Annotated in this window: 52 protein-coding genes, 1 tRNA gene and 2 pseudogenes (2 of these 55 only partly in view); 24 read left to right on the forward strand and 31 right to left on the reverse strand. The window is 58.2% G+C overall.

Annotated elements, in window-relative coordinates:
- From tsaE to ACOERD_RS22960, 3 genes are all read right to left on the reverse strand, one after another.
- A protein-coding gene (gene tsaE / locus ACOERD_RS22950; protein WP_419740602.1) for a tRNA (adenosine(37)-N6)-threonylcarbamoyltransferase complex ATPase subunit type 1 TsaE crosses the window boundary here: on the reverse strand, nucleotides 1-117 show its 5' portion. The gene continues 357 nt to the left of window position 1, outside the view; 117 of the gene's 474 nt are visible here — the first part of the coding sequence; its start codon is at nucleotides 115-117; the stop codon falls past the left edge of the window.
- Nucleotides 118-158: 41 nt separating this feature from the next.
- Nucleotides 159-1667: a PAS-domain containing protein gene (locus tag ACOERD_RS22955; RefSeq protein ID WP_419740603.1), complete on the reverse strand. Its 1509-nt coding sequence runs from the start codon at nucleotides 1665-1667 to the stop codon at nucleotides 159-161.
- Nucleotides 1668-1846: 179 nt separating this feature from the next.
- Nucleotides 1847-3589 (reverse strand): IS1634 family transposase, encoded by a 1743-nt coding sequence (locus ACOERD_RS22960; protein ID WP_419737624.1) that lies wholly within the window; start codon nucleotides 3587-3589, stop codon nucleotides 1847-1849.
- Between ACOERD_RS22960 and ACOERD_RS22965 the strand changes: the two genes are divergently transcribed.
- Nucleotides 3582-3758, forward strand: coding sequence for a hypothetical protein (locus ACOERD_RS22965; RefSeq protein ID WP_419740604.1), 177 nt, complete (start codon nucleotides 3582-3584; stop codon nucleotides 3756-3758). The genes ACOERD_RS22960 and ACOERD_RS22965 overlap by 8 nt on opposite strands.
- A 172-nt stretch (nucleotides 3759-3930) precedes the next feature.
- On the opposite strand, the gene regB is transcribed toward ACOERD_RS22965, so the two are convergent.
- Nucleotides 3931-5328 (reverse strand): sensor histidine kinase RegB, encoded by a 1398-nt coding sequence (regB, locus tag ACOERD_RS22970; RefSeq protein WP_170470634.1) that lies wholly within the window; start codon nucleotides 5326-5328, stop codon nucleotides 3931-3933.
- 90 nt (nucleotides 5329-5418) lie between these two features.
- Here regB and ACOERD_RS22975 point away from each other — a divergent pair, with 90 nt between their 5' ends.
- Both ACOERD_RS22975 and ACOERD_RS22980 read left to right on the forward strand, forming a co-directional pair.
- Nucleotides 5419-6045: an SCO family protein gene (locus tag ACOERD_RS22975; RefSeq protein ID WP_419740605.1), complete on the forward strand. Its 627-nt coding sequence runs from the start codon at nucleotides 5419-5421 to the stop codon at nucleotides 6043-6045.
- A gap of 87 nt (nucleotides 6046-6132) precedes the next feature.
- Nucleotides 6133-6687, forward strand: coding sequence for an ActR/PrrA/RegA family redox response regulator transcription factor (locus ACOERD_RS22980; protein ID WP_050604676.1), 555 nt, complete (start codon nucleotides 6133-6135; stop codon nucleotides 6685-6687).
- A gap of 37 nt (nucleotides 6688-6724) precedes the next feature.
- On the opposite strand, the gene ACOERD_RS22985 is transcribed toward ACOERD_RS22980, so the two are convergent.
- The 4 genes from ACOERD_RS22985 to ACOERD_RS23000 all read right to left on the reverse strand — a co-directional run bounded on the left by ACOERD_RS22985 (nucleotide 6725) and on the right by ACOERD_RS23000 (nucleotide 10170).
- Nucleotides 6725-7285 carry a CHAP domain-containing protein gene (locus tag ACOERD_RS22985; protein WP_419740606.1) on the reverse strand — a complete coding sequence of 187 codons (561 nt, stop codon included), beginning with the start codon at nucleotides 7283-7285 and terminating at the stop codon, nucleotides 6725-6727.
- Between the two features lie 273 nt (nucleotides 7286-7558).
- Nucleotides 7559-8113 (reverse strand): tetratricopeptide repeat protein, encoded by a 555-nt coding sequence (locus ACOERD_RS22990; RefSeq protein WP_419740607.1) that lies wholly within the window; start codon nucleotides 8111-8113, stop codon nucleotides 7559-7561.
- A gap of 116 nt (nucleotides 8114-8229) precedes the next feature.
- The gene (locus ACOERD_RS22995) at nucleotides 8230-8823 is read right to left on the reverse strand and encodes an HD domain-containing protein (protein WP_419740608.1); all 594 of its coding nucleotides are present in this window, start codon (nucleotides 8821-8823) and stop codon (nucleotides 8230-8232) included.
- Nucleotides 8824-8988: 165 nt separating this feature from the next.
- On the reverse strand, nucleotides 8989-10170 hold the full coding sequence (locus tag ACOERD_RS23000) for an ISNCY family transposase (RefSeq protein ID WP_419740609.1): 1182 nt from the start codon (nucleotides 10168-10170) through the stop codon (nucleotides 8989-8991).
- Between the two features lie 506 nt (nucleotides 10171-10676).
- On the opposite strand from ACOERD_RS23000, the gene ACOERD_RS23005 reads away from it, so the two are divergent.
- The 4 genes from ACOERD_RS23005 (at nucleotide 10677) to ACOERD_RS23020 (ending at nucleotide 14295) form a co-directional block, all read left to right on the forward strand.
- A complete protein-coding gene (locus tag ACOERD_RS23005) occupies nucleotides 10677-11717 on the forward strand; it encodes an IS110 family transposase (RefSeq protein ID WP_419738393.1) in 1041 nt (346 codons plus the stop codon).
- 183 nt (nucleotides 11718-11900) lie between these two features.
- Nucleotides 11901-12041 (forward strand): hypothetical protein, encoded by a 141-nt coding sequence (locus tag ACOERD_RS23010; protein ID WP_419740610.1) that lies wholly within the window; start codon nucleotides 11901-11903, stop codon nucleotides 12039-12041.
- A gap of 105 nt (nucleotides 12042-12146) precedes the next feature.
- Nucleotides 12147-13535 (forward strand): adenosylhomocysteinase, encoded by a 1389-nt coding sequence (gene ahcY / locus ACOERD_RS23015; protein WP_419740611.1) that lies wholly within the window; start codon nucleotides 12147-12149, stop codon nucleotides 13533-13535.
- Nucleotides 13536-13548: 13 nt separating this feature from the next.
- Complete coding sequence (locus ACOERD_RS23020; protein WP_419740612.1) at nucleotides 13549-14295, forward strand: extensin family protein; 747 nt, start codon at nucleotides 13549-13551, stop codon at nucleotides 14293-14295.
- Nucleotides 14296-14330: 35 nt separating this feature from the next.
- On the opposite strand, the gene ACOERD_RS23025 is transcribed toward ACOERD_RS23020, so the two are convergent.
- On the reverse strand, nucleotides 14331-15407 hold the full coding sequence (locus ACOERD_RS23025) for an L-dopachrome tautomerase-related protein (RefSeq protein WP_170470624.1): 1077 nt from the start codon (nucleotides 15405-15407) through the stop codon (nucleotides 14331-14333).
- Nucleotides 15408-15498: 91 nt separating this feature from the next.
- On the opposite strand from ACOERD_RS23025, the gene ACOERD_RS23030 reads away from it, so the two are divergent.
- Both ACOERD_RS23030 and ACOERD_RS23035 read left to right on the forward strand, forming a co-directional pair.
- Nucleotides 15499-16389, forward strand: a complete 891-nt coding sequence (locus ACOERD_RS23030; RefSeq protein WP_419740613.1) for a LysR family transcriptional regulator — start codon at nucleotides 15499-15501, stop codon at nucleotides 16387-16389.
- A gap of 114 nt (nucleotides 16390-16503) precedes the next feature.
- The gene (locus tag ACOERD_RS23035) at nucleotides 16504-16845 is read left to right on the forward strand and encodes a DUF2853 family protein (protein ID WP_419740614.1); all 342 of its coding nucleotides are present in this window, start codon (nucleotides 16504-16506) and stop codon (nucleotides 16843-16845) included.
- Between the two features lie 219 nt (nucleotides 16846-17064).
- Here ACOERD_RS23035 and ACOERD_RS23040 read toward each other — a convergent pair whose 3' ends face one another.
- The 4 genes from ACOERD_RS23040 to tsaD are packed head-to-tail and all read right to left on the reverse strand — an operon-like array spanning nucleotide 17065 to nucleotide 19814.
- Nucleotides 17065-17487, reverse strand: a complete 423-nt coding sequence (locus ACOERD_RS23040) for an EVE domain-containing protein (RefSeq protein ID WP_419740615.1) — start codon at nucleotides 17485-17487, stop codon at nucleotides 17065-17067.
- Nucleotides 17487-17756 carry a YciI family protein gene (locus ACOERD_RS23045; protein ID WP_419740616.1) on the reverse strand — a complete coding sequence of 90 codons (270 nt, stop codon included), beginning with the start codon at nucleotides 17754-17756 and terminating at the stop codon, nucleotides 17487-17489. The genes ACOERD_RS23040 and ACOERD_RS23045 overlap by 1 nt, the downstream gene beginning before the upstream one ends.
- A gap of 1 nt (nucleotide 17757) precedes the next feature.
- Nucleotides 17758-18720: an NAD(P)H-dependent glycerol-3-phosphate dehydrogenase gene (locus ACOERD_RS23050; RefSeq protein ID WP_419740617.1), complete on the reverse strand. Its 963-nt coding sequence runs from the start codon at nucleotides 18718-18720 to the stop codon at nucleotides 17758-17760.
- Entirely contained in the window at nucleotides 18717-19814 is a 1098-nt protein-coding gene (tsaD, locus tag ACOERD_RS23055) for a tRNA (adenosine(37)-N6)-threonylcarbamoyltransferase complex transferase subunit TsaD (protein ID WP_419740618.1), read from the reverse strand. Before tsaD ends, ACOERD_RS23050 begins: the two co-directional genes overlap by 4 nt.
- Before the next feature lie 97 nt (nucleotides 19815-19911).
- Here tsaD and ACOERD_RS23060 point away from each other — a divergent pair, with 97 nt between their 5' ends.
- On the forward strand, nucleotides 19912-20616 hold the full coding sequence (locus tag ACOERD_RS23060) for a uroporphyrinogen-III synthase (protein ID WP_419740619.1): 705 nt from the start codon (nucleotides 19912-19914) through the stop codon (nucleotides 20614-20616).
- Between the two features lie 122 nt (nucleotides 20617-20738).
- Here the strand turns inward: ACOERD_RS23060 and ACOERD_RS23065 are convergent, their stop codons facing one another.
- On the reverse strand, nucleotides 20739-21605 hold the full coding sequence (locus tag ACOERD_RS23065; RefSeq protein WP_419740620.1) for an ISNCY family transposase: 867 nt from the start codon (nucleotides 21603-21605) through the stop codon (nucleotides 20739-20741).
- 201 nt (nucleotides 21606-21806) lie between these two features.
- Nucleotides 21807-22988, reverse strand: coding sequence for an ISNCY family transposase (locus ACOERD_RS23070; RefSeq protein WP_419737600.1), 1182 nt, complete (start codon nucleotides 22986-22988; stop codon nucleotides 21807-21809).
- A 175-nt stretch (nucleotides 22989-23163) separates the two neighbouring features.
- Here ACOERD_RS23070 and ACOERD_RS23075 point away from each other — a divergent pair, with 175 nt between their 5' ends.
- The 4 genes from ACOERD_RS23075 to ACOERD_RS23090 all read left to right on the forward strand — a co-directional run bounded on the left by ACOERD_RS23075 (nucleotide 23164) and on the right by ACOERD_RS23090 (nucleotide 27882).
- The gene (locus ACOERD_RS23075) at nucleotides 23164-24486 is read left to right on the forward strand and encodes a COG4223 family protein (RefSeq protein WP_419740621.1); all 1323 of its coding nucleotides are present in this window, start codon (nucleotides 23164-23166) and stop codon (nucleotides 24484-24486) included.
- A gap of 10 nt (nucleotides 24487-24496) precedes the next feature.
- Entirely contained in the window at nucleotides 24497-25984 is a 1488-nt protein-coding gene (locus tag ACOERD_RS23080) for a heme biosynthesis protein HemY (RefSeq protein WP_419740622.1), read from the forward strand.
- Between the two features lie 427 nt (nucleotides 25985-26411).
- Nucleotides 26412-27443 carry an IS110 family transposase gene (locus ACOERD_RS23085; RefSeq protein WP_419737613.1) on the forward strand — a complete coding sequence of 344 codons (1032 nt, stop codon included), beginning with the start codon at nucleotides 26412-26414 and terminating at the stop codon, nucleotides 27441-27443.
- A 22-nt stretch (nucleotides 27444-27465) separates the two neighbouring features.
- Entirely contained in the window at nucleotides 27466-27882 is a 417-nt protein-coding gene (locus ACOERD_RS23090) for a hypothetical protein (protein ID WP_170470608.1), read from the forward strand.
- Nucleotides 27883-28053: 171 nt separating this feature from the next.
- Here the strand turns inward: ACOERD_RS23090 and ACOERD_RS23095 are convergent.
- A tRNA-Leu gene (locus tag ACOERD_RS23095) sits at nucleotides 28054-28140 on the reverse strand.
- A 201-nt stretch (nucleotides 28141-28341) separates the two neighbouring features.
- Between ACOERD_RS23095 and ACOERD_RS23100 the strand changes: the two genes are divergently transcribed.
- Complete coding sequence (locus tag ACOERD_RS23100; RefSeq protein ID WP_419740623.1) at nucleotides 28342-29325, forward strand: complex I NDUFA9 subunit family protein; 984 nt, start codon at nucleotides 28342-28344, stop codon at nucleotides 29323-29325.
- On the opposite strand, the gene ACOERD_RS23105 is transcribed toward ACOERD_RS23100, so the two are convergent.
- Nucleotides 29326-30129, reverse strand: coding sequence for an undecaprenyl-diphosphate phosphatase (locus ACOERD_RS23105; protein ID WP_419740624.1), 804 nt, complete (start codon nucleotides 30127-30129; stop codon nucleotides 29326-29328).
- Nucleotides 30130-30281: 152 nt separating this feature from the next.
- The gene (locus ACOERD_RS23110) at nucleotides 30282-30461 is read right to left on the reverse strand and encodes a hypothetical protein (protein WP_419740625.1); all 180 of its coding nucleotides are present in this window, start codon (nucleotides 30459-30461) and stop codon (nucleotides 30282-30284) included.
- On the opposite strand from ACOERD_RS23110, the gene ACOERD_RS23115 reads away from it, so the two are divergent.
- The 7 genes from ACOERD_RS23115 (at nucleotide 30454) to ACOERD_RS23145 (ending at nucleotide 43461) form a co-directional block, all read left to right on the forward strand.
- Nucleotides 30454-32196 (forward strand): IS1634 family transposase, encoded by a 1743-nt coding sequence (locus ACOERD_RS23115; protein ID WP_419737624.1) that lies wholly within the window; start codon nucleotides 30454-30456, stop codon nucleotides 32194-32196. The genes ACOERD_RS23110 and ACOERD_RS23115 overlap by 8 nt on opposite strands.
- Nucleotides 32197-32590: 394 nt before the next feature.
- Nucleotides 32591-34024 (forward strand): NAD(P)-dependent oxidoreductase, encoded by a 1434-nt coding sequence (locus ACOERD_RS23120; protein WP_419740626.1) that lies wholly within the window; start codon nucleotides 32591-32593, stop codon nucleotides 34022-34024.
- A gap of 119 nt (nucleotides 34025-34143) precedes the next feature.
- Nucleotides 34144-38676 carry a glutamate synthase large subunit gene (gene gltB, locus ACOERD_RS23125; RefSeq protein ID WP_419740627.1) on the forward strand — a complete coding sequence of 1511 codons (4533 nt, stop codon included), beginning with the start codon at nucleotides 34144-34146 and terminating at the stop codon, nucleotides 38674-38676.
- Nucleotides 38677-38826: 150 nt separating this feature from the next.
- Nucleotides 38827-39567: a monofunctional biosynthetic peptidoglycan transglycosylase gene (mtgA, locus tag ACOERD_RS23130; protein ID WP_419740628.1), complete on the forward strand. Its 741-nt coding sequence runs from the start codon at nucleotides 38827-38829 to the stop codon at nucleotides 39565-39567.
- A 58-nt stretch (nucleotides 39568-39625) separates the two neighbouring features.
- Entirely contained in the window at nucleotides 39626-40291 is a 666-nt protein-coding gene (locus ACOERD_RS23135; RefSeq protein ID WP_419740831.1) for a glutathione S-transferase family protein, read from the forward strand.
- Nucleotides 40292-40366: 75 nt separating this feature from the next.
- On the forward strand, nucleotides 40367-41404 hold the full coding sequence (queG, locus tag ACOERD_RS23140; protein WP_419740629.1) for a tRNA epoxyqueuosine(34) reductase QueG: 1038 nt from the start codon (nucleotides 40367-40369) through the stop codon (nucleotides 41402-41404).
- Between the two features lie 71 nt (nucleotides 41405-41475).
- Nucleotides 41476-43461 carry a hydantoinase/oxoprolinase family protein gene (locus tag ACOERD_RS23145; RefSeq protein WP_419740832.1) on the forward strand — a complete coding sequence of 662 codons (1986 nt, stop codon included), beginning with the start codon at nucleotides 41476-41478 and terminating at the stop codon, nucleotides 43459-43461.
- 179 nt (nucleotides 43462-43640) lie between these two features.
- Here ACOERD_RS23145 and ACOERD_RS23150 read toward each other — a convergent pair.
- From ACOERD_RS23150 to msrB, 8 genes and pseudogenes are all read right to left on the reverse strand, one after another.
- Nucleotides 43641-43814, reverse strand: a pseudogene (locus ACOERD_RS23150) (ATP-binding protein); the annotation flags it as partial.
- Between the two features lie 30 nt (nucleotides 43815-43844).
- On the reverse strand, nucleotides 43845-45551 hold the full coding sequence (tnpC, locus tag ACOERD_RS23155; RefSeq protein ID WP_419737621.1) for an IS66 family transposase: 1707 nt from the start codon (nucleotides 45549-45551) through the stop codon (nucleotides 43845-43847).
- A 55-nt stretch (nucleotides 45552-45606) separates the two neighbouring features.
- Nucleotides 45607-45960 (reverse strand): IS66 family insertion sequence element accessory protein TnpB, encoded by a 354-nt coding sequence (gene tnpB, locus ACOERD_RS23160; RefSeq protein WP_419737608.1) that lies wholly within the window; start codon nucleotides 45958-45960, stop codon nucleotides 45607-45609.
- Complete coding sequence (gene tnpA / locus ACOERD_RS23165) at nucleotides 45957-46367, reverse strand: IS66-like element accessory protein TnpA (protein ID WP_419737609.1); 411 nt, start codon at nucleotides 46365-46367, stop codon at nucleotides 45957-45959. Before tnpA ends, tnpB begins: the two co-directional genes overlap by 4 nt.
- 101 nt (nucleotides 46368-46468) lie before the next feature.
- Nucleotides 46469-47038 carry an ATP-binding protein gene (locus ACOERD_RS23170; protein ID WP_419740630.1) on the reverse strand — a complete coding sequence of 190 codons (570 nt, stop codon included), beginning with the start codon at nucleotides 47036-47038 and terminating at the stop codon, nucleotides 46469-46471.
- Entirely contained in the window at nucleotides 47025-48533 is a 1509-nt protein-coding gene (istA, locus tag ACOERD_RS23175; RefSeq protein ID WP_419737605.1) for an IS21 family transposase, read from the reverse strand. The genes ACOERD_RS23170 and istA overlap by 14 nt, the downstream gene beginning before the upstream one ends.
- Before the next feature lie 187 nt (nucleotides 48534-48720).
- Entirely contained in the window at nucleotides 48721-49230 is a 510-nt protein-coding gene (gene msrA / locus ACOERD_RS23180; RefSeq protein WP_170380154.1) for a peptide-methionine (S)-S-oxide reductase MsrA, read from the reverse strand.
- Nucleotides 49227-49676 (reverse strand): peptide-methionine (R)-S-oxide reductase MsrB, encoded by a 450-nt coding sequence (gene msrB / locus ACOERD_RS23185; protein WP_170380153.1) that lies wholly within the window; start codon nucleotides 49674-49676, stop codon nucleotides 49227-49229. Before msrB ends, msrA begins: the two co-directional genes overlap by 4 nt.
- A gap of 146 nt (nucleotides 49677-49822) precedes the next feature.
- Here msrB and ACOERD_RS23190 point away from each other — a divergent pair, with 146 nt between their 5' ends.
- Complete coding sequence (locus ACOERD_RS23190) at nucleotides 49823-50344, forward strand: glutathione peroxidase (protein ID WP_170380152.1); 522 nt, start codon at nucleotides 49823-49825, stop codon at nucleotides 50342-50344.
- A gap of 17 nt (nucleotides 50345-50361) precedes the next feature.
- Here the strand turns inward: ACOERD_RS23190 and ACOERD_RS23195 are convergent.
- From ACOERD_RS23195 to ACOERD_RS23215, 5 genes and pseudogenes are all read right to left on the reverse strand, one after another.
- A pseudogene (locus ACOERD_RS23195) lies at nucleotides 50362-51207 on the reverse strand (DMT family transporter).
- Nucleotides 51208-51313: 106 nt separating this feature from the next.
- Nucleotides 51314-51601: an HU family DNA-binding protein gene (locus tag ACOERD_RS23200; protein WP_050605937.1), complete on the reverse strand. Its 288-nt coding sequence runs from the start codon at nucleotides 51599-51601 to the stop codon at nucleotides 51314-51316.
- Between the two features lie 130 nt (nucleotides 51602-51731).
- On the reverse strand, nucleotides 51732-53192 hold the full coding sequence (locus ACOERD_RS23205) for an AMP nucleosidase (RefSeq protein ID WP_419740631.1): 1461 nt from the start codon (nucleotides 53190-53192) through the stop codon (nucleotides 51732-51734).
- Nucleotides 53189-54991 (reverse strand): adenine deaminase, encoded by a 1803-nt coding sequence (gene ade / locus ACOERD_RS23210; RefSeq protein ID WP_419740632.1) that lies wholly within the window; start codon nucleotides 54989-54991, stop codon nucleotides 53189-53191. The genes ACOERD_RS23205 and ade overlap by 4 nt, the downstream gene beginning before the upstream one ends.
- A 155-nt stretch (nucleotides 54992-55146) precedes the next feature.
- Nucleotides 55147-56007 (reverse strand): LysR family transcriptional regulator, encoded by an 861-nt coding sequence (locus ACOERD_RS23215; protein WP_419740833.1) that lies wholly within the window; start codon nucleotides 56005-56007, stop codon nucleotides 55147-55149.
- Between the two features lie 114 nt (nucleotides 56008-56121).
- Here ACOERD_RS23215 and ACOERD_RS23220 point away from each other — a divergent pair, with 114 nt between their 5' ends.
- On the forward strand, nucleotides 56122-56463 hold the beginning of the coding sequence (locus tag ACOERD_RS23220) for a class II aldolase and adducin N-terminal domain-containing protein (protein ID WP_170380147.1). 414 nt of this gene lie beyond the right edge of the window; 342 of the gene's 756 nt are visible here — the first part of the coding sequence; the start codon lies at nucleotides 56122-56124; its stop codon lies off the right edge, out of view.

The raw sequence follows: 56463 nt of genomic DNA on the forward strand, positions 1-56463 counted from the left end.
GATCTCACCTTGCAGCAGCAACACATCCGCAGGTCTCAAGGTCGCGCCAAGACGCGCCGCAAAATCTGCGGTGTCCTGAGGGCTTTGCAGGGTGAGAGTAACAGGTGCCGAAGTCATGGCGCCACAATGGACCTGCACCCAAGCGGCTGCAACCCGGTTCAGGCGCTGATCTGGGCCATGGGTTCGGCGGTCAGAGAATTGCTTGCCGTCGCAAAGCGCACGATTGTGGCACCGTTCTGCATGGGCACAACGGTACAGTCCAGCGCGGTGCCGTTGCGCATCTGGATTTCCGCATTCCATTCGGTGCGGTCATCGCGCATGTCCACGAAATCGCGGATCTCACCCAGGACCGGGGTAGCGACGCAATGATCCTGCCAGATGCGCGTGACCTCGGTCACCGTCTCACTGTGAAATCCGGCCTCTTCCTGCGTTCCCCAAAGCCGCTGGTAGGCGTAGTTGGTTAGGGCCAGCGTGCCGTCTTCGGAAAAGACTGCGATTGCGTCGGCCAGCTTGTCGAGGATCGATTGCATCAGGTCCATCTCGGACCGGAACCGCCGGGTCAGAGTGATTTCGGCGGTGATGTCTTCGAACAGAAACGCCACGGCGCCATCGGGATGCGGGCGGCCGCTGACCGAATAGACCGAACCCGAGGGCAGGGACCATGTTTCCTGATAGTTCCCGTCCTCTGCCGCCTCGAGAAGGTCGTTCATCTGGTTGCGCCATGACCGGTAGTTTTTGGGTTCAGGCATCATGTGCTGATCCCGCAGCCGGTCAAAAAAGCTGGAAATATTGGGACGGCAGCTGAGGAAATCCGGCGGCAGAGTGGTCAGGTCAATCAATGCCGGGTTGAACAGGGCCAGTTGACGGTTGCGGTCGAAAATAGCCAACCCAATCGACAGCTGCGCGAAGGTCTTGGTCATCGTCTGTACGAATTTGCGCTGGGCGGTTTCAGCTTGCACAATCGCATTGATGTCGACCGCATAGAACAGGCGGCCTTCCGCATGGTCCACCTGGGTCAAATCAAACCACAATTTACTTTCACTTCCTGCCACGTCTATCGAGACGCGGGATTTCCCGCCGCGCCGCAGCTCGGCCCCGGTGTCCGGGAACAGGGGCAGAGTCAGGTCGGCATCCAGCCCGCGTGCCTTGCGGACAAGGGCGACATAGGCCGCGTTACACCAACGCACGCTTGCGTTCTGATCCAGCAGCCAGACCGGATAGGGGGCCTGATCCATCGCCAGCCGGATCGGATCATTCGGATCCCGCAGCTTGGTTTTCTTTTCTCTCGTCGGTTCGTGCAGTTGGATTCGAACGATCCCGTCAATCCATTCGCACAGAACCTCTCGCTCAACTGTGCAGTCGATGGCTGAGACAACCAGGTTGCCCTGATCGCGCACGATTTCGGGCGTTTCCGGGAAGGTGGGGAAATCACGCTGCAACAAGCGTCGAAGATCGTTCCAATCCGCGACATGTTCAAAACCGGCGAGCGCTATGTCAGAGTGGCTGATCAGGCGGTCGCCATCGAACAGAAAAACGGCGTCGAACAAGGAACTTGCGGTGAACATGCCATAGCTGTTGTCCCGCCGGGCACGACGCGGCAGCAGCCACATGACCGCAAAACAGCACGAGACCAAGCTGATCGCGGCCAGAATGATCCAGTCTGCCATCTTCTCCCCTTACGACTGCGGAACCCCGACGCAAACTAAGGCGAGAATGGTTAACGGTGTCTTAACTCCTGACTTCCGACATTTTTTCGTATAAGTCATTGATATTATTATGCCTTGGTTGCCAAAAGGCACTACACGGACTTTTTTCGCCAGCGATTGTTTCGGAGTGTTGAGGGAGCTCAGGCTTTGGTCTGGCCAGTTTTTCGGGTGCGCCCGGGGGGTATCTTGAAAGGGGCTTCGTTCCAGGTCAGGCCGACGCAGGTGAGGATGCGTCTGGCATCGACCGTGGCATGGCTTGGCATGCCGTAGCGGTCAGGGGTGCCTTTGTGGCGCAGGATCGAGAGCTGCAATGCGTTCAACTCGTTGCGGATACGAGCCGGGCTCATCGGGTGTCCGAGCAGGTCCAGATGCTTGCGCAGGTGCTGCAGGCAGCAGAAGGCCATGTAGCAGATGGCGATATGGGCCCGGACCCGACGCGGCGACCAGTGATAGATGGGCCGGATTTTCAGATCGTGCTTGTTGGTGCGGAAGCAGGCTTCGATCTCCCACAACTGGTGATAGCGGGCAATGACGTCCTGTGCCTCCAGTTCGTCCGCACCATGAACAACAATGGCATGCAGCCCGTCCCATTGTGCCGCTGCCTTGATCTTTGCATCATCCAGCGTGACGTCCCCGCTGTCGGGGAAGGCCAGGAAGCGGCCATATCCCCGGCTGCTGAAGCTGCCGGGTTTGCGAGAGCGCTTGAGCTTCTTGTGCAGCTTTTCGATTGCCTTGTCGCGCTTGTGGGCATCATTGCGTGCCCGGGTGGGTGACCAGGTCACAATGACCCGCGCTCCCTCCTGGTCGATCACCTTGTACCAGCCCTTCTCGGTTGCCTCTTCAGAACCGTGTCCAGCCCAAGGCTGGCGTCCCTCCGGGCTCAAAATGTTCGCCTTCACGGCGGCCGGGGCGGACTTCATGCGATAGCCGAGGATGTAGGGCAGACCCTTGTTCTGCAACATCTGCTGGTTGTCCTTGCTGAGCATGGCGGCATCGGCCACGAACGTGACCCTGGCCACGTCGAAGCGTCCCTCCAACGCCTTCAGCGCAGCTTCCAGCGTATGACCTTCCCAGGTGTTTCCCGGGAAGAGTTCATAGCCCACAGGCAGCCCATCGGAGGTGACGATCAGCGCCAGCATGACCTGAGCGCGGTGATGCTTGCCATCCTTGCTGAAGCCCTTGGCCAGAAGATGATCCTGCTCGACCCCGTCCGCATCCTCGGCCGGGTCCTCGCGCTCGGTGTCAAAGGCCAGGGTCGTGCAATCGTAGAACAGCACGGTCACTGGCCCGCCCAGCAACTTCTCTGCCGCCGCGTGAGAGGTTTTGCAAATCCCGTCTATCACCGGCGTATTGATGTAATCCATGCTCCGATAGACCACGTCCAGATTGAGCGTGATGCCTGCCTGGTTCTCCAACGCCTCCACGGTCGCGCGCTTGCTCTCGGGCTGTGCGATCCGCGCCATAACCAGCTCTTTCACAATGCGATTGGCACTTTTACGCGCCGCCCCCAGAAGGGCCCCCCAACCCAGTTGGTCATACATCGTCCCCATGACATCCCGCAGACCCAGAGAGACCCGCGCCTCCTCACGGCACTCGGCAAGATCAACGCCAAGCTTGTCCGGCCGCGGAGCGCGGCGCACCAGCGCCTGCAGATCGGCATATTCCGTGGGCGTGAACAGTTCCATTTGCGGCGAGCGATCAATGCGTAATTGCTCCATCAAGCGGCCCGCCAGACGCTTGATATCCTCAATCTCGCTGTCGTTATGGGCCACACCCACATGGCGCAGGATCTTCTGGCGTACCTTGGAGCCGGTGCGGACGGATTCAACGATCTGGATCCGTGTGCGGTTGAGCTTTGCGTCATGTTTGGTGCGGATGAACATGGGCGAAGAGGTTAGCCATCTGAAGGCCCATGTCAATACTTTTTATAATAATGGGGCACTACAACGCGCCTCTGAGCAACCACACCTGAAAACAAACCAAAAACCCAGTCAGATCAACAAAAAGGTCGGAAGTCAGGAAAAACGGCGTCGAACAAGGAACTTGCGGTGAACATGCCATAGCTGTTGTCCCGCCGGGCACGACGCGGCAGCAGCCACATGACCGCAAAACAGCACGAGACCAAGCTGATCGCGGCCAGAATGATCCAGTCTGCCATCTTCTCCCCTTACGACTGCGGAACCCCGACGCAAACTAAGGCGAGAATGGTTAACGGTGTCTTAACTCAGACCTGGATAGGCTGGTTGCGCCCGGACGGCACCGGGGTGTCACCCTGCTGCGCGTCGATGCGTTTGCGGGGCCATTCGACCTTGACGATGGCGCCTCGGCGGTCGGGTTTGTCCGAGAGGTGCTGATACGGGTCCGAGCCGTTGGCAAATTCCAGATCCGCCCCACTGCGTTCCAACAGGGTTTTAGCAATAAACAGGCCCAGTCCCATACCCTCATACTCGGGGCGCGCGCGCTGGTCGGTCTCGGCCCGTCTGCGCCGCATCAAGGGATCACCAATCCGCCCGATCAGATGCGAGGGGTAGCCGCGCCCGTCATCCATGATACAGACGGTGATTTTGTCCGAGGTCCACTCCGCCTCGACCCAGACATTCGCGCGGGAGAAATCCACCGCATTCTGGATCAGGTTGCGCAACCCGTGAATGATCTCGGGTTTGCGCAGGATCGAAGGTTGCTGCACATCCCCATCCAGAACCGGACCTTCGGCAAAATGCACAGTTTTGCCCCGGTCGATATGCGGCTCGGCCGCTTCATGCACCACTGTCGACAAGGGCGCTTGACGCAGATGCAGATCGTCTTTGCCGGCACGCCCCATGTCGCGCAGGATGTCCCGGCATCTGTCCGCCTGCTCACGGATCAGGGCGGCGTCTTCTTTCAGTTCTGGGCGGTCGTCGAGTTCTTCAATCAACTCGGAGCTGGCGAGCTTGATCGTCGCCAGAGGGGTCCCCAACTCATGCGCGGCGGCGGCGACAACTCCTCCCAGATCGGTCAGCTTCTGTTCGCGCGCCAGCGCCATATGCGTGGCCGCCAGCGCCTCGGACATCGAGCGCGCCTCGGAGCTGACCCGGTGCGAGTAGGCCCCGATAAAGACAATGGCGATGATGATCGCGGCCCAGTTGCCGAACAGAAGAATGTCGGGGATTTGCAGGACCAGGCCTATCTCGGTCCGCAGGGGCAGGTGAAACTCAGCCAGAAGGGTAGCCAGCGCAATCGCCACGGCCCCCACGATGAGCGTTGAGCGGGTACTCATGACATTGGCCGAGATCGTGACCGGACCCAGCAACAGCAGGGCAAATGGATTGTTCAATCCGCCGGTCAGATACAGCAGGATCGCCAGTTGAAACAGGTCGAACAGCACCATCAGGAAGTTCTGAAACTCGGTCAGGCGTTTGTTCTGCGGGAACAGGAAGCTGGCCGTCAGGTTGCCGATCACCGAAACGCCGATCGCCAGATAACAGAGCGTGACCTCAAGCTGCACATGATAGCTGTGCTGAGCCACCGTGATAGCCGTGATTTGGCCAAAGATGGCCACCCAGCGCAGCAGGATAAGGGTACGCAGCCTGATCCAGCTGCTGCGTTCCTGACCGCCCCATAAACTCTGGTTGGATTCTGCCATTGGTCACTTATGTCCTGTTGCATCGGCTGATCATCTTGATAGGTGTCCCGGCTGATACGATCAACAACCCCTTGCACACGGAAAACGATCATGACCCGCCTGTATGCTATTCTCGCAGCTGTCGTTCTTGCTATCAGCCTTGGCGCCATGTGGCTTTTGACAATGGGGTCCGGGTCGGATGACAAATACGCGCAATGCCGTTCCAGCCAGATCGCGGGTGGAGCGGCGGCGATCGGTGGTCCGTTCGAACTGGTCAATGGTAAGGGCGAGACGGTCACCGACAAGGATGTGATCACCGAGCCGACGCTAGTCTATTTCGGCTATACGTTCTGTCCCGATGTCTGCCCGTTTGACATGTCCCGCAACGCTGAGGCAGTAGACATTCTGGCCAAGCGTGGACAATCCGTGACGCCTCTGTTCATTTCCATCGACCCCGATCGCGACACGCCCGAAGTGGTCGGAGATTACGCCTTCAACCTGCATGAACGTCTGATCGCTCTGACCGGTTCGCCCGAGCAGGTCAAGGCCGCCAGCCAGGCCTACAAGACCTACTACAAAGCCCATGACAAAAGCGACGAATACTATCTGGTCGATCATTCTACCTTCACCTATCTGGTCACACCCGAAGATGGGTTTCTTGAGTTCTTCAAACGTGAAGACACAGCGCAGCAAATGGCGGACAAGGTCGGCTGCTTTTTGGATCAAGCCGGGTCCTGACAAGCCAGTTTGACCTTTGGCCCCGCGCTGCTATTACTTCTAGATCTAGATAAAGCCAAAGGCATGAAATAGCGGAAAGACTCAACGATGGCAGACAGTTCCCAGCTTGATATCGGCCCCGATAAATCTCTGCTTTTGGTGGATGATGACGAGCCGTTCCTGAGACGCCTTGCCAAAGCCATGGAAAAACGCGGTTTCGAAGTTGAAACCGCAGGCTCCGTCGCTGCTGGCCGCGCCATTTCTACCGCGCGCCCGCCGGCCTATGCGGTTGTCGATCTGCGGCTAGAGGATGGCAACGGTCTGGATGTTGTTGAAGTGTTGCGCGAAAAGCGCCCGGACAGTCGTGTCGTGGTCCTGACCGGCTACGGGGCCATCGCCACAGCCGTCGCCGCCGTCAAGATCGGAGCAACCGACTACCTGTCCAAACCCGCCGACGCCACAGACATCACCAACGCGCTGCTGGCCAAGGGCGACGAGCTGCCCCCGCCGCCGGAAAACCCCATGAGTGCGGACCGCGTGCGCTGGGAACATATCCAGCGGGTCTATGAGCTGTGCGACCGCAATGTCTCGGAAACCGCACGGCGGCTGAACATGCACCGTCGGACATTGCAGCGAATTTTGGCGAAACGTAGCCCGCGTTAGCAGGCAGAGCTTTGACTGGTCTGTTCAGAGGATAGTGTTATTCGCCAGACTTCGGATAGATGAACCCGTTTACCGGGTACAAACTGCCGTATTGCCCCGGAACGCTCTCGACCCGAACCAGTGTCCAGTCATTGTTCTTGGAGACATCTTTCACGCCCATTTTCAACGACACTTTGTTGCGGTGCCAATTGGCGTGGTTCACGATGACGACCCGGTCGCTAACAACATCGGACACGACAGCCACATGGCCCAGCGGCATCCCGCGCGTTGCCCGAAACGACATGACCGAACCGACAGCCGGTTCGTTGCCTCGCTCAAACGCACTGCGCGCCTTGCCCCACCAGTCCTTGGCATTGCCGCGAATTTCGATACCGCTGAGGCTACGTGCGTAGGGCACGCACCAAACCCGTTGCCCTCGAGCCTGCTTTTGCGAAACCTCTTGCAACGCCATGGACTGACGCTCTGGATCAAGTTGTGCGTCGGTTGGGCCATGGGCGCAGGCAGAGACCAGACTCAATAGCCCCACCGCAACTGCGGTGCGCGCGCCGCCAAATAAGCGCGGCCAATTGGTGTCCGTATTGAGTTTGCCCGTATTCAAGAATCTTCACTGCCCATTTTGAAGACATGCAAGTTTTAGGGGCATCTGATGTGTTGTGAAAAGAGGCTTGCAAGCACACGGCAAGATTTCGCCTGTCCTCAGCTACATCGCTAGGACAATCAATTGAGATTGTAGTCGTATCTGCAACCGAAGTATTGGTCTCTGCGCGTCGGGAGATTGTCCGAATCCGTACGGCGTCTGATCATGAACCGCCGGACATCGCAGCAGAATCTGTTGAGACACTGCCACCGGTAGCCATTTGTCACCCTGCCTTTAGAAAAGCGGCGCGTATTTCCAATTGTCAGCATCCGGGGTCACCTCGTCCAGATCGTAGCCTGCATCCTGAAGACGCTTTGCAATTGCAAGGCCTTCCCTTGCGGCCTGATCGACATACTGACGACCCAAAGCCTCGTTCTGAGTTGCACCATGTCCACGCATTAGGTTCAGCCCGTGATTGAAGCGTCCCACCGGATCACCTGCTTCGGCCGCCTTGCGATCCCATTGGGCTGAGGCATCAGGGTTGTATTCGCCGCCCAACCCATTGTTTTCCAGTTGACTCATCCAGGTCATAGCTTTGGTATAGCCCGCTTCCGCGCATTGCTTCGTCAGCCGTCTCGCCAACTCGTGGTTGTCGTTCTTTGTGACATTTATACCGAGCGAGCAGGTAATTGAGTCGATAACGCCCATCTCGATTTTGCGGGTTAGCATCTCACGACCCGTATCCTGTGGGTTGAGAATACCAAGATCGTCTTCAACGGTTTCAGGCGGTTCCGCCAGAACCAAGTTTGCGCAAAATACCAAACATGCCGCCAGTTTAAGGTGTCTCATCCCGGGTCCTCCTTTTATGAGGATACCATTTGTCTTGATTCCGATCACTACTGTTAAGGTCGTAGGTAGCATGAGCCACACGCCGCGAAAGCCGGGTCGCTACAGCCAATATCGCATCAAAGCTCACCTATCAGTGCTTCATGCCGCTCCGTGTATGCCGTCCTAACTTCAACTGGCGGCCTTAGCCTGATCTCCAACCCCTCCATCACCGCTCGATCCGGACGGCCAAAGAACTTCGTCGCCTCGACCTCGGAAAAACCCGCGATCTGGGTGGCCTCCATCCAGGCGCTGATCTTGTCGGCTTTCTTGATCTGCCATTTTACAGATTTAGGCACCTCGGCGGGAAGTCCAAAGCGAATATGGATAGCCGCCGCCAGACGGTCATCCAGCGCTCCATAATCCGGGCCAACGGCGGATTTGACGGGTGAGATCATGTCTCCGATCACGTATTCCGGCGCGTCATGCAGCAAAGCCGCCAGCCGCCACTTCACGGGCGCTTTCGGCGCGATGCGGCCAAAAAGTTCTTCGACCAGCAGGGAATGCTCGGCCACGGAATAGGCGAAGTTACCCGCCGTTTGCCCGTTCCAACGTGCCACAAAGGCCAGACCATGGGCGATATCCTCGATCTCGATATCGACCGGGGTCGGATCCAGCAGGTCTAGCCTGCGGCCCGACAGCATCCTCTGCCATGCGCGGGGTTGTGTTGCCATTATGCCATGCCTTGTGAAGTGGGACATGTCGAGAACATTCTGAATTGTCCGGTGTAGGTAACATGCCAATTGTCCGCTTCAGTTGATTGCGCGGTGGCCCAATTCGGAGGGAGCCGTAGGCGACCGTAGATTTGGGCCACCGCGTTCGCGCCACGTCGAAGCGGGTCACGCGACTTTGTGTTTGCTATCCTCCTGTGTGATGGGTGATCCGTCAGGCTGGTAGCGGCCAATGCATCTCGGGCCGTGGAAGATGACCAGTTGACCATCGGGGTATTCGTGGACCCTGACCTTCGCCTTGACGAAATGATGACGGTGCCTGTCTGCCGCGATCTGCATGACCAGGCCCTTGTAGCGCACCGTATTGTCGTTGCCGACGACGCGGTCTTCCTGCACACACAGGGTGTCGCGCACATTGCCTGTAAACGGCACGAAGGCCGAGGTCGTATCCTCCGGCTCCCTTGCAAACAGGGCATTGTGTTCGGGAAGATAGACCTCTTTCAGGAACTGATTGGCCTCTTCAATGGTTGTGATCCCATGGGACCGCAGTTCCTGCGGCAATCGGTTCTGGAACGTGCCAAACATGCGTTCAGACCGTCCACGGGCCTGCGGTGAATAGGCCGGGATCAGCTCAATGCCGAGTTGCTGCAAGGCGCGCCCGACCTGGGTCAGATTGTCCTTGTCCACTTTGCCGCCCGCTTCGGGCGTATGCCAGTAATGAGAGCCCCGATCGGCATAGAGCGAGCAAAACAGACCTTGCGCCTCGATCACCTCTGTCAGCCCCTGAAAACTGCTCATCGTCCCTTCTTCCTCGACAAAGAATGCCGAATAAACCCGGTTGGTGGCATCGTCCATGGTGACGATCAGATCCCACCACTGACCCAGAACCCATTCATGGCTGGAGCCGTCCTGATGCAACATCATGCCAACCATCGGACGGCGGGGCCGCTTGCGCCGATGGGCACCTCGTCGGGGTGCTGCCTGAACCCGGCCGTGGCGCTGCAGTGTAAGCCGCACCCAGTTGTAGCTCTGTGTGAAACCATGGTGGGCCACCAGCTTCTCGTGGAAATGCTTCGGCGTGTAATCCCAGTACTTGGTATCAAACAGTTCAAGCATCTCCATGACCTTATCCGTGGCAACACGATTGTTGGCCAGTTTGCCAAGCCGACGGTCGTACAGACCTTCTGCACCATCCGCCTCAAATCGATCCTCCCAACGCCTGACGGTGCGCACGGATACACCCAGTATCTCAGCCGCCTGTTCTTGCGTCAGCTTGTTCGCGCTTCGCCGCGAATACACATCTTCAAACTTCATCAGTCGAACTTCCTGTAACACTTCTGCTCGGTTCATAACGCCTCCTCTCAGAGACAGAATAGAACCGGACAGATCGCATGTTACATACACCGGACATATCGCGTGTTAGCGACACTTGTGAAGTGGGACACAATAAAACCAAATTGTTTCAGCTATGATGTACCTGTCAGGATCACCAGCTGCCAACGTTTTCTTGAGCATTCGTGCTTTGAAACCACACCAACTGATCCCGACATTTAAACCGAGGGGGGCACTGGCTTCTCCCGGTGCGCTCCTCTCACAAAGTGAAACGAAAGGAGATGGGATGAATGTGCTGTGAACGGTCAAAATTCCTGATTCTGTTATTGAGTTGGGAGAGGCGGATAGGTTTCAGGATGTATGAGCAATCTAGGGCGTTTGACCCTGTAAAGGAGATTACCCTTCACCTGTTTCCGAACGACCATCCTGAGGCGTGGGCTGTTGCCCTGACCTCGAATAGGAGTTTGGTTTGGCCGTTCACGCCCCATCCGGGGTTCCGCCTCCCAACGATGGGAGTATAGCACATGGCCTTTATTGGTGTCGATTTACATACGAATTCCTTCACGATCTGCCGCATTGGTGGGGATGGCTCAGAGGCGTTTGAGACGTTTCAACTCGCGGCGGCTGATCTTGAGCGGTTCTGCCTGAGCGTGGATGCGGAGGATGAAGTGGCGGTAGAAGCGACCGGCAACTCGGCATGGTTCTGCCGAGAAATTCGCCCCTGCGTGGGCCGGATCGTCGTGGTGAACCCACGCCAGTTCCAGGTGATCCGCAAATCGGTGAAGAAAACCGACCGCAACGATGCGCGCGCTCTGGCGACGTTCCTGTCTAAAGACATGCTCCCCGAGACACGCCTGAAACGTGCAGGTGAAACCGAACTGGCCTCTCTGGCACAGACTCGAGACATGTTGGTGAAATCGCGTACCAGGGTACTCAACAAGATCCATGGCATGTTCAATCGGCACGGGATCAAACTCAAGAAGGCGGGTTTCTCGGACAAACGGTTGCGCGCTTTGGAGATTGAACGCTTCAGCGACGTCGAACGGATCGAACTGACGGAGCTGCGGGATCAGGCGTTGCAGTTGAGTGCCGCGATCCGCAGGCTGGATAAGGCGCTGGAAGAGACCGCTGCAGCGCTTGATGGGTTTGAGGAAATCACCTCAATCAAGGGCATTGGAGCGCGGGCCGCTGCGATTTTCCTGTCCGGGATTGGCGATGTGAACGACTTTGCCACCGCCGACAAACTGGCCGCTTATGTGGGGATCGTGCCGCGTGTTGCCGCCTCAAACGGCGTTGAAATACACGGCAGGATTACGAAGCAGGGCAACAAGCTGGTGCGTACGACGCTGGTGCAATGCACGCTCAGCGCCATCCGATATTCCGGCTATCTCAACACGTTCTACCGCCGCATCAAGGAGCGGCGCGGGTCGGGAAAAGCCATCATCGCCACCGCTCGAAAGCTCCTGACCATCATCTACAACACATTGAAAAACAATTGGATATTCGAGGACTTCCCAGCCTTCAAGATCAAAAATACCAGACAAACCGCTGGACAAACATCATAGGAGTTTGCTATGTTCAAACGTATATTCGCAGTCGCCCTGACCTTTGGCATGGCCGCCACGGCCCCGCCCGCCTTTGCCCAGAATTGTGCAGAGCGCTAGCACGTAGTTGACAAGCTGCAGAAAAGCTACTCGGAAGAGCTGGTTTTTGGGGGTTTGCAGAAAACACGCGGCGCGCAGTCGGTCATGGAGGTCTGGACCTCACGAGAAACGGGTAGCTACACCGTTTTGGTGACCCACGCGAACGGCTTAAGTTGTATTGTCGCCGTTGGCACCGATTTTTTTGAAGCGATTCCGAAGGTCAAGGTTGACGGCACGCCCAGCTGATTTTTGCGGCGTAAAATCCCGTTTTCGGTCATCCACATTGCCACCTGCCCCAAGGGATGCTAGGGGCAGCCGGAACTGTGATTGACCGCAAAAATGGAGCGCCTTATGGCCGGGGACTATATCGTCAAAGACATTTCGCTGGCCGGGTTCGGCCGCAAGGAACTGGATATCGCCGAAACTGAAATGCCGGGCCTGATGGCGCTGCGTTCGGAATATGGTGAAAGCAAGCCTCTGAGCGGTGCGCGGATCGTTGGGTCGCTGCACATGACCATCCAGACCGCCGTTCTGATCGAAACGCTGGTTGCCCTGGGCGCGGATGTGCGCTGGGCGTCGTGTAACATCTTCTCGACTCAGGACCACGCAGCCGCTGCGATTGCCGAGGCGGGTATCCCTGTCTTCGCCATCAAAGGCCAGACGCTGGAAGAGCATTGGGATTACCTGGACAAATCCTTCCTGTTCGACGAAGGCCCGAACATGATCCTGGACGATGGCGGTGACGCGACACTGTATATCCTGCTGGGCGCTCGTGCTGAAGCGGGTGAAGACATTATACCCGTTCCGGGTTCGGAAGAGGAAGAGGTGATCAAGAAGCAGATCGCCAAGCGCATGGCGGCGTCTCCGGGCTGGTTCACCAAGATGCGTGATCAGATCCAAGGCGTGTCCGAGGAAACCACCACCGGTGTGAACCGTCTGTATCAGCTGGTGAAAGACGGCCATCTGCCGTTCCCGGCGATCAACGTGAATGACTCGGTCACCAAATCGAAATTCGACAACAAATACGGCTGCAAGGAATCGCTGGTCGACGGTATCCGCCGCGCTACGGACACCATGATGGCCGGTAAGGTTGCCGTTGTCTGCGGTTACGGTGACGTAGGCAAAGGCTCGGCTGCCTCGCTGCGTGGTGCCGGTGCCCGGGTGAAAGTCACCGAAGTTGACCCGATCTGTGCCCTGCAGGCCGCAATGGACGGGTTTGAAGTCACCCTGTTGGAAGACGAAGTCGAAAACGCGGATATCTTCATCACCACCACCGGCAACAAGGACGTGATCCGCATCGAGCATATGCGCGCGATGAAGGATATGGCCATCGTCGGCAACATCGGTCACTTCGACAACGAAATTCAGGTGGCCAGCCTGAAGAACCACAAATGGACCAACATCAAGGAACAGGTGGACATGATCGAGATGCCCTCGGGCAACCGCATCATTCTGCTGTCCGAAGGCCGTCTGCTGAACCTCGGCAACGCCACCGGTCACCCGTCCTTCGTGATGTCGGCCTCCTTCACCAACCAGGTTCTGGCGCAGATCGAGCTGTTCACCAAAGGCGACCAGTACGAAAACAAGGTCTACATCCTGCCCAAGCATCTGGATGAGAAAGTGGCCAGCCTGCATCTGGATCGTATCGGCGTGAAGCTGACCAAGATGGACAATGAACAAGCGGCCTATATCGGCGTTGCGCCGGAAGGCCCCTACAAGCCAGAACACTACCGCTACTAATCGCGGATCGGGTATGACCAAACGTTCAGGACGCCGCCGGATCTTGTATCTGGCGGCGTCTTTCTTTTCGATCATCGTATTTCTATTTCTTGTTGGGTCGGCCGGGTATGTGCTGCTTTCGCATCCCAAATCGCCGGTGCCCGATCACTGGAACCCTCTGCGCGCCCTGACCCTGACCGCGCCTGTTACGCTCGTTACCAAATATCAGTTGAACCGGGCATTGGCGGATGAGGCGCAGTGCCGGGCGACGCTGTCTGAGGCCGGTGTTGCGTTTTCAGAGATGGAGGATCTGGTGATCGACCAGAACTGTGGCATCTCCGGACGGGGTGAGCTGTCCCGCTTGGTCGGTGCCCGGATGAACGCGGTCGAGACCCGCTGCACAACGGCCCTGCGTCTGGCGATGTGGGAGCATCACGTCGTCCAACCCGCCGCGCAGGACCTGTTGGGTACTCAAGTGCACGCTTTGCGCCAACTTGGCAGCTACAATTGCCGCCGCATGCGGACCGCGCAGGGTGAAAACAGCGGCTGGAGCAGCCATGCAACTGCGGATTCGATTGACATCACCGGGGTCGAACTGGCGGATGGACGGACGCTCAGCCTGCTTCAGGATTGGTCTGCGCCGGGGCCTGAGGCCGCGTTTCTACAGCGGATCGGGAAGGGGGCCTGTGACTGGTTCCGCGTGGTTTTAGGCCCTAATTTCAACCGACTGCACGCGGATCATTTTCACCTGCAGGGCCCCGGTTGGGGTTATTGCCGGTAGGGATACCGGCCCCGCATTGCAGGGCCGGGATGGGATCAGCGCCCGCTGACAGCATCCGCCAGTGATTTGAACCGGACAATCTTGTAGATACCCTTCGAGGCATCCTCGCCATTGTTCAGAACGGGTGAGCGGTGCAACTCGTTAATCGTGGCATAGACATACCCATCCGCACCGATCGAGAACCCGTCCGGCCACGGCAACTCATCATCCGACTGGAACAGCACCTCATAGCTGCCGTCCGGCTTGGTCACACCCAGCGCATTGTCCGTCATCGCGGTGATATAGACATTGCCGCCTGTATCCACGGTCGAGCCATCCGAGATCGGCTTGTCTCCATAGCGTTCGACCTGCGCCTCAAGATCAGCATCCGACAGGCTTTCATCCAGCAGTGCCGCAGTGGGAATACGGTACATCGCGCTTGCCGTCATCGGGGCGAAATAGACCCAGGTATTGGTTGGATCGACCGTGATCGGGTTGATGCCGATCTTGGCCGGATTGCCACCCAGCGTGATCTCGCGCCCGTCAATCACCATCGGAGTATCCTCGGGGATCGTGTATTGGGACCCTTCCAGAACGCGCCGCGCGCGGCCCGTCTCAAGATCAACGACGATAATGGCCGAGTTCTGGCCGTCACCCGTATCCGAGATGTAAATCGCCCCATGATCGCGGTCCACGGCAAGATCGTTCAGGAACGAGGTCGGCCGCGCGACCGGGGCGCCGATATAGTGGATCGCGTGCAGCGTCTCGGTCTTGGTGTCCCAACCAACGATGCGCCCGGTCTGGTTTTCACCCTGACCGTCCAGCATCCACAGGATACCATCGCGATCTGCCCGCAGGCCCAGAACGCCGTTCAATCCATCCGCATCGTCTTGCGGGGCGCGGGCCCAGTCCTCGGTCGGGTAGGGTTTGGTTGACCCGTCGGGCATCACTTCGACCACGCGCAATTCGGGCCCGTAGAATTCATGCACCGACATGAACATGCGCCCATCGGGCCCAATCGCCAGATTGCCCGGAGGCATGGCCTTCTCGAACTCAAGATACGTTTCCAATTCGGCTGCCGCCGCGGGCAAGGCCAGCGCCAAGGCGCATGTAGCTGCATAGAGCGATTTCATCGGGTCCTCCTCTGATGTACCCGATCAGATATCATTTGAAATTTTCGCAGATAACTGGCTCAATTTCAAAACCAGTGTTAGGAAATTACGAATGTATCATGTGAACGATCTGCTGACCTTTGTCTCCGTCGCCAAAACTGGAGGGGTCGGATCGGCTGCAAAGGCGCTGGGCATTTCGGCAGCGACGGTCAGCCATCGGATCGGGAAGTTAGAAGAGGTGCTGAACCTCAAACTCTTTCACCGCAACAGCCGCCGGGTGCAACTGACCAATGAAGGCCTGATCTTTCTGGATCGAATCGAACCTGTGCTGTCTGATCTGCGCGAGGCCGAGTTGGAGGCCGGAAGCGGCAAGGGAGCGCTGCGCGGCCATCTGCGTGTGACCCTATCCCCATGGATCCTGTCTCGGTTTATCATGCCGTTGATGGACAGCTTTCAGGAGGATCACCCGGACCTGACGATCGAGTTTCTGGCCGTCGACCGCTATGTCTCTCTGGTCGATGAGGGCGTTGATTGCGCCATTCGCGTCGGACAGTTGGCCGACAGCACACTGAAGGCGCGCAAGCTCTGCGACAATGACCGGATTATCTGCGCCGCCCCAGGTTTCATTGCGCGATACGAGATGCCCAATTCCGTCGAAGACCTGCGCAAGATGCGCTGGGCGTGTTTGCCTTGGCAGACGCGTTTCGACACTCATGAGGGGCAACTGTCCGTCACGCGGCGTATTGCCGTTTCCAACTCGGACATGTTGACCGAAGCTGCGGTGCAGGGGCTGGGGCTGGCTGTCAAATCCCGTCTGGCTGTTCAGCGAGAGCTGCAACAGGGTACGTTGGTCGAGGTTTTGCCCGGTGCGTTGAAATCCCCCTCTGCACCGATTGCCTTTGTTCACGCGGGTAGCAGCACGCCGGGGCGCAAGGTGCGCGTGTTTTCGGACCTAGCAGATCGAGCCTTTCAAGGCGCGCGACAAAGGCGCTCCTCCGCTTAGGGGGAAAGCGCGGAATTTTTCCCTTTGTGGGAAAACGAGGAATGGCTAGGCTTCCGACACCTGTTTTTAGGATTTGAGTAACCGCAGCCAGGACTGCTGATAGGGAGACTTTTTATGGGAAAACGCGACGATCTGATCGCCAAATACGCCGATGATCTGAAAAACAAATGCGGCATGGATGCCGATATGGACCTGCTAACCAAGGTCACAATCGGGTGCGGTCCGGCGATCTATGACGCCGACGCGTCGACCGTGGCAGCCAGCCAGGATGGAGAGCTGGAGACTGTCAAAAACAACTTCCTAGGCAAAAAACTGGGTCTGGCCGACGGGCCTGAGCTGATGGAGGCCATCAACTCGGTTCTGGAAACCTATGGTATGTCCGAGCGCAACACGTACCGCGCCGTGGTCTACTACATGCTGACCAAGCATTTCGGCAAAGAATCCGTTTACGGCTAAACGTAACGTTTTCCACCCAAACGCCCGCCTCCGCATCGGCGGGCGTTTTTGTTTTGAGTTATGTTTTAAGGACTTGGTGTTTGAAACGGCCTGAGAAAACAGTCTATGGTCCTTATGTGGCCAGGATGGTCAGAACCAACAGATTCCAATACGCGTGTGGTGAGTAGGGAGCACGTGGGGTAGGGAAGGTTCTGCACCGTGCAGGGCCTTCCCTCTATTTTAGTCGGCTTCGGTCGAAGCCAAGGCGCAGATCACCTGCCATTCGGCCTCAGTGACCGGTTGCACCGACAGGCGAGAGTTCTTCACCAGCACCATCTCACCCAGACGTTCATCCACTTTGATTTGATCCAGCGTGACGTGAACTTCAAATGGCCTTACCGCCTTGATGTCCACGCATTCCCAACGTTCGTCATCCGTGGTGCTGTCGGGATGGGCCTCAGCGCAGACCTCAACGATGCCGACGATCGCCTTGTCTTTTTGCGAGTGATAAAAGAACCCGCGATCACCGATTGCCATTTGCCGCATGAAGTTGCGCGCCTGATAGTTGCGCACGCCGTCCCATTCTTCGCCCGCCTCGCCCTTGGCAACCTGCTGGTCCCAGCTCCAGGTCGATGGCTCGGATTTGAACAGCCAGTACGCCATCAGCCAATCACCTTTTTCCATGGGATCAGTTCGACGGATTGGAACAGACCGGCCTTGGCATAGGGGTCATTGTCGGCCCAGCTTTGCGCAGCGGCCAGATCTTCGACATCGAGAATAACCAGCGAGCCGATCATCGCGTCTCCGTCCAGCAGCGGGCCGGCTTGAGACACAACGCCAGTTTCCTCGATATAGGCCAAATGGTCCGAGCGGTTGTCCAGACGGGTTTGCAGCGCGCCGGGTTTGTCACGGGCGATAAGGGCGATCAGCATGTTATTCCTCCTTAAGGGGTCGATTGAGCAGGGTTTCGATGGCTTGCGCCACACTGTAGGCGCCTTGGCTCAGGTCGGCCACAGCGGCGCTGATGGGCATGTCCAGACCTTCGGCTTTGGCGATATCAGCCATGGCGCGAGCGGTGGCGACACCTTCGACGGTTGTTGTGGTGTCGAAGGGCTCATTTCGACCCAAACACAGGCCAAAACGATAGTTTCGGGACAGCTCGGACGAGCAGGTCAGCACCAGGTCACCCAGTCCAGAGAGCCCCATCAGCGTCTCTGGTTGCGCGCCGCGCATCAGGGCAAAGCGCTGCATCTCAGCAAAGCCGCGCGTCATCAGGGCAGCACGGGCACTGTCGCCTAGACCGGCCCCGATGGCAGCGCCACATCCTATGGCCATTACGTTTTTCAATGCGCCGCCGAGTTCCGCTCCGATCACATCGGTGGTGCGGTATAGGCGCAGATTGGCAGTGGTCAGCTCGGATTGCAGTGTTTCGAGCAGATCGGCATCTGCACAGGCCAAGGTCAGCGCCGTCGGCAGGCCACGCGCGATGTCATCCGCAAAGCTGGGGCCAGTCAGAAGCGCCGGTCGTGCGTCCGGAATGGTTTCGCGGATCACGGAAATCGGACCGAGGCCCGACGACAGTTCAATCCCCTTGCAGCACGCAACCAGCGTTTTCCCGGCCAGCACCGCTGCGTGTTCCTGCAGTGCGCTTCGCAACTGTTGCATAGGCACGGATACCAGAAGGACGTCTTTTGCCGCCGCTGCTTCGATATCAGGAGTGACGGTGATGGCATCGGGCAAGGTTACATCGGGCAATCGGCTCTTGTTGATCCGACTATCCTGTACGGCTTTCGCCTGCTCGGCGCTGCGCGACCACAGGGTGACAGGCCCGTTACCGGCCAGCGAAATCGCCAGTGCCGTACCGAACGCCCCTGATCCGAGAACCGAAACGCTCATGCTTTTGCGCCCTTTTTACCGCTACCCAGCATGGCGGGGCTGGTTTGATCCAAAGGCCAACGGGGGCGCGCGGTCAGATCCAAACCGTCGCGCGCGCCGGTGCGAAAACGCTCCATCCCCGCATAGGCGATCATGGCAGCATTGTCGGTGCAAAGTGCAAGGGGCGGGGCTGTGAATCGCGTGCCTTTTTCGACACAAACAGTCTCTAACGCAGTGCGAATAGCGGAGTTTGCAGCCACACCGCCCGCGACCGCGATCACCGGATCCGAGGGCGTCTTGGCCAGATACATATCCATCGCGCGTCGTGTTTTCTCAGCCAAAGTATCCACGACAGCCTGCTGAAACCCGGCACATAGATCGGCGCGATCCTGACGGGTCAGGCCACCTTTTTCGGCAACGATCTGATCCCGCATCCGCATCAGCGCGGTTTTCAGCCCCGAGAAAGACAGGTCACATCCGGGCCGGTCCAACAGGGGCCGCGGAAAACGGAACCGCTTGGCATCTCCCTGGCGCGCCTCTGCCTCAACCGAGGGTCCACCGGGTTGCGGCAGGCCCAGAAGACGGGCGGTTTTGTCAAACGCCTCACCGGGGGCATCGTCGATGGTACCGCCCAGACGGGTGAACTGCTCGGGCCCGTGGGCGATCAGATATTGGCAGTGCCCACCCGAGACCAGCAGCATCAGGTATGGAAAGGCTACTCCATCGGTCAGGCGCGGGGTCAAGGCGTGGCCTGCCAGATGGTTTACCCCAATCAGAGGCAGGCCGGTCGCCGCACTGATCCCCTTGGCGCACATGACGCCGGACATGACCCCTCCGATCAGGCCGGGTCCGGCTGTGACCGCAATTGCGTTCATATCGGCCAGTGTTAGACCCGCATCTTCAAGCGCCTGAACCACGCAGATATCCAGTTTCTCGGCATGAGCGCGCGCGGCGATTTCGGGGACGACACCCCCATAAGCGCTGTGCAGTTCGGTTTGGCCATGGACAATCGACGACAGCACTTCGGCCTCTTCGCCGTCGGTTTGGCGCACGACGGCGGCGGCTGTGTCGTCACAGCTGCTTTCCAATCCAAGAACGGTAAGTGTTTGCACCATTGGTCTGATCCGTTGCATCATGATTGCCAAGCGGGGTACCACCCTGCGCGGACGCAAACAATCCCAAGGCCGAAGGCGCCGATAGTTGTATTTGTTGATGACCCGCCCTCGCGCCGCCTCGGAGAGGTTTGTTGCGCAGCTTCCGACCCGCGTCAGATCGCGTGTTGAGGTCATCCATTCCCCCATTCTGGAAATCAAACCGCTGGCGGTTACGATTTGTACGGCCGAGACGCAGGGGATGATCTTCACGTCATCCAATGCGGTGAATGCGGCAGCCTCGGCGGGTGTGCGCCGGGATTTGCCTGCCTATTGCGTGGGTCCGACCACGACTGCGACCGCCGAAGGCGCGGGCTGGGATGCGCGTATGGTCGGTGGCACGGCAGAAGAGCTTGTGGCCGGTCTTTTGCAGATCAGACCAACAAGCCCGCTGTTGCATCTGCGCGGCGAACACAGCCGGGGCAACATCGCCGAGCGTCTGACCGAGATGGGCGTAACCACGCGCGAACAGGCGGTGTACCAGCAACTTCTGCTGCCGCTCAGCCCCGAGGCAAAGGCCGCATCCGAGGGCGACAGGCCAGTGATCGCGCCTATTTTCTCACCCCGCACCGCGCGACAATTTGCCGACATCTGGGCGGGCACTGCCCCGCTATGGCTGGCCGCAATTAGCGAGGCAACGACGGAACCCCTTAAATCCTTGGGGTATGAACGTCTGAGGATCGCCAAGGAACCGACGCCCAAGAAGATGCGTAAGGCCGTTAAAAAGCTTGTGAAACACGCGTTGCGGGTGTCGAGAACATTCTGAATTGTCCGGTGTAGGTAACATGCCAATTGTCCGCTTCAGTTGATTGCGCGGTGGCCCAATTCGGAGGGAGCCGTAGGCGACCGTAGATTTGGGCCACCGCGTTCGCGCCACGTCGAAGCGGGTCACGCGACTTTGTGTTTGCTATCCTCCTGTGTGATGGGTGATCCGTCAGGCTGGTAGCGGCCAATGCATCTCGGGCCGTGGAAGATGACCAGTTGACCATCGGGGTATTCGTGGACCCTGACCTTCGCCTTGACGAAATGATGACGGTGCCTGTCTGCCGCGATCTGCATGACCAGGCCCTTGTAGCGCACCGTATTGTCGTTGCCGACGACGCGGTCTTCCTGCACACACAGGGTGTCGCGCACATTGCCTGTAAACGGCACGAAGGCCGAGGTCGTATCCTCCGGCTCCCTTGCAAACAGGGCATTGTGTTCGGGAAGATAGACCTCTTTCAGGAACTGATTGGCCTCTTCAATGGTTGTGATCCCATGGGACCGCAGTTCCTGCGGCAATCGGTTCTGGAACGTGCCAAACATGCGTTCAGACCGTCCACGGGCCTGCGGTGAATAGGCCGGGATCAGCTCAATGCCGAGTTGCTGCAAGGCGCGCCCGACCTGGGTCAGATTGTCCTTGTCCACTTTGCCGCCCGCTTCGGGCGTATGCCAGTAATGAGAGCCCCGATCGGCATAGAGCGAGCAAAACAGACCTTGCGCCTCGATCACCTCTGTCAGCCCCTGAAAACTGCTCATCGTCCCTTCTTCCTCGACAAAGAATGCCGAATAAACCCGGTTGGTGGCATCGTCCATGGTGACGATCAGATCCCACCACTGACCCGGAACCCATTCATGGCTGGAGCCGTCCTGATGCAACATCATGCCAACCATCGGACGGCGGGGCCGCTTGCGCCGATGGGCACCTCGTCGGGGTGCTGCCTGAACGACGGAACCCCTTAAATCCTTGGGGTATGAACGTCTGAGGATCGCCAAGGAACCGACGCCCAAGAAGATGCGTAAGGCCGTTAAAAAGCTTGTGAAACACGCGTTGCGGGTGTCGAGAACATTCTGAATTGTCCGGTGTAGGTAACATGCCAATTGTCCGCTTCAGTTGATTGCGCGGTGGCCCAATTCGGAGGGAGCCGTAGGCGACCGTAGATTTGGGCCACCGCGTTCGCGCCACGTCGAAGCGGGTCACGCGACTTTGTGTTTGCTATCCTCCTGTGTGATGGGTGATCCGTCAGGCTGGTAGCGGCCAATGCATCTCGGGCCGTGGAAGATGACCAGTTGACCATCGGGGTATTCGTGGACCCTGACCTTCGCCTTGACGAAATGATGACGGTGCCTGTCTGCCGCGATCTGCATGACCAGGCCCTTGTAGCGCACCGTATTGTCGTTGCCGACGACGCGGTCTTCCTGCACACACAGGGTGTCGCGCACATTGCCTGTAAACGGCACGAAGGCCGAGGTCGTATCCTCCGGCTCCCTTGCAAACAGGGCATTGTGTTCGGGAAGATAGACCTCTTTCAGGAACTGATTGGCCTCTTCAATGGTTGTGATCCCATGGGACCGCAGTTCCTGCGGCAATCGGTTCTGGAACGTGCCAAACATGCGTTCAGACCGTCCACGGGCCTGCGGTGAATAGGCCGGGATCAGCTCAATGCCGAGTTGCTGCAAGGCGCGCCCGACCTGGGTCAGATTGTCCTTGTCCACTTTGCCGCCCGCTTCGGGCGTATGCCAGTAATGAGAGCCCCGATCGGCATAGAGCGAGCAAAACAGACCTTGCGCCTCGATCACCTCTGTCAGCCCCTGAAAACTGCTCATCGTCCCTTCTTCCTCGACAAAGAATGCCGAATAAACCCGGTTGGTGGCATCGTCCATGGTGACGATCAGATCCCACCACTGACCCGGAACCCATTCATGGCTGGAGCCGTCCTGATGCAACATCATGCCAACCATCGGACGGCGGGGCCGCTTGCGCCGATGGGCACCTCGTCGGGGTGCTGCCTGAACCCGGCCGTGGCGCTGCAGTGTAAGCCGCACCCAGTTGTAGCTCTGTGTGAAACCATGGTGGGCCACCAGCTTCTCGTGGAAATGCTTCGGCGTGTAATCCCAGTACTTGGTATCAAACAGTTCAAGCATCTCCATGACCTTATCCGTGGCAACACGATTGTTGGCCAGTTTGCCAAGCCGACGGTCGTACAGACCTTCTGCACCATCCGCCTCAAATCGATCCTCCCAACGCCTGACGGTGCGCACGGATACACCCAGTATCTCAGCCGCCTGTTCTTGCGTCAGCTTGTTCGCGCTTCGCCGCGAATACACATCTTCAAACTTCATCAGTCGAACTTCCTGTAACACTTCTGCTCGGTTCATAACGCCTCCTCTCAGAGACAGAATAGAACCGGACAGATCGCATGTTACATACACCGGACATATCGCGTGTTAGCGACAGAAACACGCGTTGCGGGTTGAGAGAGAGCCGGGTGCAGATTAACTTGGAACTGTCTGTAGTTCTGGTGATTTTAGAATCGATAAGGGGAATTTGACGGTGGCGGGCAAAAAGAAATCCGATCAGGAACCGGTGGAAACCCCGAAAACAGACGATGTGGTCGAAGATGTAAGCGTTGAACCCAGTGGTGAAACTGAAGGGTCGCCTGTTGACGAAGATGCGCTGAAAGAGGACCTGCTTTCCGAAGCCGAAGCCGAAGCCGAAGCCGAAGCCGAAGCCGAAGCCGAAGCCGAAGCCGAAGCCGAAGCCGAAGCCGAAGCCGAAGCCGAAGCCGAAGCCGAAGCCGAAGCCGAAGCCGAAGCCGAAGCCGAAGCCGAAGCCGAAGCGTCCGTCGAGCCGTCGGAACCTGTACAGGCCGATGAGAAACCCGCTGAACCGACCCAGGAACAACGCGGCGGATTTGTTCCGGCCCTGATAGGTGGTGTGATTGCTGCGGGCCTTGGCTTTGCGGCGGCCCAAACGGGGCTGATCTCGTCTGGTGGGTCGGATAACTCGGACGTGATAGCGGCGCTTGAATCGAAGGTCTCGGAACAATCCGATCAGATTGAAGCGCTGACGAAGAAGCTCTCGGATGCGCCGGACGTGTCGGGCCTGACGGATCAGGTTCAGGCGCTGTCGCAAAAGCTGGACCCAGTTGATGCAGATCTGACCGCCATGAAATCCAGCGTCGAATCTCTGACGGGTCAGATCGCGCCTCTGGCCGACCGGCTGACCGAGCTTGAGAAGGCACCGATCTCCGCTAGCACCTCGACCGAAGCCACCGCTGCTTTTGAAGCCGAGTTGAAAAAGCTGCAGGACTCACTGGCGGCGCAGCGCGGTGAGGTCGAAAAGATGGTCGCCGATGCGCAGGCGCTTGAGGCGAAGGCAACGGCCGAAGCGCAAGCCGCGACCAATCTCGCCATTCTGTCCCGCCTGCATGGACAGTTGGATGCCGGTCAGCCCTACTCGGACCTTTTGGGCGAACTGCAAGCGGGAGGCGTGACGGTGCCTGATGCGCTCTCAATGCCTGCAGATAAAGGGGTTGAGACGCTTTCGTCCTTGCGGGCCTCATTCCCTGCGGCGGCGCGTACCGCTTTGGCGGATGCGCGGGATGCGGACAAAGGCACGGGCGTGATCGCCTTTCTGCAACGCCAGACCGGCGCGCGATCGGTGACCCCTCAGGATGGGGATGGTCCGGATGCTGTGCTGTCGCGTGCTCAGGCGGCCTTGGCCGATGGTGACGTCGCTACTGCCCTGACTGAGTTGAAATCCCTGCCAGAGGCGGCGCAGACCGCAATGGCCGATTGGGAACAAGCCGCCCAGACCCGGGTCACGGCGGTTGAGGCCGCCGATACGCTTGCTTCCGACCTGAACTCGAACTGAAGGACCTGCCATGCTGTGGTCATTGTTTAAGATCCTTGTTTTTGTTGCGATTATCGGCCTTCTGGCTTTGGGTGGTCACTTCCTTATGCAAACCAGTGGCGGGGTTCAGATCACCGTCGCCGGAGTGGAATACACGCTGGGGCCGCTGCAATCGGTGATCGCGCTCGGCGTGCTGGTTTTTGGCGTCTGGTTGTTCTTCAAACTGCTGGGCCTGCTGATCGCGACGCTGAAATTCCTCAACGGTGATGAAACCGCCCTGTCGCGCCATTTCGACCGCGGTCGCGAACGGCGCGGGTATGAGGCGCTGTCTGACGGTCTCATGGCGTTGGCATCGGGCGAGGGCCGCATGGCGATGGCTAAGGCTTCTAAAGCGGAAAAGCTGCTGAACAAGCCGGAACTGACCAATTTGCTGGTCGCACAAGCGGCCGAGATGACGGGCGACACCAAAAAGGCTTCGGAAACCTACAAAAAGCTGGTGACCAATAGCGCCACGCGCTTTGTCGGTGTGCGCGGTATCATGAAACAGAAGCTGGCCGAAGGCGATGACGAAACGGCGCGGAAACTGGCTGAGAAGGCCCTCGCGCTGAAGCCGCGCCATGAGGAAACGCAAGATGTCTTGCTGAACCTACAGACCAAAGCGCATGATTGGGCCGGAGCGCGGTCGACTCTGACGTCGAAGCTGAAAGCCGGGTACCTGCCGCGCGATGTGTTCAAACGGCGCGACGCGGTTCTGGCGCTGTCCGAGGCCAAGGGCATTCTGGACGATGGCGCGAGCGTCGAGCAGCAAGAACAAGCCATCGAGGCCAACCGTCTGTCACCCGATCTGGTGCCTGCCGCCGCCATGGCCGCGCGGGCCTATATCGAAAAGGGCAAACCGCGCGCGGCCACCAAGATCCTCAAGAAAGCGTGGGAGGTTCAGCCCCACCCCGATCTCGCCCATGCTTTTGCTGAGATTGCGCCGGACGAGTCGGCTCAGGACCGGATCAAGCGGTTTACCGCGCTGACCCGTATCCACCCCGAGAACATGGAAACCCGCTTGATTCTGGCCGAATTGAACATCGTCGCCGAGGACTTCCCCGAAGCGCGTCGCGCGCTGGGCGATGTGGTCGAAAAACAGGCCGATGCCCGTGGATACACGTTGATGGCGGCCATCGAGCGCGGTGAAGGTGCATCGGACGCCGTTGTGCAGGGCTGGCTGGCCAAGGCCTTGACGGCGCCGCGTGGGCCGCAATGGGTGTGCGAGAACTGTCACGACATTCAGCCCGAATGGGCCCCGGTCTGCCAGAATTGCGGCAGCTTCGATACGCTCAGCTGGCAGACGCCTCAGACGCCCGAGATCGCCACGGCCACGGGTGTGCATATGTTGCCTTTGATTGTAGGCGCGCTGGAAGACAAAGCCTCTGCCGAAGAAGAACCCGAGGCCGAAGAGGATGTCCCTGCTGAGGTGATCGAGCTGAACGCCGATACGGTCGATGAGACCGCAGAGAAGCAGGCCTGACCCAAACGGCCTGATATTTTCCAGCCCGCAGCAGCTTTGCAAAAGATGAAAGTGTAAGTCTTTGGCGCCACTCAAAAGGGTGCAGTTCTGGGGTATTTAACACCAGTGTGACGGGTTTCACTGACTCTCCGGCAGCATTTGCTGCATTCTCTCCATGAATCGACCAAGCGTCTTAGATTGAGGAGGGGGTATGAATGATTTGTGATCGGCCAAACGCCCTGAATCTGTTAGAGGATTCGGGGAGGCGGATAGGTCTCAGGCTGAATTGTGTCTTAGGGCATTGTGACCCTGTTGAGGAGCTTAGCTTTCGCCTGTTTCCGAACAGCCCCCATAGGGCCCGGTTTTGGCCGGTGATCCTGCATAGGAGCTTGGTTTGGCCGTTCACGCCCCATTGGGGGCTCCGCCTCCTTGAGCAGGGAGTATAGCCATGGCTTACATAGGTGTCGATCTTCATACGAATTCCTTCACGATCTGTCGGCGTGAGACGGACGGATCGGAAACATTCCAAACCTTTCATCTGTCCGCGCAGGCGCTTGAGCGGTTCTGTCAGAGCCTTGATGCGGATGACGAACTGGCGGTCGAGGCCACCGGCAACACGGCCTGGTTCTGCGGTGAGGTGGAACCCTGTGTCGGCCGGATCGTTGTGGTCAACCCGCGCCAGTTTAAAGTGATCCGCACATCGGTGAAAAAGACCGACAAGAACGATGCGCGCGCTTTGGCCTTCTTCCTGTCGAAGGACATGCTGCCGGAAACCCGGCTCAAGTCCACTCAGGAAAGCGAACTGGCCTCGCTGACCCGGACGCGTGACATGCTGGTCAAACAGCGCACCATGCTGCTGAACGGCATCCACGCGATGTTTGTCCGTCACGGCATGAAGCTGAAGAAGGAAGGGTTGTCCAGCAAGAAGCGCCTGCGCGACCTGGATCTCAGCCGCTTCACACCGCTTGAGCAGGTCGAACTGGCGGCATTGCGGGACCAGGCGCTCGGCCTGACCGAGACCCTGAACCGTATCGACAAGGCCATCGAGGAGGCCGCCTCGGCCATGAAAGGCTTTGAGGGGCTCACCAGCATCAAGGGGATCGGTGCGCGATCTGCCGCGGTCCTGCTGGCGGGGATCGGCAGGGTTGAAGACTTCTCCGACGCGGACAAGCTGGCCGCCTATGTCGGCATCGTGCCCAAGGTGAGTAACTCGAACGAAACCGAACATCACGGGCGGATCACGAAGCGCGGCAACAAGCTCATGCGCACCACGCTGGTGCAATGTACGCTCATCGCGATCCGCTATTCGGGATATCTCAACAGTTATTATCGGCGCATCAAGGAACGCCGTGGCGCGGGCAAGGCGATCATAGCCACGGCCCGCAAGCTGCTCAAGATCATCTATGACACGCTCAAGAACGGCTGGGTCTTCGACGATTTTGCCGAATTTAAAATCAAACAAAATCAATGCCCTGCTTGACAATCATCATAGGAGAAACCAAATGAAAATTGATGAAAAAGGCCTGGATAAATTTGAGAAAGAAGCGGACAAGCTCGCGGCGGCGATTGTGCAGCAGTCCAAAATTATTGATCAGGCGGAAAAGGCGTCTCCGGTCGCGAAGAAAACACTGGCACCGTTGAAGAAGGCGATTGCAGTGGCGATGAAGCAGGGCAAAGCTGCGCAGAAGGCCATTTCGACTGCCAAGAAGAAAAAATGTATGGACGAAAAGGCCAACAAAGACCTTCTGGTTCAGGTGTCGAAGGCTGCCAAGACTGCATCGGCGGCCAAGAAATTGATCGGTCACGAGGCAACGCATGTGGTGCAACAGGCCGTCCCGAAAGCGAAGCCGAAGCAGATGGAAAAGACCTTCGACGAAAAGCTGAAGTTCTGGCAAAACCTTGAAAAGAAAGCCAAGTAAGTCTGGGACAAAGTCCGGGGACTACGCAGAGAAGTGCTTTGCGAGGCCCTGACGTCATCGCTCAAGGCATGAAATGCTGTGCGTGTGGTTGGAATCTGAGACTGAATTCCCCAAACACACGGGGTATTTCCACGCTTCAAATGCGGGTAATCAATACAATTTAGGGGGATTTGGTGCCCAGGAGAGGACTCGAACCTCCACGTCCATACGGACACTAGCACCTGAAGCTAGCGCGTCTACCAATTCCGCCACCTAGGCAGGTGTCGTGAGGGGGCGTTTAAGGCCAGCGGCGGGGAGGGTCAACCAGATTCGGACAGATTTTTGAAAGTTTTTTGAACCACGTCGCTCGGACCCTTTTCACAGCGGGTCTCGATGCAGGATGCGCGGCGATTTGATGCCTTGTTTCAAAGGGGTTCGGGCGCTACTTCTACGTCAGAGCCACGCAGCAGGAGCCATCGAATGTCAAAACTGGTCACGATCTACGGAGGGTCAGGGTTTGTCGGGCGCTACATCGCGCGCCGTATGGCGGCCAAAGGATGGCGTGTCAGAGTCGCCGTTCGACGCCCGAATGAGGCCATGTTCGTGAAACCTTATGGCGTTGTGGGTCAGGTTGAACCGGTTTTTTGCAACATCCGGGATGACGCCTCGGTGCAGTTGGCCATGCAAGGCGCGGATGCGGTTGTGAATTGCGTGGGTGTCCTGAACGAACTGGGCAAGAACGGGTTTGATGCGGTGCAGGCCGAAGGGGCCGAGCGCATCGCGCGTCTGGCATCCGAGAATGGCGTGGAGCGGATGGTTCATATTTCGGCCATTGGGGCGGATGCCGAGTCGGCCAGCGCCTATTCCCGCACCAAAGCGGCGGGCGAGGCCGGGGTTCTGGCTCATATGCCTGATGCCGTGATCCTGCGCCCCTCGATTATTTTTGGGACCGAGGATCAGTTCTTCAACCGGTTCGCCGCGATGACGCGGCTCGGGCCGTTTTTGCCTCTGGTTGGGGCCGAGACGCGGTTTCAGCCCGTCTATGTGGATGATGTAGCCGACGCGGCCGAGCAGGGTGTCTTGGGGAAAGCGGCCTCGGGCATTTATGAGCTGGGCGGCCCTGAGGTGAAAACCTTCCGGGCTTTGATGCAGCAAATGCTGGAAGTTATTCATCGGCGCCGTGTGATTCTGGGGGTGCCGTTCTTTGCCGCAAAGATCATGGCCGGCGTGTTGGACATCTTGAAGTTCGTCAGCTTCCAGCTGTTCTCGAACCCGATCCTGACGCGGGATCAGCTCAAGAACCTTCGACAGGACAATGTAGTTGGTGACAGCGCCAAGGGCTTTGCGGATCTGGGTATCGTGCCCACCACGCTGGACGCAGTTCTGCCCGAATACCTGTGGAAGTTCCGCCCATCGGGTCAGTACGACGACATTCAGAACTCGGCCAAGAATTTGCGGACCTGATCAGCTATAGGCGATCACCAGCAGGATCGCGCCCAGAATGACGCGATAGATGACATAGGGCGTGAAGCTGACACTACGCAGCAGGCGCATCATCAGGCTGAGGGCCAGCAGGGCTGACACAAAGGCAAAGAGGGCGGCGATCGCTCCGTCTTTGGCCAGTTGCGCGTCGGCCTGGTGGGCTACGTCAAGGGATAGCAACACGCCCGAGGCGATGATGGTCGGGATCGACATCAGCATGGCGAGGCGCGCGCCTTCTTCCCGTGTATAGCCCAGATGCCGTGCCCCGGTGATGGTGATGCCCGACCGGGATGTGCCGGGAATCAGAGCGATGGCCTGCCAAAGCCCCATGATGGCCGCGTCACGCAGGCCCCAATCGGTCGCGATCTTGGTCTGGGGGCCTTTCTGGTCCATCCAATATAGCAGCAGCCCAAACAGCAGCATGGTCCAACCGATTGAGGCTATGGATCGCAGTGCGTCGGTCAGGCCGGTCAGGTAAAGGACCAACCCAGCGAGGACAGTTGGAATCGTTGCCACGATCAGGCCTAGCGCCAGCCGGGCCTGTGCTGTGTCAATGCGCCCCGTCAGCGCCGCAGGCAGCCCGCGGATCGCCTGTTTGACGTCGGACCAGAAGTACAGAACAACCGCGCCCAGCGTGCCCACATGAACTGCCACGTCGATGGTTTGGCCCTGATCCTGCATCCCGGTCAGGTTGGGCAGCAAGATCAGATGGCCGGACGAGGAGACAGGCAGAAATTCAGTAAGCCCCTGAATGATCGCCACGAGAATCAAGTGAAAGAGACTCATTTACCCTGCCGCACTGCAATCAATTTGCTTTGGGTTTATGGGTATTCTGGTGGTGTCGAAAAGGAAAGATGATAGATAGGTCCGTATCGGACATAAAAAAAGCAGAAAAAAGGAAAGAATTTGCACGCCAGCATATATTTTTCTCAAATAGATCAGTAGATATGACTTTTCATATCCGAGGCGATCTCCTGACTTCCGACCTTTTTGTTGATCTGACTGGGTTTTTGGTTTGTTTTCAGGTGTGGTTGCTCAGAGGCGCGTTGTAGTGCCCCATTATTATAAAAAGTATTGACATGGGCCTTCAGATGGCTAACCTCTTCGCCCATGTTCATCCGCACCAAACATGACGCAAAGCTCAACCGCACACGGATCCAGATCGTTGAATCCGTCCGCACCGGCTCCAAGGTACGCCAGAAGATCCTGCGCCATGTGGGTGTGGCCCATAACGACAGCGAGATTGAGGATATCAAGCGTCTGGCGGGCCGCTTGATGGAGCAATTACGCATTGATCGCTCGCCGCAAATGGAACTGTTCACGCCCACGGAATATGCCGATCTGCAGGCGCTGGTGCGCCGCGCTCCGCGGCCGGACAAGCTTGGCGTTGATCTTGCCGAGTGCCGTGAGGAGGCGCGGGTCTCTCTGGGTCTGCGGGATGTCATGGGGACGATGTATGACCAACTGGGTTGGGGGGCCCTTCTGGGGGCGGCGCGTAAAAGTGCCAATCGCATTGTGAAAGAGCTGGTTATGGCGCGGATCGCACAGCCCGAGAGCAAGCGCGCGACCGTGGAGGCGTTGGAGAACCAGGCAGGCATCACGCTCAATCTGGACGTGGTCTATCGGAGCATGGATTACATCAATACGCCGGTGATAGACGGGATTTGCAAAACCTCTCACGCGGCGGCAGAGAAGTTGCTGGGCGGGCCAGTGACCGTGCTGTTCTACGATTGCACGACCCTGGCCTTTGACACCGAGCGCGAGGACCCGGCCGAGGATGCGGACGGGGTCGAGCAGGATCATCTTCTGGCCAAGGGCTTCAGCAAGGATGGCAAGCATCACCGCGCTCAGGTCATGCTGGCGCTGATCGTCACCTCCGATGGGCTGCCTGTGGGCTATGAACTCTTCCCGGGAAACACCTGGGAAGGTCATACGCTGGAAGCTGCGCTGAAGGCGTTGGAGGGACGCTTCGACGTGGCCAGGGTCACGTTCGTGGCCGATGCCGCCATGCTCAGCAAGGACAACCAGCAGATGTTGCAGAACAAGGGTCTGCCCTACATCCTCGGCTATCGCATGAAGTCCGCCCCGGCCGCCGTGAAGGCGAACATTTTGAGCCCGGAGGGACGCCAGCCTTGGGCTGGACACGGTTCTGAAGAGGCAACCGAGAAGGGCTGGTACAAGGTGATCGACCAGGAGGGAGCGCGGGTCATTGTGACCTGGTCACCCACCCGGGCACGCAATGATGCCCACAAGCGCGACAAGGCAATCGAAAAGCTGCACAAGAAGCTCAAGCGCTCTCGCAAACCCGGCAGCTTCAGCAGCCGGGGATATGGCCGCTTCCTGGCCTTCCCCGACAGCGGGGACGTCACGCTGGATGATGCAAAGATCAAGGCAGCGGCACAATGGGACGGGCTGCATGCCATTGTTGTTCATGGTGCGGACGAACTGGAGGCACAGGACGTCATTGCCCGCTATCACCAGTTGTGGGAGATCGAAGCCTGCTTCCGCACCAACAAGCACGATCTGAAAATCCGGCCCATCTATCACTGGTCGCCGCGTCGGGTCCGGGCCCATATCGCCATCTGCTACATGGCCTTCTGCTGCCTGCAGCACCTGCGCAAGCATCTGGACCTGCTCGGACACCCGATGAGCCCGGCTCGTATCCGCAACGAGTTGAACGCATTGCAGCTCTCGATCCTGCGCCACAAAGGCACCCCTGACCGCTACGGCATGCCAAGCCATGCCACGGTCGATGCCAGACGCATCCTCACCTGCGTCGGCCTGACCTGGAACGAAGCCCCTTTCAAGATACCCCCCGGGCGCACCCGAAAAACTGGCCAGACCAAAGCCTGAGCTCCCTCAACACTCCGAAACAATCGCTGGCGAAAAAAGTCCGTGTAGTGCCTTTTGGCAACCAAGGCATAATAATATCAATGACTTATACGAAAAAATGTCGGAAGTCAGGAAATTCAGTAAGCCCCTGAATGATCGCCACGAGAATCAAGTGAAAGAGACTCATTTACCCTGCCGCACTGCAATCAATTTGCTTTGGGTTTATGGGTATTCTGGTGGTGTCGAAAAGGAAAGATGATAGATAGGTCCGTATCGGACATAAAAAAAGCAGAAAAAAGGAAAGAATTTGCACGCCAGCATATATTTTTCTCAAATAGATCAGTAGATATGACTTTTCATATCCGAGGCGATCTCATAAAGAGATGCTTCCTAGCCAATTCATGGAGTCGGACCCGTGGCAAAGCAACCGATGTTGAAATTTGTGCAGATTGAACGTGTCAAGCCTGAAAAGCGTGCCGCCGATGACCGCAAAGAAGACTTTGACGAAATCTACGCGGAATTCGCATCGGCCAAGGCTGAAGAGCAAGCCAGTCGCTGCAGCCAATGTGGTGTGCCCTATTGCCAGTCGCATTGCCCGCTGCACAACAACATCCCCGACTGGCTGCGTCTGACGGCGACAGGTCGTCTGGAAGAGGCCTACGCGACAAGCCAAGCCACCAACACATTTCCCGAGATCTGTGGCCGAATCTGCCCTCAGGATCGCTTGTGCGAGGGCAATTGTGTGATTGAACAGTCTGGCCACGGTACAGTCACCATCGGGACGATTGAAAAATACATCACTGACACCGCATGGGACAAAGGCTGGGTGAAGCCCGTCGTTCCGACCTCTGAACGCAGCGAAAGTGTGGGCATCATCGGCGGAGGCCCGGGTGGCCTGGCGGCAGCCGACATGCTGCGCCGTGCCGGTATCCAAGTCACAGTCTATGACCGCTATGACCGTGCGGGCGGCCTGTTGATGTACGGTATCCCTGGCTTCAAGCTCGAGAAAGACATCGTCCAGCGCCGCAATGACCTGTTGGCCGAAGGCGGGGTGGAGTTCGTTCTGAACTGCGACGTGGACGCCGCCAAATTTGACGAAATTCGCGCCAAGCATGACGCCGTGATCATCGCAACCGGCGTTTACAAGTCGCGCGACCTCTCCATGCCGGGCAGCGGATTGACGGGTATCGAGAAAGCGATCGACTTCTTAACCGCCTCGAACCGCAAAAGCTTTGGGGACGCGGTTGAAGATTTCGACAATGGTCGCCTGAACGCCGAGGGCAAGAAGGTTGTCGTGATCGGTGGTGGCGACACAGCGATGGATTGTGTGCGCACCTCGATCCGTCAGGGCGCGACCTCGGTCAAATGTCTGTACCGCCGTGACCGCGCCAACATGCCGGGCTCGCAGCGTGAAACGCAGAACGCCGAGGAAGAAGGCGTGGTGTTCGAATGGCTCAGCGCGCCAAAAGGTTTTGTCGGTGATGACAAAGTCTCCGGCGTGATGGTGCAGAAGATGCGTCTGGGACAGCCGGATGCGTCGGGCCGTCAGGCCCCCGAGGTGATCGAAGGTGCTGACTATGTCGAGGACGCCGATCTGGTGATCAAGGCGCTGGGTTTTGAGCCCGAAGACTTGCCCACGTTGTTCGGTCAGTCCGATCTGCCGGTCACGCGCTGGGGCACCATCAAAGCGGCCTTCCAGACCGGTGAGACCGAGATGGATGGCGTCTACGCCATTGGTGACATCGTGCGCGGCGCTTCTCTGGTCGTCTGGGCGATCCGGGATGGCCGTGATTGTGCCGATGCCATCATCGAGCGGTTCAATGCCAAGGCGGTGGTCGCAGCTGAATAACTGCCATCGTCGAAGTTCAACATTTTCCCAAAGGGATACGCGTTCGATCCAGAACGCCAGCCAAAGACCAAAACCAGGGATCCGGCAAACCGTGCCCCCTTGGAAGCAGGAGACAGCGAATGACCAAATTTGACGCCGATTGGGTGCGCGCCGAGGAAACCAAGCGCAAGTGGATGGCGGAAAACGGTCTTTATTCCGAAGAGGAAGAGCATTCCTCATGCGGTGTGGGCCTTGTGGTGTCCGTCGATGGTAAGCCTTCGCGCAAGGTTGTTGATGCGGGGATCGACGCGCTCAAAGCGATCTGGCATCGAGGCGCTGTCGATGCGGATGGCAAGACAGGTGACGGCGCGGGTATCCATGTTCAGATCCCGGTTCCATTCTTCTACGACCAAATCCGCCGTACCGGCCATGAACCCAATCTGGATGAGCTGATCGCCGTTGGTCAGGTCTTCCTGCCTCGCACCGATTTCGGCGCACAGGAAAGCTGCCGGACCATCGTAGAAACCGAAGTTTTGCGAATGGGTTACTACATCTACGGATGGCGTCATGTGCCGGTTGATGTCACCTGTCTGGGCGACAAGGCCAACGCGACCCGTCCTGAGATTGAGCAAATCCTGATCTCGAACTCGAAAGGCGTTGACGAAGAGACTTTTGAGCGTGAGCTTTATGTGATCCGTCGTCGCATCGAAAAAGCGGCTGCGGCTGCAGGGATTTCCGGCCTTTATCTGGCGTCGCTCTCCTGCCGCTCGATCATCTACAAGGGCATGATGCTGGCCGAACAGGTTGCCGTCTTCTACCCCGACTTGATGGACGAACGCTTTGAGTCGGCGTTTGCGATCTATCACCAGCGCTATTCGACCAACACCTTCCCGCAATGGTGGCTGGCCCAGCCGTTCCGGATGCTGGCGCATAACGGTGAGATCAACACGCTGAAGGGCAACATCAACTGGATGAAAAGCCATGAGATCCGCATGGCGTCCTCGACCTTTGGTGACTATGCCGAAGACATCAAGCCGATCATCGCAGGTGGATCGTCGGATTCGGCCGCATTAGACTCAGTTTTTGAGGTTCTGGTGCGCGCGGGCCGCTCGGCGCCCATGGCGAAAACCATGCTGGTTCCGGAAAGCTGGTCCAAGCAGGCGGTCGAGCTGCCGCAGGCGTGGCGCGACATGTATTCCTACTGCAACTCGGTGATGGAACCATGGGATGGCCCTGCTGCTCTGGCCATGACCGATGGCCGCTGGGTCTGTGCCGGTCTCGACCGGAATGGTCTGCGCCCGATGCGCTATGTGGTGACGGGTGACGGTCTGGTCATCGCGGGCTCTGAGGCCGGAATGGTGCCGATTGATGAGGCCTCCGTGACTGAAAAAGGCGCTCTGGGTCCGGGTCAGATGCTGGCTGTCGACATGAAGCGCGGCAAGCTCTACCGTGACAAACAGATCAAGGACAAATTGGCCCGCGCCCTGCCGTTTGGTGAGTGGGTCAACAAGATCAACGATCTGGATGACGCGTTGGCCGGCGTGACCGAGACCGCCAAATTCCGCGGAGAAGAGCTGCGCAAGCGTCAGATCGCGGCTGGCTACTCGATCGAAGAGCTGGAGCAGATCCTCGCGCCGATGGCCGAGGACGGTAAGGAATCGCTCGCCTCTATGGGGGATGACACGCCCTCGGCTGTGCTATCCAAGCAGTACCGCCCGCTGAGCCATTTCTTCCGCCAGAACTTTAGCCAGGTGACAAACCCGCCCATCGACAGCCTGCGGGAATACCGTGTGATGTCGCTGAAAACCCGGTTCGGTAACCTGAAAAACGTGCTGGACGAAGACAGCAGCCAAACTGAAATCGTGGTGCTGGGCAGCCCCTTTGTTGGCAACGCGCAGTGGGACAAATTGGTTGAGACCTTTGGCTCTCCTCTGGCCGAAATCGACTGCAGCTTTGAGCCCGGTCGTGGCGCGCTGAGCGCCGCGTTGGCCCGTGTTAGAGCCGAAGCAGAGGAGGCTGTGCGCTCGGGCGCGGGGCATCTGGTGCTGTCCGACATGAACTCGGGCGAGGGCCGTGTGGCCATGCCGATGATCCTGGCGACCAGCGCGGTGCATTCGCATCTGACGCGGCAAGGGCTTCGGACCTTCTGCTCGCTGAACGTGCGCTCGGCTGAATGTGTTGATCCGCACTACTTTGCGGTTCTGATCGGCTGTGGTGCGACCGTGGTGAACGCATATCTGGCCGAGGATTCGCTGGCCGATCGGATCGACCGTGGTCTGCTGGAAGGCACGCTGACCGAGAACGTTGCCCGCTATCGTGAAGCGATTGACCAAGGTCTTCTGAAGATCATGGCCAAGATGGGGATTTCGGTGATCTCATCCTATCGCGGCGGTCTGAACTTTGAGGCCGTGGGTCTTAGCCGTGCCATGGTTGCCGAATACTTCCCCGGTATGACCAGCCGGATTTCTGGTATCGGTGTCACCGGTATTCAGGCCAAGGTCGAGGAAATCCATGCCAAGGCATGGGACAACGGCTTGGACGTGCTGCCCATCGGTGGGTTCTACAAAGCCCGGCAATCGGGCGAGACCCATGCTTGGGAGGCGACCTCAATGCACATGATGCAGATGGCGTGCAACAAGGCGTCCTACGAACTGTGGAAGCAGTATTCGGCCAAGATGCAGTCGAACCCGCCAATCCATCTGCGTGATCTGATGGATTTCAAACCGCTGGGCAAGCCAGTGCCGATTGAAGAGGTCGAATCGATCACCTCGATCCGGAAGCGTTTTGTTACGCCGGGCATGTCGCTGGGCGCGCTGAGCCCTGAGGCGCATAAGACGTTGAACGTGGCGATGAACCGGATCGGTGCAAAGTCTGACTCGGGTGAAGGTGGTGAAGACCCGGCGCATTTCGTGCCCGAGCCGAATGGTGACAACCCGTCAGCCAAGATCAAACAGGTGGCCTCGGGCCGGTTCGGTGTGACTGCCGAGTACCTGAACCAGTGTGAAGAGCTTGAGATTAAGGTGGCTCAGGGTGCGAAACCGGGTGAGGGTGGTCAGCTGCCGGGCATGAAGGTTACCGACCTGATCGCGCGTCTGCGGCACTCGACCAAAGGTGTGACGCTGATTTCGCCGCCGCCGCACCACGACATCTACTCGATCGAGGATCTGGCGCAGCTGATCTATGATCTCAAGCAGATCAACCCGCGCTGCAAAGTGACGGTCAAGCTGGTGGCGTCCTCGGGCGTGGGTACGATTGCTGCCGGTGTGGCCAAGGCGAAAGCGGATATCATCCTGATTTCGGGCCACAATGGCGGCACGGGCGCATCGCCTGCGACCTCGATCAAATATGCCGGTCTTCCGTGGGAGATGGGCCTGACCGAGGCGCATCAGGTTCTGGCGATGAACAACCTGCGCGACCGTGTGACCCTGCGGACCGATGGTGGCCTACGGACCGGTCGTGACATCGTCATGGCTGCGATGATGGGGGCCGAGGAATACGGTATCGGCACCGCAGCGCTTATTGCGATGGGCTGTATCATGGTACGCCAGTGCCAGTCGAACACCTGCCCGGTTGGCGTGTGTACGCAAGACGAAAGCCTGCGCGCCAAGTTCACCGGCAGCGCCGATAAGGTCGTCAACCTGATCACCTTCTACGCGCAGGAAGTGCGTGAGCTGCTGGCCAGCCTCGGTGCGCGTTCGATTGATGAGATCATCGGTCGGGCCGATCTGCTGGATCAGGTCAGCCGTGGCTCGGCGCATCTGGACGATCTGGACCTGAACCCGCTGCTGATCACAGTCGATGGCGCACATGACATCGTCTACAACCGCGACAAGGACCGCAACGCGGTGCCTGATACGCTGGACGCCGAGATCGTGCGCGACGCGGCGCGGTTCCTGAAAGACGGTGAAAAGATGCAGCTGTCTTACGCGATCCAGAACACGCACCGGACCGTGGGTACACGCGTCTCCAGCCATATCGTTCAGAACTTCGGCATGCGGAACACGTTCCAGGACGACCATCTGCATGTAAAGCTGCAAGGCTCGGCCGGTCAGTCGCTGGGGGCCTTTGCGGCTCCGGGCATGAAGCTGGAAGTGTCGGGCGATGCCAACGACTATGTCGGCAAAGGTCTGTCAGGGGGGATGATTGTTGTCCGCCCACCGCAGGTCAGCCCGCTGAAGGCAGATGACAACACGATCATCGGCAACACCGTTCTCTACGGCGCAACTGACGGGCAGCTGTTTGCCGCTGGTCGCGCAGGTGAGCGGTTTGCGGTGCGGAACTCGGGCGCCAAAGTGGTGATTGAGGGCTGTGGCTCGAACGGGTGTGAATACATGACCGGTGGTGTCGCTGTGATCCTGGGTGATATCGGGGCCAACTTTGGCGCGGGTATGACCGGCGGCATGGCTTATCTGTATGACCCGGAGGGTAAGGCGCAGGCGTTGATGAACATGGAAACGCTAGTGACATGCACGGTGACCGTCGACCATTGGGAAGATCAGTTGAAATCCCTGATCGAGCGTCACGCGGCAGAAACTTTCAGCCGGAAGGCCTCGGACATCCTGCAGCATTGGGACGTGGAAAAGGCGAACTTCCTGCAGGTCTGCCCGAAAGAGATGCTGAACAAGCTCAGCCATCCTCTGACAAACGAAGTGGCTGCTGTTCCGGCCGAATAAGTCGGGTGCAGAGATAAATAAGAAGAACCCGCGTTTCTGAGGTGGAACGCGGGTCTTTTTTATTTCGCGGCGGACACAGTCGCGCGGTCCAATCCGCCGATCCGGAATTCCGCCGTTCCCAAGACCGGCGCGGCGGCGTATAGCAAAACCATGGCAAAGAAAGCAGCCCGCAAGAAAAGCGGCAGAAAAAGTAAAGCAGGCAAGGGGCAAAAGTCACGGTCGCTCTGGTCCCGTATCCGGCGATGGATGATCTATTCCGCGCTGGGCGTTGCGGCGTTTCTGGTGGCTTTGGTGGTTCTGTACTCGGTCGTGAACCCTCCGATCACGCATACGATCTGGTCTGAATGGCGTCGCCTAGGAAAGGTCGAGCGCGAGTGGGTCACGATGGATGAGATCGCTCCAATCATGGCGCGTTCGGTCGTGGCGGCTGAAGATGCGAATTTCTGTCTGCACTGGGGTTTTGACGTCGAAGCCATTCGCGACGCTTTGGAGGGGGGTGGGACCCGAGGGGCCTCGACCATTACGCAGCAGGTGGTGAAGAATGTCTTTCTGTGGCAGGGGCGCAGCTGGGTGCGCAAGGCGATGGAAACCACGATCACGCCTGTGGTTGAGATTTTCTGGAGCAAACAGCGCATTCTTGAGGTCTATCTAAACGTCGCGGAAACCGGGACGGGCCTGTTTGGGGTTGAGGCTGCGGCGCAGCGGAACTTTGGCGTCAGCGCGGCGCAACTGACCCCGACGCAGGCGGCGCGGCTTGCAGCGATTCTGCCCTCACCCCGCAAACGCTCGGTGACGGACCCGTCGGTTTTCACCCGCAGGCGGGCGGCGGCCATCCTGCAAGGGGCGGCTACCATCCGCGCAGATGGTCGCGCGGATTGTTTCGAGGATTGAATCCCACGCCCTGCCAAGGCTAAAGCTGAAGGGTACTCATTGGTTTGATTGGAAGTCCATGGCGCGTTTGTTTCACGTTCCCCTCTCTCCCTACTGTCGCAAGGTTCGGCTGTCTCTGGCCGAGAAGAAGATCGAAGTTGAGTTGGTCGAAGAGCGGTATTGGGAGCAAGATCCGGATTTCCTGCGTCGAAACCCGGCTGGAAAAGTGCCGGTGTTGCGGTTGGACGGGCAGATCATGTCCGAAAGCGCGGCGATTTGTGAGTATATCGAGGACACGCGCCCAGAACCGCTCTTGATGCCCAAGTCCGCCGAGGCGCGGTACGAGGTGCGTCGCTTGGTGGGCTGGTTCGATGACAAGTTTCATCATGAGGTGACCTCGAAACTTCTTTATGAGCGGGTCAATAAGAAGATGACCGGACAGGGCTATCCGGACAGTAAGAACGTCAAGGAAGGCGCGCGGGCGATCAAGTACCACTTGGACTACATGGCGTGGTTGCTGGATCATCGTCGCTGGTTGGCCGGGGATCAGATGACACTTGCGGATTTCGCAGCCGCGGCGCATTTGTCCGCGCTGGACTATATCTCGGACGTGGATTGGAATCGCAGCGCGGCGGTGAAGGATTGGTACGCCAAGATCAAATCGCGGCCGGCGTTCCGGTCGATTCTGGCGGATCAGGTGCCGGGATTTCGGCCTCCGCCCCATTACGCCGATCTGGATTTCTGATAGGGTGGCAAAGGGGGGCTGTCTGCCCCCCATCGCGCCAGAGGCGCGATTCCCCCCGAGGGTATTTTTAGCCAGATGAAGAGCGGATCGGGTTTAAAGGACAAACTGGTGGCGCAGGCTTTGGCCGAGGGGTTTGTCTCATGCCGGGTGTGTCGGCCATGGGATGTGCCACAGGTGCCTGCTCGGTTGGACGCCTTTTTGGAGGCGGGGTATCACGGGCAGATGGGCTGGATGGCGGAGCGCACGCATTGGCGTGGGGATCCGGCGGCCCTTTGGCCCGAGGCTCGATCGGTTATCATGCTCGCCGAAAGCTACACACCCGAGCATGATCCGACCGAGGTTTTGGCCTATCCCGAACGCGGGGCGATTTCTGTCTATGCGCAGAACAAGGACTACCACGATCTGGTCAAGAAGCGGCTAAAGCGGTTGGCCCGTTGGCTGATTTCTGAGTCGGGTGGTGAGGTGAAGGTGTTCGTTGACACGGCTCCGGTTCCCGAGAAGGCCTTGGGCCATGCAGCCGGGTTGGGATGGCAGGGTAAACACACCAATCTGGTCAGTCGGGATTGGGGCAATTGGTGTTTTATAGGCTCTGTTTTTACGACTTTGGATCTTCCGGCGGATATGGCAGAAGTTGACCATTGCGGATCATGTCGTGCCTGTTTGGACAGTTGTCCGACGGATGCCTTTCCCGCGCCGTATCAGCTGGATGCGCGCCGGTGCATCTCCTACCTGACGATTGAGCACAAAGGCCCGGTTGAGGAAGAACTGCGTGGCAAGATGGGCAATCGGATTTACGGCTGCGACGATTGTCTGGCTGCGTGCCCTTGGAACAAGTTTGCAGTGGCGGCCAGCGACATTCGATATGCGGCGCGAGATGATCTGAAGGCTCCGGCCCTGGCTGATCTGGCGGTGTTGGATGATGCCGCGTTTCGGGCAAAATTCTCGGGCTCTCCGATCAAGCGGATCGGGCGAGACCGGTTCGTGCGCAATGTTCTCTATGCCATTGGCAACTCGGGTCGGGCCGAATTGCGGGCTGTGGCGCAGGGCTTGGCGGATGATCCCGATCCGACTGTGGCCGATGCCGCGCGCTGGGCGGTGGAACAGCTAGGTTAAATGCCGCAAATAGGCTGGACGTGTCGGTCCAAACCGCTACACCCATCTGCAGCGAACAGATGGAGGACCCGATGGCGCTGGCTTTGGGGGTAGATACGGGCGGGACCTATACCGATGCGGTGTTGATCCGGGATGAGCGTGAGGTGATCGCCTCGGCCAAGTCCCTGACCACGCGGGCGGACCTGGCGATTGGGGTGGGTAAGGCGATCTCTGCCGTTTTGGACGAGGCGCAGGTGACGCCGGATCAGATCTCGATGGCGTCTCTGTCGACGACGCTGGCCACCAATGCTCTGGTCGAGGGGCAGGGTGGTCGCGTGGCCTTGATCTATATCGGGTTCAAGGAAAGCGATCTTGAGAAGCATGGTCTGAGGGATGCTTTGAAAGGCGATCCGGCGCTTGTCGTGGCAGGTGGACACAGCCATGCGGGCGGTGAGGTCACAAAGCTGGATGTTGAAGCCTTAGAGGCGTTCTTAGACTCTAACACAGGGGTTTCCGGCTTTGCCGTGGCGGCTCAGTTCGCAACGCGCAACCCGACGCATGAGCTGGAAGCGGCGCGGATCATAACCGAAAAGACCGGAGCGCCGGTTACCTGCTCGCACCAATTGTCCGCCAAGTTGAACGGGCCAAAGCGCGCCGTCACTGCCGTTTTGAATGCACGGTTGATCGGGATGATTGATCGCCTGATCGGGCGGGCTCAGGATCAGTTGCTGGCTTTGGACATTACCGCTCCGATGATGGTCGTGCGCGGGGATGGCGCGTTGATGAGCGCGGAACAGGCGCGGGAGCGGCCGATTGAAACGATTCTGAGTGGTCCTGCCGCCTCGATCGTTGGGGCGCGGTGGTTGACGGGGGCCGAGAACGCTCTGGTCTCGGATATTGGCGGTACGACGACGGATGTGGCGCTGATCCGCGATGGGAAACCCGCGATTGATCCAGCGGGCGCGCAGGTTGGTGGGTTCCGCACAATGGTTGAGGCCGTCGCCATGCGGACTCACGGGTTGGGTGGCGACAGCCAGGTTCATGTCATGACCGAAGGGTTGAAGGGCGGCGTTTTCCTTGGGCCGCGACGGGTGCTGCCGGTTTCACTGATCGCGTCCGAGGCGCCCGAAGTGGTGCATGCGATACTCGACGAGCAGCTGCGCTCAACCACGGTGGGCGAGCATGACACACGGTTCGCACGCCGCGTTCCGGGGGTGCATGCCGATGGGATCGGCGTGCGGGAAGAGGCGTTGCTGGACCGGCTGGGTGATCAGGTCCTGCCTCTCAGTGGACTATTGCGGACGCGGATGGAGAATGGCGCGCTGACCCGGCTGGTGGATCGCGGAATCCTACAGGTTTCGGGGATAACACCGTCTGACGCCAGCCATGTTCTGGGCCGGGTTGAGGCCTGGGACGCAGATGCCGCACGCAAGGCGCTGGAACTGGTGGCGCGCAAACGGGTTGGGTCGGGTGACATGCTGGCGGCATCACCAGCACAACTGGCTAAGATGATCATCGACCAACTGACCGAACAGACCAGTTTGACCTTGTTAGAGACTGCTTTTGCCGAAGAAACCGAAGATTTCGGTCTGCCGTCGAAAGAGCTTGCCCGGCATGTCCTGACCCAACGTGGATTGGCGCAGCACCGAGGGTTGCTGGCGCTGGACGCGGCGTTGAATGTGGATGTGGTGGGATTGGGTGCCTCGGCCCCAAGCTATTATCCGGCCGTTGGGGAGCGGCTGCGCTGCAAAATGGTTCTGCCCGAACATGCAGGCGTGGCCAACGCCATCGGGGCGGTGGTCGGGCGGCTGACTCTGCGGCGGTCGGGAACCATTACCTCGCCTGCCGAAGGGCAGTACCGTGTTCATCTGGAGGACGGCCCGAAGGACTTCAACGCCTCGGATGAGGCTTTGGCGTTGCTGGAAAAGATCCTCCGAGATGAGACGGAAGGGGCCGTGCGCGAGGCGGGTGCTGAAGATATCCGAGTGGTTGTCGACCGCGATATCCGAACCGCCCGCGTGGAAGAGCGCGAAGTGTTTGTCGAGGCGATGTTGACCGTCGATGTCAATCGGCATTGAATAATGACCCCCCATCGGCGTCCAAATTTGACCCCCCTTGGAGCTAAGAGGGGCGTTGAGGGGGTCGTGTTTAGGTTGATTCAGGAGGGGGTGGACAGCAGGTCAAACCGAAAAGAGAGCGTAGCTCGACTGAAGGTTTGACCTGCTGTCTGTTTTGAATTTATTCCCCGATTTCGAGGTTAGTCGCGGTGGTTAATTCGCCAGCTTTCGTTCCCGGTTTCGATGATATCGCAATGGTGTGTCAGTCGATCCAGGAGAGCAGTGGTCATTTTGGCATCTGTGAACACACTCGGCCATTCAGCAAATGCGAGGTTGGTTGTTAGCAGAATAGACGTTCGCTCGTACAGTTTGCTGTAAGCGTAACGAGGCACACACATGGCATTTCAGCTTGACTTTTGAAAGTTCCATGGCAGGAGCTCGTCGATACGGCTTTGGGGGTGACCGGCTGCTATTTTTTGGAGCGTTGAGGTCAGATATGCATTGGGTTCCACGCCGTTCAACTTCGCGGTCTGTATCAGAGATGCGATACGGCCCCAACTGGCGCCGCCTTCATCATGACCCGCAAACAGTGCGTTTTTCCGCCCAAGGGCAATTGGTCTTTGGAGATTTTCGACGTTGTTGGAGTCGATCTCAACCCGGCCGTCACTGAGAAAGACCTGCAAGCCGTCCCAATGTTTGTGAATGTAGTTGAGCTTTTCACCAAGTCTGGATTTTTTAGAGACCTGCAGGCGCTGCTCCTGAAGCCAGGTGCCGAACTCGGCAACCAAGGGCGCGGTTTGTGTCTGGCGCGCAGACAGGCGCTGTTCGGGTGGAAGGCCCCGAATTTCAGTTTCAATTGCGTAAAATTCGGCAATCCGACGCAAGCCCTCTGCTGCGATCCCGGACTTGTCGCGGTCAAAGACCTCCTTCAGTTTGCGGCGAGCGTGGCTCCAACAATAGGCGGCTCGGATCGGAGAGCCCCCTTTCCGCGTTGGCCGCATCAACCGATTATACCCCTGATACCCATCCAACTGCAGAACACCGTTGAACCCCTTGAGAAACTTCTCTGCGTTTTCGCCAGCCCGACCGGGTGCATAGAAATAAACAACCCCTGGTGGTGCATCGCCCCTCCAGGATCGGTCGTCACGTGCCAACGTCCAGAAATAACCGGTTTTCGTTTTACCCTCTCCCGGATCGAGGACTGGGACCGTGGTTTCATCCATGAACAGTTTGGTCGAAGACTTCAGGTGTTCCGCCAGCCGCTCAACAACCGGCTTGAGGTGGAACGCGGCCTTTCCGACCCAGCCCGCGAGCGTGGCGCGATGAATGTCGATGCCAGAGCGCACAAGTATCTGCGATTGACGGTACAGAGGAAGGTGGTCTGCATACTTGCTGACCAACACGTGCGCGATGGCCGCTTCGGTCGGAAGTCCGCCCTCGATCAGCCACGATGGTCCCGGTGCTTGTTTCACGCCTCCAGCACATGACCGGCAGGCATATTTCGGACGGACCGTTACGATCACACGCAACTGCGCGGGCACGATGTCCAGCCGTTCACTGCGATCTTCACCAATCTTATGCATCGCGCCGCATCCGCACGGACATTCAACACTGTCAGGTTCGATCACCTGTTCGATCCGCGGCAGATCTTCAGGCAGATTGCCGATATTGCGCTCAGGCGCTTTCCTGGGCTTTGCCTTTTTCTCTTTGTCACAGGATTGAGTGGCTGCCTCGCTTGAGGCCTCCGCCTCGCTGAGCGCAACTTCAAGATCTTCGGCCCCGAGATTACGCTCGTCCTGAGTTAGTTTTTCCGATTTCTTGCCGTAAAGCGCCCGCTTCAATTCCGCAATCAGGCTTTCATAACGAAGGATCAAAGCGTTTTGCTCTGCAATCTGTTGGTCTTGACCCGTTATCTGCCGATCTTGATCCGATATTTGCTGGGCCTGATCTGCAATGTGCGCCCCCTGATCTGATATGCAGGCGCTCTGCTTGGTTGTCAGTTCCTCCAACTCGGCAACCCGACGTGCATTGTCCTCGACAAAGGCCTGAACAGCCTCTTTATGTTCGGCGGGCAGAGCATCAAGATTGAAACCATTGGAGTCGGCAGTCATACCTGCGAGCATACACAGCCCGAACTTCTAAATCCTGCCCAATCAACCGCCTGATTCACTCTGCCGCAGTTGGCCGCCGCGTCTCGACAGGTTTGACCTTCCGCCAGTCCAGACCAGAAAAAAGCGCCTCAAACTGTGCTCTGTTCAGCGTCATCACCCCATCGCGAATAGCAGGCCAGACGAAGTCTGTATCTTCCAGACGCTTATAAGCCATAACCAGACCTGACCCATCCCAAAAAACCAGCTTCAGCCGATCCGTTCGCTTCGCGCGAAATACGAACACCGTCCCGCTGAACGGGTCTTCCCGCAGAACCGACTGCACCAGAGCACATAAGCCATCATGACCCTTGCGAAAATCCACCGGCTGTGTGCTGACCAGAATGCGCAACTTCTGTGCAGGGAAAATCATTCAACAACCCCAACCGCTCGGGCAATCTCGGCAATTCGCTGTGCCGATGTATCGGTGCCCAAATTGATCGACACCCCGCGGAAAACGATCTCGACCTTTTCCGCTGGTGACGATGGCGGGCGAACCTGCGGCTGAACACTTGCCTCATCACCGTCACAAAGAACCACGGGCGCAAACTCAACATGTTCATCAGGCTCCGGAGCTGGAAGCACCAGTTTCCCATCTTTTGCCAGACAACGCCATTCCGACAATCGGTTCGCATTGACCCCGAATTTACCAGCCACAGCTTTTACCGTCGCCCCCGGCTTCAAAGTCTCGGCAACAATGTATGCCTTCGCATCATGCGACCATCGGCGACGGCCATCAACTTGATACTCAACGCCCAACGAGCGGAGGAACTCCGTCATCGACTCCATGGAGAAAATCCTTATCCCTGTTACGATAAGGAAAATCTGACAGCGCAGGGGCTAGCGCGCGAGGCAAAAAATGGGTGAGCACCTCGTTACGCTTACAGTTTGCTGATGAGATGGAAGAGTAATCGTCCACCAGACTCTGCGAACGGCAGATAACCGAGTTCGTCTATAATCACGAGGTCGACGCGGATCAGCTGCTCGCTGAGCCGCCCGGCGTTGCCTTCGCGATGTTCAGCCTCCAGCTTGTTCGCGAGATCCACAGCGCTGAAGAACCTGACCCGCCGGCGGTTATTGACCGCGTGGCCCCCGATCGCTGTTGCGAGATGCGTTTTGCCCGATCCGGTTCCACCGACCAGCACGCCATTCCTGGCCTGGTCCATAAAATCGCCGTCATGAAGATTGCGCACGACTTCCTCGTTGACGGGGCTGACCGTGAAGTCGAACTCAGGTAAGGACTTGCAGACCGGGAACTTTGCGGCACCCATCTGATACCGGATCGAGCGCGCAGTCTTTTCGGCCAGTTCGGCCGTGAGGAGTTCGGCCACGACCTGTTGGGGCCGCCAGTTGTTTTTGGCTGCGGCCTGCATCACTTCGTCAAAGCAGTTGACGATGCCTGGCAACTTCAGTTGACGGGCAAGTTCGAGAATTTCCTTACGCAGTTGCATGGGAGCCTCCAAGCCTGTCATAGCGAGCGCAATCCGCGATCGGTGCCATTTTCAGCTGCAGGTGGGCAGGCGGCTCAATCGCCTTTGGCGGCGGGGGATTGGTGCGCCGAGAGACAATGTTCAGGATCGCATCGGCCTTGCGCAGGCCAGATTTTAGAGCTTCTTCGCAGGCAGCCTCGACCACATCAATGTCGTGCTGGTAAGCAGCGAAAAGAATATCGGCAAGTTGCCGGTCTCCGTCGGATGTGCCCCGCAGATGGGTCCAGATCTGCGTCATTGCCGGTGGTAGGTCCCAGTCACGGAACGGTGCTCCATTGCGCAGAGCGCCAGGCTTGCGCTTGAGGACGGGCACATAGTGCCAAGGGTTGAAGATCGTTTTTCCTCGGCCGAAGCACCGTTCGTGCTCTCCGACAATCTCACCGTCTTGGCGCAGGACAATCCGCGTGGCGTAGACCTGCAACTGGACCTGACGTCCAACAGCTCTTGCCTCAACGCTGTATTTGTTTCTTTCGAAGTTGATCAGGCAGGTTCGGCTCACGGCGACCGTCTTTTCACGGAACCCGACGAAGGGCTTCTGCAGATGCGTCAGCAGCGGCTTTTCCTGCTGGAACTCCTCCCAGACCGTCACCTCCAGGTTTTCCGGATGCCGCAGTTCTTTTGCGCGTTTGATCGCGTCTTTTTGCAGCCGGGCATTCAATTCATCGAAGTCGGCCACCTCCAGACGCGGTGTAAAACTATAGGCGCGGCTCTCCTTGACCAGATTCTCAACCTGACCCTTCTCCCAACCGGCCGCGCGCGTACAGGCGATCGGGTTCACCAGATGATGAGAACACATCCGGGAGAATGCCTTGTTGAACTTTCTTTCCTTGCCCGACAGGATCGCATCGACGGCGGTCGTCATGTTATCGTAGATCCCGTTGATGCAGCCTCCACCAAAGAATTTGAAGGCCTCGTCGTGGGCATCAAAGACCATCTCCTGCGTCTCGCGCGGATAGGCAATGGAGAATGGCATGCGGCTATGGCAAAGTTTGAAATGGGCAACCTTCACGGTCGTGAGTGCACCGTCCATCAAAACCGTCTCCACACTCCAGTCGAACTGGTACGCCTCCCCAGGATCAAAGATCAGCGGGATGAACGCCTGCGCCTGTTGTCGGCCGTGCGCAATGCGCCAATTCTTTGTGTAGCGTCGAACACTGTCATACCCGCCGCCAAAACCATCATCGGAGAGTTCCTTCCAGATTTTGGTCATCCGCTTGCGGTGTTTCTTCGGAAGCGCCTCGTTCTCCTCAAGCGTTTCATCCAGACGCGCGCGCCAAGGCCCGAGCACCGGGTATGGCTGCGATTTGCGCTCATATTTGAACTCCGTCACTCCCGATCGGATTATCTTTCGAACCGTTGCACGGCTCAAATTGAGCGAACGGCAAATTTCCTTGATGCTCTTTTTTTCGATCAGGTGTAAGCGACGCACTTTTCTAATAGTTTCCACGCAAATCATCCCGCTTGCCTCTCCATCGACTGCTCAATGAAAAGGATGTCTACAACCATAGGGAGGGGTCAAATTTGGACGCCGATTTCCCCGCTTAGGGGGTCAAAATTGCACGCTTTTCTACAACGTCGAGGCCAGCGGTCGACCGCGTGTCGCCACGGGTTAACCCCCTTCGGAACCCGAAAGGGACCAAGCGTCATTCAGCCGCGTCGCGTTTGGGTAGGACCCAATCGGGGCGCGGGAAGTGGCAGGTATAGCCGTTTGGAATGCGTTCCAGATAATCCTGATGTTCGGGTTCGGCGTCCCAGAAGTCACCCACGGGTTCAAGTTCGGTGACGACCTTGCCGGGCCACAATCCACTGGCGTTCACATCCGCGATTGTGTCCAGAGCCACCTGCTTTTGCGCGTCATCCACATAATAGATCGCTGAACGGTAGCTCATTCCAAGATCATTGCCCTGACGATTCGGTGTCGTCGGGTCGTGGATCTGAAAGAAGAACTCCAGCAGATCGCGATAGGTGATATGAGAGGGATCAAAGAAAATCTCGATCCCTTCGGCATGGGTTCCGTGGTTGCGATAAGTGGCGTTTGGCACGTCGCCGCCGGTATATCCGACACGCGTGCGGGAGACGCCGGGCAGTTTGCGGATCAAATCCTGCATGCCCCAAAAGCAGCCACCGGCCAGAACAGCGCGTTCGATACTCATTGGATGTCCTCCACATGGATCAGGTATTCACCGTAACCTTCGTCCTCCATCTCGTCGCGATGGATGAACCGCAGTGCGGCAGAGTTAATGCAATAGCGCAGACCACCATGTTCGCGCGGGCCGTCCGGGAAGACGTGGCCAAGGTGACTGTCGCCATGTTTCGAGCGGACCTCGGTGCGGATCATGCCATGGGTGGTGTCGCGAAACTCTTCCACATGTTCATGGATGATTGGCTTCGTGAAACTGGGCCAGCCGCAGCCGGATTCGTATTTGTGCGTCGAGGCAAATAGCGGCTCGCCCGATACGATATCCACGTAGATGCCGGGCTCTTTATTGCCCAGATATGCGCCGGTTCCGGGGCGTTCGGTGCCGCTGCGCTGGGTGACGTGAAACGCCTCGGGGGACAGAGCGGCAACGACCGCGGGGTCCTTGGTGTAGCGGGACATGGCTCCTCCGATCAATTGGAATGGTTGAGTAGTATTTGGGCATAAAATTTCGGAAATCAAAATCATATTTCAAACGCCTCGCGCGCATGTGCGGTTGATCCGGAAGCGGGTTTTTACCGTATCCTTAATACCAAGGAGGTTTTGCCATGTTTCGTGTGTTGCTGCTGAGCGTTCTTTTGTTGATCGGCCGTGCTGTGCAAGCGGCGCCTTTGACAGCCGAGTTTGCTTCGATCGACGGGGGTGTCTTGTCCCTAGAGGCATGGCGCGGTCAGCCGGTTCTGGTGGTCAATACCGCATCGCAATGCGGCTTCACCGGTCAATACGCGGATTTGCAGAAGATGCATGAAACCTATGGCAAACGCGGTTTGGTGGTGCTTGCGGTCCCATCGGATTCCTTCAATCAGGAATTGGAAACGGCAAGCGAAGTCAAAGCCTTCTGTGAGATGAACTACGGCCTGACACTGCCGATGGCTGATATCACGCCAGTCAAGGGGCCAAAGGCGCATGCGTTCTACAAGGCCGTTGCGGACCAAACCGGTTTTGTGCCGCAGTGGAACTTCAACAAAATTCTGCTGAATCCAGAAGGTGAGGTTGCGGCTACTTTTGGTTCAGGCGTCAAGCCGACATCGCCGAAGCTGACCCGTCAGGTCGAGGCGCTGCTACCCTGACCAGGCTGACGCGACAGTTACACCGCCAGAATGCCCAGCGTCGTGATCAAAACACCCAGCGCATCCAGCGGCCCCAGCTTCTCACCCAGCAGAACGGCGGCAATGGCGACACCGAACACGGGGTTGAGAAAGTGGAACGTCGCCGCGCGGGTCGCCCCGATCCGGTTGAGCAGCATGAACCAGATCAACGTCGCCAGAAGACCGGGGAACAGCGTTGTGTAGCTGAACGCCAGAACCAGCGGCACTGTCAGATGTATGCGGATCGTTTCGAAAATCGGGGCTGCGACAAACAGAACCGCAGCACCCACGAACATCTGCAGTCCGACCACCATCATGAAATTGCCGCCCGACGTGGCCCCGCGCACGGAGAGAGTCGCGAAGGTCAGGGCGAGGGCTGCGATTCCACAAAGGGCCACTCCGAACAGATCGACACCTGCGCCGATGCGGTTGCCCATGATGAGGGCAACGCCAACAAATCCAGCCAGTAGCCCTACAATCCCCAAGGGGCGCAAACGCTCACCCAGGAATGCCCAGCCCGCCAGTGCAACAAGCAGCGGCATGGTGGATGCGATTATCGCCGCGACCGAGGCCTCGACAGTTTGCATCGCATAGAAATTCAGACCCAAATAAAGGGCATTTTGGCAAACTCCGAACAGTATGGTTGCGCGCCACTGCTCACGTGTGAGGTGCTAGGATTGGCCCATGGCCCGCGCGATCGCGACGCCGATGATGCCGGAAATCAAAAAGCGCAACGCCAGCGAAAACAGAGGCGATGCATCCGCAACGATGATCCGAGCCGACGTAAAAGCCGACGACCAGATCAGGGCAAAGGTCAGCCCCATTGCGATGGCGCGCAGATCCATTTCCATCTCCTTGGGTGGGCGGTGTGCCTTTCTTAAACACCTCTTCCTGCAAGAAAAAGGGGCCACCTTCCGGCAGCCCCGCATTCTGTCAACATGACGTCGCGGCTTAGCCGTTCACGCTGTCTTTCAGAGCTTTTGCAATGGTCATCTTCACAACCTTGTCGGCTTCTTTGGTGAAGGTCTCACCAGTGGCCGGGTTGCGAACCTGACGCTCGGGGCGTTCGCGGCAGTAGATTTTGCCAACGCCGGGAAGGGTTACTGCGCCACCGGCCGAAACTTCGCGGGTGATCAGGCCGGTCACAGCCTCCAGCGCCGCGTTCGCGGATTTCTTGTCGGTTCCCATTTCCTCAGCGAGAGCAGCCACCAGCTGAGTCTTTGTCATAGGCTTTGCCATTTCTTGGTCTCCTTAACGTGCCCGATCTATAGGGCCTCACCGCGTAACTGTAACGGGATATTGTGGGCGAACACAACGAATAGTAGCGCGGAAAACCCTAAAAATATGGGGAAAACGTTGCTTTTTTACGTCAGAGGAAGGCCGTTTCGTCAAATGAACGCAATTTCCGGCTGTGCAAGCGTTCCAAAGGCATACCGCGCAGATGCTCCATCGCCTTTATTCCGATCGCCAGATGGCGGCTGACCTGAGTTGTATAGAAGGACGACGCCATGCCGGGAAGCTTCAATTCACCATGCAGCGGTTTGTCGGAGACGCACAGCAAAGTTCCGTAGGGGACCTTGAATCTGTAGCCATTTGCAGCAATCGTGGCGCTTTCCATATCCAGCGCAATTGCTCGGGATTGGCTAAGCCGCTGCACCGGGCCGGATTGATCGCGCAGCTCCCAATTGCGGTTGTCGACCGAGGCGACAGTGCCCGTCCGCATGATCCGCTTCAGCTCATACCCTTCAAGTTCGGTGACCTCGGCCACGGCGCGTTCCAGCGCCACTTGAATCTCCGCCAGAGGTGGGATCGGGACCCAGACCGGCAGGTCATCGTCCAGAACCTTATCTTCGCGTAGATAGGCATGGGCCAGGACGAAATCGCCCAAGGCTTGCGTATTGCGCAGACCGGCGCAGTGCCCGACCATCAACCAGGCATGCGGGCGTAGAACCGCAATATGGTCGGTGGCAGTTTTGGCGTTGGACGGCCCAACGCCGATATTGACCAGAGTAATGCCGGATCCATCCGCCCGTTTTAGGTGATAGGTCGGCATCTGAGGCAGCTTCATAGGCTGCTCCAGCGGCGCATCTGCCTCGGTGATCTCGATATTCCCGGTCGAGACAAAGCTGGTGTACCCGCTATCTGGGTCGGCGAGTTGTTCACGCGCGTAGTTTTCGAACTCGGATACGTAGAACTGGTAGTTGGTGAACAGAACATGGTTCTGGAAATGCCCCGCATCTGTCGCGGTATAGTGTGCCAGCCGCGCCAGAGAGTAATCGACGCGCTGGGCGGTGAACAAAGCAAGCGGTCCGACCTCGGTATGATCATGCACGCCATTGACGATGTCGTCATTGGTTGTTGTGAGATCGGGCACGTCGAACACATCGCGCAAGGTGAAACCCGCAGCACCTTGATGCGGCACCACTAGATCTGGGTTGTTGGCGACTGCAAAATGAACCGGAATCGGCGTATCTGATGCTCCGATGGTCACCGGCTGGTCGTGGTTCTTAATCAGCAACGCGATCTGCTGCGTCAGGTACGAGCGGAACAGGTCAGGCCGCGTCACGGTGGTTGCATGGATGCCAGGTTCCGAGACATGCCCGAAACTCAGTCGGCTATCGACCTGCGCGTAGCTTGAGGTCTTGATGCGAATTTCCGGGTAATAGGCTCTAATACGGGCCGAAGGGGCCCCATCCTGCATGGCCGCCGAGAAGCCCTCGCATAAGAAATCCGTGGCTTGATTGTAGAGAAGTTCAAGCCGCGCGACGGCAGCCTCGGGGTCGGTGAAGTCTTCCGCAGCAGGTGTGTCAGGTGTTTTTATTATTGTCATGCCAGAGGTTCCAGAAGGTCTATCTTTTCAAACGTGCGGACATCCACCAGCCCAAGATCCGAGATCCGCAATTCGGGGATCACAACGAGGGCCAGCAGAGAGTGTTGCATATATGCGTTGTTTAGTTGACAGCCGCAGGCCTCCATCGCCTCGACCATCTTTTGGGCTTTGGCCGCGACCTCGGCAGCAGGGCTGTCGGACATCAGGCCAGCGATAGGCAGTTCCACCAGCGCCAGTTCCTGACCGTCCCGGAACAGGGTGATACCACCACCGACCTCGGCCAGACGGTTGGCGGCTAGCGCCATCTGTGTGCGGTCGGTGCCGACGACGATCATGTGGTGGCTGTCATGGGCCACGGTTGAGGCCATCGCCATGTTGCCCTGATAGCCAAAGCCCGAGACGAACGCGTTCGTGACCCCTCCGGTGGCGCGATGGCGTTCCACCAGCGCGATCTGACAGACCTCGCCCTCCCCCTCGACCAGACCACCGATGATCGGCAATTCGGCCTTCAGCGCCTTGGTCGGGGCCTGGTTTTCGACAACACCGATGACGTTGGCTTGAACCCGGTTCGCGCCTGCAGGGGCCTGGATTTCAAAGTCGCTTTCCGTCAGCTCATGTCCCAGATGCACCGTATTGCGCGCATTTTCCGGCCAGTTCAGATGCGGGCATTCGGTAGTGATGGTACCGTTCTCAGCGACCACCTGCCCACGCGCAATGACCGTCTCGATCGGCAAATCGGTCAAGTCCGAGCTGAGGATGATATCCGCGCGCCGCCCCGGCGTGACCGAGCCTATCTCGCGCTCCAGCCCGAAATGCGTTGCTGTGTTGATCGTGGCCATTTGTAACGCGACCAAAGGCTCACACCCACAGGCGATGGCATGGCGCACCACTCGGTTCATATGGCCCTCATTGACCAAGGTGCCAGAGTGGCAATCGTCGGTACACAAAATGAAGTTTCGCGGGTCCAGACCTTTCTCAGTGACAGCCGTGATCTGGGTCTCCACATCGTACCAGGCAGACCCCAGCCGCATCATCGAGCGCATCCCCTGCCGAACCCGTGCAATGGCGTCAGCCTCACAGGTGCCTTCATGGTCATCCGCCGGTCCACCAGCAACATAAGCGGAAAAATCAGACCCTAAATCAGGCGAAGCATAGTGTCCGCCGACCGTTTTTCCGGCCCGTTGAGTGGCTGCGATCTCAGCCAACATCTTCGGATCGCCGTTGATCACACCTGGGAAATTCATCATCTCACCCAGCCCGATGATACCCGGCCAGCTCATCGCCTGCGCCACATCCTCGGGCGAGATTTCATAGCCGGTGGTCTCCAATCCCGGGGCCGATGGCGCGCAGGAGGGCATCTGAGTGAAGATATTCACCGGTTGCATCATTGCCTCATCATGCATCATGCGCACGCCGTCGAGGCCCAGCACATTTGCGATCTCGTGTGGGTCGGTAAACATCGAGGTCGTGCCATGCGGGATCACGGCCCGCGCGAATTCAGCCGGTGTCAGCATCCCCGATTCGATGTGCATATGCGCGTCGCACAGGCCGGGCAGAATGTACCGCCCGTTGGCGTCAATGATCTGCGTGTCGGGACCGATACAGTGGCTGGCATCAGGCCCGACAAAGGCAATCCGCCCTTCAGCGATGGCGACGGAGTGATCGGGCAGCAGCTCTCGGCTGTGAACATTGACCCAGATACCACCGCGGATCACCATATCCGCGGGTTCGCGACCTGCGGCAACGGCGATTAAACGGGGGGCGACATCGGGCCAACTTGGGAAGGGTGTGTATTCCATGGCTCAACTTTCCCGAATGTGTTGTCAGGTGCAACCCCGGTAATCCCGTATCATGAAATCATCACAAATCTCGTCCGCAGCGCGCCAGCGCTGCCCGGCCCAACCAGAGAAGCTGCCCCGAAAAGGGGCCGCGACGATGGGTGGGAGAAACCCCCTCACCCGATCTCGCGCCGTATCCAATTGGCAAAGGCCACCGCGCCAGGCGTTTCCTCGGCCTGGGGGGAAAGCAACAGGTAATACGCCTCGGGCATCTCTGCGCGATGCTCAAAAGGGGCCACCAGCAAGCCCTGCTCAATCAACCGGTCTGCGATCGTATCATGCGCGAGGCACAAGCCGCCCCCAGCCATCGCCGCTGACAAACAAACCAGATAGGTCGTGGCGTAAGTGATGTTCGGTTTTCCCCATATTAGAGCCTGATCATCCGCCCAACTGGCCCAATTCGAAAGCAGGTTTGAGCAATCATACAAAGGCTTTTCCTGCAGCGTTTCCAGGTCGACACTGAAACCAGGCGCACAGACGGGATAGTAGTGTTCACGTCGCAGCAACTCAGTCCGGACCGTATCGGCGGGCCTGAGGGAAAAGCGAATCTCGACCGCAGCACCTTCGGCCATTTCCTGTGGCTCCCAGAGCTCTGTGAAGATGTTTAATTGCACATCCGGATGCTCAGCCCGAAAGGCCGGCAGGCGCGGGGCCAGCCAGTTCACGGCAAAGGTTATGTTGCACTGAACCTGAACCGCGTTTTGCTGAGCGCCCGTTACGGCCTGTGTGCCACGCACCAGCGTTCGAAATGCCTCTCGCACGACTGGCAGGTAAGTGATTCCAGCCTGGGTCAGTTCCAGCGCCTTGGGGCGTCGTAAGAACAAGGGTTGGCCCAGATGACCCTCGAGCGACTTGATCTGCTGGCTTACAGCGCTTTGCGTCATGTTCAGATCGCGGGCGGCGCCGGTGAATGACAGATGGCGTGCCGCCGCCTCGAATGTGCGCAGCCAGCCCAGAGGAGGCAGGGAATTCTGCATCTTCATAACCTCACCATAAGTTCTACTAATGAGATAGATGCGTTTTTTTCGTTGGTCAAACTCAAGGACCCAAGGCAGGCTTTGTTCAAACCAATTGCCCTAAGGAGCGTTCCCATGAGTGTCGCCAATCTTCGCCCCAATATCGACCATTGGTCCGAGCGTGTGGACATGGCCGCGACGTTCCGCTGGACCGAGCGTCTGAACCTGCACGAGGCCGTTGCCAACCATTTCAGCCTTGCAGTGAACGAGGACGGCACGCAGTTCCTGATGAATCCCAATCAAATGTATTTCGGGCGAATCCGGGCCTCGGACCTGTTGTTGCTGGATGCCAATGATCCGGATGTCATGAGCCAACCAGGCGCGCCGGACCCGACCGCTTGGGGGCTTCACGGGTCGATCCATCGCCACTGCCCGCATGCACGGTGTGTCATGCATGTGCATTCGATCTTTGCCACT

This window comes from Ruegeria sp., assembly GCF_965199275.1.
GTDB lineage: Bacteria > Pseudomonadota > Alphaproteobacteria > Rhodobacterales > Rhodobacteraceae > Ruegeria.

What these genes read in the sequence shown, in the direction of transcription:
- ACOERD_RS23215 (WP_419740833.1), bottom strand. Translation starts at nt 56,007, where the DNA reads ATGCAGAATTCCCTGCCTCCTCTGGGCTGGCTGCGCACATTCGAGGCG.
- ACOERD_RS23010 (WP_419740610.1), top strand. Translation starts at nt 11,901, where the DNA reads ATGGAGGTCTGGACCTCACGAGAAACGGGTAGCTACACCGTTTTGGTG.
- ACOERD_RS23135 (WP_419740831.1), top strand. Translation starts at nt 39,626, where the DNA reads ATGGCGCGTTTGTTTCACGTTCCCCTCTCTCCCTACTGTCGCAAGGTT.
- ACOERD_RS23105 (WP_419740624.1), bottom strand. Translation starts at nt 30,129, where the DNA reads ATGAGTCTCTTTCACTTGATTCTCGTGGCGATCATTCAGGGGCTTACT.
- ACOERD_RS22975 (WP_419740605.1), top strand. Translation starts at nt 5,419, where the DNA reads ATGACCCGCCTGTATGCTATTCTCGCAGCTGTCGTTCTTGCTATCAGC.
- ACOERD_RS22980 (WP_050604676.1), top strand. Translation starts at nt 6,133, where the DNA reads ATGGCAGACAGTTCCCAGCTTGATATCGGCCCCGATAAATCTCTGCTT.
- ACOERD_RS23110 (WP_419740625.1), bottom strand. Translation starts at nt 30,461, where the DNA reads ATGAACATGGGCGAAGAGGTTAGCCATCTGAAGGCCCATGTCAATACT.
- mtgA (WP_419740628.1), top strand. Translation starts at nt 38,827, where the DNA reads ATGGCAAAGAAAGCAGCCCGCAAGAAAAGCGGCAGAAAAAGTAAAGCA.
- ACOERD_RS23020 (WP_419740612.1), top strand. Translation starts at nt 13,549, where the DNA reads ATGACCAAACGTTCAGGACGCCGCCGGATCTTGTATCTGGCGGCGTCT.
- ACOERD_RS23085 (WP_419737613.1), top strand. Translation starts at nt 26,412, where the DNA reads ATGGCTTACATAGGTGTCGATCTTCATACGAATTCCTTCACGATCTGT.
- ACOERD_RS23030 (WP_419740613.1), top strand. Translation starts at nt 15,499, where the DNA reads ATGTATCATGTGAACGATCTGCTGACCTTTGTCTCCGTCGCCAAAACT.
- queG (WP_419740629.1), top strand. Translation starts at nt 40,367, where the DNA reads ATGAAGAGCGGATCGGGTTTAAAGGACAAACTGGTGGCGCAGGCTTTG.
- ACOERD_RS23070 (WP_419737600.1), bottom strand. Translation starts at nt 22,988, where the DNA reads ATGAACCGAGCAGAAGTGTTACAGGAAGTTCGACTGATGAAGTTTGAA.
- ACOERD_RS23170 (WP_419740630.1), bottom strand. Translation starts at nt 47,038, where the DNA reads ATGCAACTGCGTAAGGAAATTCTCGAACTTGCCCGTCAACTGAAGTTG.
- istA (WP_419737605.1), bottom strand. Translation starts at nt 48,533, where the DNA reads ATGATTTGCGTGGAAACTATTAGAAAAGTGCGTCGCTTACACCTGATC.
- ACOERD_RS23145 (WP_419740832.1), top strand. Translation starts at nt 41,476, where the DNA reads ATGGCGCTGGCTTTGGGGGTAGATACGGGCGGGACCTATACCGATGCG.
- ACOERD_RS22990 (WP_419740607.1), bottom strand. Translation starts at nt 8,113, where the DNA reads ATGAGACACCTTAAACTGGCGGCATGTTTGGTATTTTGCGCAAACTTG.
- tsaD (WP_419740618.1), bottom strand. Translation starts at nt 19,814, where the DNA reads ATGGTGCAAACACTTACCGTTCTTGGATTGGAAAGCAGCTGTGACGAC.
- ACOERD_RS23080 (WP_419740622.1), top strand. Translation starts at nt 24,497, where the DNA reads ATGCTGTGGTCATTGTTTAAGATCCTTGTTTTTGTTGCGATTATCGGC.
- ACOERD_RS23190 (WP_170380152.1), top strand. Translation starts at nt 49,823, where the DNA reads ATGTTTCGTGTGTTGCTGCTGAGCGTTCTTTTGTTGATCGGCCGTGCT.
- ACOERD_RS22995 (WP_419740608.1), bottom strand. Translation starts at nt 8,823, where the DNA reads ATGGCAACACAACCCCGCGCATGGCAGAGGATGCTGTCGGGCCGCAGG.
- ade (WP_419740632.1), bottom strand. Translation starts at nt 54,991, where the DNA reads ATGGAATACACACCCTTCCCAAGTTGGCCCGATGTCGCCCCCCGTTTA.
- ACOERD_RS22965 (WP_419740604.1), top strand. Translation starts at nt 3,582, where the DNA reads ATGAACATGGGCGAAGAGGTTAGCCATCTGAAGGCCCATGTCAATACT.
- tnpC (WP_419737621.1), bottom strand. Translation starts at nt 45,551, where the DNA reads ATGACTGCCGACTCCAATGGTTTCAATCTTGATGCTCTGCCCGCCGAA.
- ACOERD_RS23205 (WP_419740631.1), bottom strand. Translation starts at nt 53,192, where the DNA reads ATGACAATAATAAAAACACCTGACACACCTGCTGCGGAAGACTTCACC.
- ACOERD_RS23060 (WP_419740619.1), top strand. Translation starts at nt 19,912, where the DNA reads ATGACCCGCCCTCGCGCCGCCTCGGAGAGGTTTGTTGCGCAGCTTCCG.
- ACOERD_RS23040 (WP_419740615.1), bottom strand. Translation starts at nt 17,487, where the DNA reads ATGGCGTACTGGCTGTTCAAATCCGAGCCATCGACCTGGAGCTGGGAC.
- ACOERD_RS23005 (WP_419738393.1), top strand. Translation starts at nt 10,677, where the DNA reads ATGGCCTTTATTGGTGTCGATTTACATACGAATTCCTTCACGATCTGC.
- msrA (WP_170380154.1), bottom strand. Translation starts at nt 49,230, where the DNA reads ATGAGTATCGAACGCGCTGTTCTGGCCGGTGGCTGCTTTTGGGGCATG.
- ACOERD_RS23025 (WP_170470624.1), bottom strand. Translation starts at nt 15,407, where the DNA reads ATGAAATCGCTCTATGCAGCTACATGCGCCTTGGCGCTGGCCTTGCCC.
- tnpB (WP_419737608.1), bottom strand. Translation starts at nt 45,960, where the DNA reads ATGATTTTCCCTGCACAGAAGTTGCGCATTCTGGTCAGCACACAGCCG.
- ACOERD_RS23000 (WP_419740609.1), bottom strand. Translation starts at nt 10,170, where the DNA reads ATGAACCGAGCAGAAGTGTTACAGGAAGTTCGACTGATGAAGTTTGAA.
- gltB (WP_419740627.1), top strand. Translation starts at nt 34,144, where the DNA reads ATGACCAAATTTGACGCCGATTGGGTGCGCGCCGAGGAAACCAAGCGC.
- ACOERD_RS23200 (WP_050605937.1), bottom strand. Translation starts at nt 51,601, where the DNA reads ATGGCAAAGCCTATGACAAAGACTCAGCTGGTGGCTGCTCTCGCTGAG.
- ACOERD_RS23115 (WP_419737624.1), top strand. Translation starts at nt 30,454, where the DNA reads ATGTTCATCCGCACCAAACATGACGCAAAGCTCAACCGCACACGGATC.
- ACOERD_RS23035 (WP_419740614.1), top strand. Translation starts at nt 16,504, where the DNA reads ATGGGAAAACGCGACGATCTGATCGCCAAATACGCCGATGATCTGAAA.
- ACOERD_RS23045 (WP_419740616.1), bottom strand. Translation starts at nt 17,756, where the DNA reads ATGCTGATCGCCCTTATCGCCCGTGACAAACCCGGCGCGCTGCAAACC.
- ACOERD_RS22955 (WP_419740603.1), bottom strand. Translation starts at nt 1,667, where the DNA reads ATGGCAGACTGGATCATTCTGGCCGCGATCAGCTTGGTCTCGTGCTGT.
- ACOERD_RS23100 (WP_419740623.1), top strand. Translation starts at nt 28,342, where the DNA reads ATGTCAAAACTGGTCACGATCTACGGAGGGTCAGGGTTTGTCGGGCGC.
- ACOERD_RS22960 (WP_419737624.1), bottom strand. Translation starts at nt 3,589, where the DNA reads ATGTTCATCCGCACCAAACATGACGCAAAGCTCAACCGCACACGGATC.
- msrB (WP_170380153.1), bottom strand. Translation starts at nt 49,676, where the DNA reads ATGTCCCGCTACACCAAGGACCCCGCGGTCGTTGCCGCTCTGTCCCCC.
- ACOERD_RS23050 (WP_419740617.1), bottom strand. Translation starts at nt 18,720, where the DNA reads ATGAGCGTTTCGGTTCTCGGATCAGGGGCGTTCGGTACGGCACTGGCG.
- tnpA (WP_419737609.1), bottom strand. Translation starts at nt 46,367, where the DNA reads ATGACGGAGTTCCTCCGCTCGTTGGGCGTTGAGTATCAAGTTGATGGC.
- ACOERD_RS23090 (WP_170470608.1), top strand. Translation starts at nt 27,466, where the DNA reads ATGAAAATTGATGAAAAAGGCCTGGATAAATTTGAGAAAGAAGCGGAC.
- ahcY (WP_419740611.1), top strand. Translation starts at nt 12,147, where the DNA reads ATGGCCGGGGACTATATCGTCAAAGACATTTCGCTGGCCGGGTTCGGC.
- regB (WP_170470634.1), bottom strand. Translation starts at nt 5,328, where the DNA reads ATGGCAGAATCCAACCAGAGTTTATGGGGCGGTCAGGAACGCAGCAGC.